Genomic DNA, 55,529 nt, shown 5'->3' with positions numbered 1-55,529 from the left:
TCATCGCTCTCAGGAACGAAGGAAGAGATCTCCTCCACATCCACGCTGCGGGTAAAGGCGTCCTGACGCAGACGCTTCTCCAGACGGGTCTTATTCTTGCGCAGCCGGCGCTCCACGGAAGAGACAGCGGCGTCGATGGTAGCAAACATATCGGAGGTGCTCTCCGCTACACGGATGATGGTGCCGCCAGAGCGAATGGTCAGCTCCACATTGTTGCGGCCCTTCTCTACGCTGAAGACAATGGCGGCCTCCGTGTCCGCCTTAAAATAACGGTCTAACTTGCCCACCTTTTTCTCCGCGTAGGCGTGGACCTTGTTAGGCAGATTGATCTTCTTGTCGGTAAACACGAACTTCATAGTTTTCAGCTCCTTCCGCCCTCCGGGGAGGGCCTTGCTGGAACCGGCCGGGGCCGTTTCCTTGCTTTGATTATACCACGAAGTTTGCCAATTGTCACAACTAATTTGAAAATTTTCTGCGCAATTTCACCAATGGTCTCAGCCGCAGCTGTGGCCGTGTCCGCCGCAGTGGTGACCCTCGCCATGGCTTCCGCAGTCGTGGCCTTCCCCATGATCGTGGTGATGGGCACACACTGTATCGGGATTATAGTTCAGGCTGCCGCCCAGCAGAGCCTCCACCTGAGCATCCGCATCTCCGGAAGCGCCGGGAAACAGCTGGATGCCAGCCTGGGCCAAGGCATTACGGGCGCCGCCGCCGATACCGCCACAAATCAAGGCCTCCACCCCGTGGGCAGCCAGAAATCCCGCCAGGGCCCCGTGGCCGCTGCCGTTGGTGTCCACCACCTGAGCGGACACTACCTTGCCGTCCTGCACCTCATAGATCTTGAACTGCTCCGTGTGCCCAAAATGCTGAAATACCTGTCCATTGTCATAAGTTACTGCGATCTTCATCTACATTCCCTCCTGTAGTTTTTCTTTCCCGTTGTGTGCAGCTTCCACACCCACAGCGCCGTCTGGCGCAGTCCCGCCGGGCACAATCCCGGCCCGCACAGTCCTCCGCCTGGGGGCATAGCATGTAGTCGCCGCCGGAGATCACCAGCCGCCGTCCCTCTACCAGCGCCAGGGCCAACTTCCGCCTGGCCCGATCGTAGACCTGCTGGACCGTGGAGCGGGCCACACCCATCTGCCCGGCGCATTCTTCCTGCGTGCATCCCAGCAGATCGATAAGGCGGATGGCTTCATATTCCTCCAGCACCATCCCCACCGGTTCAGAGCGCTCTCCCTCCAGGGGCCCGAAGCTGCTGCACCGCGGCATGGCGCAGACCCGTCTGCATTTCTTTGGCCGGGGCATAGCACTTCCCTCCGTTTCTGACTTATGCCATTTATTTTACCACTTTTCCGGCATATGTCAATAATGATTTATCTTTACAAAAACCCAGCTAACAGTTCGCTTAGGTAGCGCATTCAAAAGATATATTCTAAATTTTCGTCGCAGCTTCTCATATTATTATTTTATACAGTCCTTATAGTTTTACTTTTATTTGTTTTGTATCTAAGTGCACTCTTAGCTTTTATCGATTTCATTCAGTCTGCCCATTGTATCTGAAAAGCATCTGTACTATACTCTCACCTGGTCAAATACAAGGAGGTACCACTTATGGTTTTTGATCTGAAGATTGATTCTATTTCCGAGCTGGCCGATCTTCAGCAGCTTGCTGTCCATGCGGATAAGCCGGTGTATATTGCCAATGCGGAAGACACGGTCCGGGTAGACGCCCGGTCTTTTCTGGGTCTGTTTGCCCTGGATTACTCCAAGCCCATGAAAGTGATCACTGACTCACTGTATGTGGTGCGCATGCTGGAAATCCAGCGCCGTGCCCAGGAAGCCGCCATGTCCCGCGCCTGATAGGCAGAAAACAAAACAGCATCCCCCACAGCTTCTGCCGTGGGGGATGCTGTTTTCTATTTACGGTGTCATTAATTCACACAGCAGCGGTTCAAACTGTACGCCCTCCAAAATAGGTGTTCCCTGCGCCAGCGTATGCGCAACACAATGCTGCACAAATTCTGCGCCCCGCCGAGCCGCACGTTCCAGGCTTTCACCCCGCAGCAGGGTACCCAGTACCACACTGGCAAACAGGTCTCCGGTCCCCGGGAACTGGGCAGGTTCCTGCCGGGCCATGGCAAAGCCGGTCTGTCCGGTGGTCCGGTCAAAGAATCCGGCGCCGATCTGCCCCGGCTCCAGGCTTACCCCGGTCAACACAACGGAGCGCTTTCCGTCCATGCTCAGCCGCTCCAGACTATGTTGGATCCCCTGCTTGTCCCTCGGAAGATCCTCGTATGCCTCGCCCAGCAGCAGAGCTGCCTCGGTGAGGTTGGGGGTGATTACATCCGCTTGTGCCGCCAACTGTCCCATCCGCCTGCACATATCAGGGGTATAGGTACGGTAGGGCTTGCCGTGGTCCCCCATTACCGGGTCCACCAACACCAGGGTATCTTTCGTGCGGAACTGCCGGTAAAAGTCTTCAATCAACTCAAACTGCCCCACAGAACCCAAAAATCCGCTGTATACCGCGTCAAAGGTCACACCCAACTCGGCCCAATGTCCGGCGGTTCCAGCCATCTGCCCTGTCATATCCAAAAAGGTAGCTCGTTCGCTGGGCGGAAATGCAGTATGGGCAGACAGATAAGCGGTGGGCAGGGGACAGCATTGTCCGCCCATAGCGGCCAATACCGGCAGAATAACCGTCATAGAGCATCGTCCGATACCCGAAATATCCTGAATGGCCGCGATCCTCGGCGCGTGCGCCATATCGACTCCTCCTTCTGGTGACGTCAATAGCAGCTTCTATTATACCTGTATTGCTGTGGAAGCGCAATTGACAATTTACCCATCCAATGCTAAACTAAACACATCTGCGAGCATGACGGAATTGGCAGACGCGCGAGATTTAGGCGCGGTCTCCTCAGTGAAGTTCTATCGCTTCATTTCCGGTGCCCGCGATCTTTAAAACTAAATATGCGCCTGTGATGGAATTGGTAGACATGCGAGATTTAGGTGCTGTCACCTCAGTGAAGATTTTTGCGTAAAAATAGCGGCGGAGTGTTCCTGCTGCTCATATATGCGGGTATGATGAAATTGGTAAACATGCTGGATTTAGGTTCCAGTGCCGCAAGGCTTGTGGGTTCGAGTCCCACTACCCGTACCATAACTTTAGAGCAAGGTTTCATGTCAGAAATCCTTGCTCTAAAGTTTTTTTGAAACAAAATCAGAAAGAACAGAATTGTTCACAGTACAGATAGGTGACATCACCTTAGTTGCTGGGTCTTCCACTCCTTATTTGCTCTATCATGAGTGAATCCAGCTCATATTCTAGATCTGCAACTTTTTTCTTCAATATAGAAATGTGGGCGTCGAGGAACGGTTTCCTCAACGTCCACATTTTTTGCAGTTTCACAAGTTTCTTCTGCTCTTTAACATGGCTGTCCCGAACCGCCCTGAGGTACTCCCACACCATGGCGTCCAGCGTTTCTTCGTGGATACGGTGGGAGCTACAATAGCTTTTCCCACTTCGGTGGTAGCCCTTGCAGACATACTCCACACGCCGCTTGCCGTTCCAGTACCGGATCATGGGAACAAATACATTTCCGCACTCCTGGCACCGGAGCAATCCGGCATAGCGGTGCTTAGAGCGGTTTCCGTTGGCTGGCCGGGCCTGCTCTTTCAGCCGTTGCTGAGCCAGTTTCCATACATCCGGTTCCACGATAACCGGGAAGAAGTTTTCGTGGCGATACCATTCCGCCTGTTCCAATCGTTTTGCCTTGCCATCCTGGGTTTCTGACCGATGGTTAATAAGAACCCCAGTATAGCTCTCTTCTGTCAGCACATTTTTTATACTGGTATATGTCCAGAGATAGCGATTATCTCTGGTTTTATACGCAGCCCGCACTTCTCGTCCGCACTGTTCCGCCCTGAGCTGCGCTGGGGTCTTTCGTCCCAAATCATTGAGCCTGCGGGCAATCTCTTTCTGCCCAAAGCCCTGTAAGTACAGAGAATAGATCATCCGAACGGTTTCTGCTGCCTCTGGGTGGAGCTTGACCGTGTTGGTGTTGCGATCTTTCCAGTAGCCAAAGGGAGGGGTGATCACGATGCCCTCCCGCTGCTTTTGCCGGTAACCGGACCGGATCTTTTTCCCGATATCTTTGGCGTAGTAGTCGTTCATCAGGCCACGGACGCCGATGACCAAATCATCCTCATCTGAGGCGGTGTCCAGCCCTTCTGTGACAGAGATCACCCGAACACCGCGTTCCCGCAGGTAATCGATAAACAGAGCCGTCTGCGTCCTGTGTCGCCCCAGGCGGGAGAGATCTTTGACGAGGACAGCGTCCAGCCTGCCGGCATCTACAACCGCCGTGAGCTCATCCAGCCCACGGCGGCTGAAGTTCATACCGCTGGCATTATCATCAGAAGACTGTCCCATGATCCGATACCCCTGCCGCTCTGCAAAGGTTCGGCAGATGTCCTGCTGATTCAGCAGGGAATTCATTTCGCAATCGTCATCATTGGATAATCTGGAATAAATCCACACCCTCATATTACTCACTCATTTTCATGTAAATTGTTTGGAATGATATCATCCAGGAGTTCAAATCCGTAGCTGTGAGGAACCCAGCATTCTGTTTGCTCCCCATTTTCATAGATGTCCAGATGGTCCCGAAAGGGAGCTTTTAGACAGATATCCAGAGATAGCTTTCCGTCTTCTTCGTGGACATAGATTTTGTCCACCAGCAGGCGCAGATGGGCTTCACTTAGGTGTCCCTCTTTCAAAATATCATTCATCATACTGATGTCCCGCTTCAGCTTAGCTTGCCGGCCACGCAAAGTTTCCTCAATATTTTGCCGTTCTTCGATCTGCTTTCGGGCCGCTACGATCTCAGCTTCCCGCTTCTGGATCATCCGGTCATAACGCTCGGTGTTGGCTTTATCCCGAATCCGTTCCATCAAGATGGCCTCCATTTCTTCCTCCAGCATGGCGATTCGCTCCTGCTGCTTTTTGATTTGAGCGGTAGCGGCACTGGCCTTTGGCTGCCATTGGTTAATCAGTTGCTCCATAGCCTGGAAGTTTTTCTCATACATTGCCTTGGTCTGCATCAGTTCCTTGGTGATGAGCTCATCCAGGATACGCTCATCCACCGCGTGGGAGGAGCAGTATTCCTTCCCATATCTGTGATAGGTGTCACAGGAATACTCCACCCGCTCTCCACTTTTTAGGTGGATTCGTTTTCCCACAAAGGAGCGACCGCAGTCCTCACAGCGCAGTAGGCCTCCATATCGCAGGATACTCTGATTGGCTCCGGCCCGGACATTTCGTTTTTTCCTTTCCGCCAGCAGTACCTGAGTGTGCTCCCAAATTTCTCTGGATATAATGGGTGGGAAGAAGTTCTCGTGCCTAAACTGCTCCTCGGGTTCCGTGAAGCGGAAGGTCTTGTTGATCTTGTTGCGCTCACTTTTGTGGCAGATCAACGTACCGATGTAACTCTCGTCTTGCAGAATGCGGCCCACCATCCTCCCATCCCAGAGATACTTTTTTAAGATAATGTCCTGTGTATTGGGAGTGTGCTTATTCAGAAGTCCCAACTGCGTCAGCGCCGGGGTTTTCCGCTTTTGCTCATTGAGCATTTTGGCGATCGCCTTTAGGCCATGACCGCCGATGTAGGCTGTGAAAATCATCCGGACCGTTTCAGCGGCTTCTTCCACAATGACAACCTGCTTGGTGTTCTTATCCTTGAAGTATCCAAAGGGCGGAATCATGACAAAGCCTTCTTTTTGCTTCTGACGATATCCTGTGCGGACTCGTCGGCTGCCGTCCCGAGCATAGAAGTCATTGACCAGCCCCTTGAATCCAATGATAAGATCATCCGCCTCATTAAAGGTGTCGATATTTTCCGTTGCGGAGAGCACTCGAACATTGTGTTCCCGGAGATAGTCGATGAACAGAGCGGTCTGGGTACGGTGCCGTCCCAGCCGGGAGAGGTCTTTTACCACAATGGCCTCGATCCGTCCGGCTTCTACTACTTCATAGATTTTATCGATTCCAGCACGATTGAAGTGCATCCCGCTGACATTGTCATCGAAGGATTCGCCCACGACTTCGTGTCCATTGGTAACGGCGTAGTGGTAGATGATATTCCGCTGATTGCTGAGAGAATTAAGTTCCTTGTCCTCATCTCTGGAGAGACGATAGTAGAGCCAGACCTTCACTCACGGCACCTCCTCTCTGGTAGAGTTGATTTTGCAAACAGAACATATCACAGACATCTGTGAATAGCCATGAAAAGAGCTCAGTTATGATTTGATTCTACCAAACCAACAACCCGCTGCTCTTCTGCTTGTGCGAAAGGGTTATCTACGGCAAGGTAATCATGAATCAGCATTTTCAGAAATGCGTCAAATTGTGTGTCGCTCCCCACATAGGAGTACATGACACTGAATACGATTCTTTTGATGAACGGTCTTACTTTCAGAAGCGCCTTGAAGCGTTTTGCTCCGTAGGACTTGAAGGATGAAAGCTCATCGATGACCACCATATCGAAGTCAAACGGAAGTCCGCTTTTGTTTATGAGCCAGTCCACATTCTCTCTGTTGATGATGGTGACCGTGGCATCTTTTCGGATCGCTGCTTTTCTTTCTGCCTCCGTTCCTACGGCAACGGCATAGTCGAGATTTTTAAGGTGATCCCATTTGGCAATCTCGGAAGGCCATGTATCTCTTGCCACACGAAGCGGTGCGATGACGAGGACTTTGCAGATAGCGTCTTCTGCTTTCAGCTTTGTGATCGCCGTCAGCGTAATGACGCTCTTACCAAGACCCATCTCAAGGAAAACAGCCGCTATGGGATGGTTTATGATGAAGTCAGTCGCGTAGGACTGATATTTATGAGGATCGTATTTCATCGAGTATTCCTCCTATCTGTTCTTCGGCATCCAGGCAGTAAGCTAAAAAGCCGAGCTGCTCAAGCTGCCTTTTTCTGCGTACTTGCAGGGGACGGGGTTTCAACCCGGTAGTTTTAATTTCAACGAAGCCGATGTGACCTCCCGGTAATAACACGATGCGGTCAGGCACTCCGTCAAAACCGGGTGAAGTAAATTTGAGGGAGAGACCGCCCATGCTTTTTACCTTGGCTGTCAGCTTTCGTTCCAGTATCTTTTCATTCATGGTTTGCACTCCATCTTTTTAATTGCCCTGGACAAGAAGGTGGACAACCTCGAAAATTTCTCTATACGCGCGTACATACATAAGTGTAGGTAGTCCTGTTAGTCTTGTTAGTCTTTTTGAGTCGCATAAAAAATCCTCCGAATCGGTTGATCCGAAACGGAGGACTTCAAGGCACGGCTGCAAAATGGGTGCAGAAAACTAACCACAGTCCGGCGGAGAACTTCTCCGTCTCGGTCTGCGGCATCCCGCTCACAAGGAAGCCGTGTTATTAACTTGTCCGCCGAGAGCCGTTGAGCAACAGGGAGCGGCCCTGTTCAGCTATCAGCGAGGCGATATAAGCCTTGCGGCCTGTATCTACTTAACTTATACACCAAGATTTTTTTGAAAAACGGACACGTCATGTCCACTCACCCTTGGTGCGAAATAGGCTCTTTTTTGCTACAAAACGTGTAACAAAATAAAAAAGAAGCCAGAACCATGTGGTCTATCACACGATTCTGGCTTCATGATATCTTTTATTAAGTTGTCTCATTAAGAACGGAAAATCGGAAAAACTATAATTTCGGAGGCTCAACGTCACGAACGATTGCCTGGTAGATTTTCCGAATGTATCGGATGCGTTTGTTTGTCCATTCCCGCGGTGCGTATATCTTTCTCAAGTCATAATGCTGCCTAATAAAATCGGCCCACTGTGCTTTCGTAGAGTACCGAGCGAAGAACTCCGAAAGTGTCCATTTGCGAACGATTTCATTTTTTATGTAGTACTCGGCAGTAAAATATTGATAAAGCTTATCCTCAATTTCTGCCCATTCTTCTTCGCTTGCAGAATACACACTTTGTACTAAGTCCATTCTGTGCAGTACAAAGCGGCTTTCTGTATGAAGCTTCGTTGTAAAGTCCGGCGGGATGACCATATTCAATTCCGCACACAGAGTACCGATTCTCTCAACCGGAACCTCGTCTATCCCCAGGTTTTCTGCTTGCACCGCGCAAGCATAGAACAATTCTATTTGGTATTTCCACTCTAATGTAAACAAAGCTACGGCCGCGAAAAGCACGTCATCATCGGAACCGTCAAGCTTGGCTACAAGGCTTTCTAGCAACTCATCATACTTGCTGTAGTATTCCTTAAACGTTGCATTTGATATTTTCTTTACATCACAGATTCGCTTGTTAATGATTGCCTTAAGAAGAGGTTGCTCCGCCATTGTGTTGAGTTCGAAATACTGCATCTCGCTCAACTGATGCCCAGACAACTTTCCTTTCATAGAGGAAACATCCTTTGAGAGCAGTTCAGGGACCTCGATGCCGGTGTTCTCTTTGATTCGCTTGTATTGGAGGTCTCTATAGTACTGCGCATATGCTTTCATACGGCTATCGCGCATACGGAGGTCATCAGCATCTGATCCTCGACTGGCTCTTACCGATTTCTTTGGTACAACGATGTCATACGAATCCTTTAAGATTGTAAAAAGAAGATGGTCTCGAAAGCCTTCAAGGTCAAATGGGGATAAAGCATAAGCTTCCGGCACAGAGAAAATGTTATGTATTCGATTGTCAATCATCTCTACCATAGAGTTACTCATGTCTTCACCTCCTACAGATGCAAATAGCAGACCATATCGATCTGCTATTTGACCAGACACGCTATGTCCGTTTTTTGTAAAAATATTTTTAAATTTCTACACCAAATTGAGCGAGATACTCTCTGACCGCCCAAACCGGCTCTGGGTATTTCATATGAAGAGCCTCGCCAATCCACTGATGGTTCATATCAAATGGGTTCAGCTTGCAGCCGAAGACATCTAACAGTTTCTCGCTTATTATTGGCGGGAGATTAAGTGCGAAGCAGATAAGTACTGCCGTGTCCAGGGAAGGGGTATGCGTACCCTTTACAATACGGCTTATCGTCTTGGGATCACGGTCGATATCATAAGCAAGTTCGGTATAGTTTTTGCCTCGCCACTTGAGAAGCAGCTCCATGCATTGTGACGGAACATCCGTCATCTGCTTTCTGATCTCCGTTGCCTCTTCAGCCATTTTCTTGCGCATCGCAACTTGCCGTTCCTGCGGTGCGTTTTGAAAGCCGTTGTGGTAGGTAAGTTCAAAGGTTACATCACTTGACTCACGGTTAAGGAAGCAGGCGGTATGATAATCGGAAGAAACCTTGCTTGTGATATGCAGATCAAAAACAAGACAGCACTCGTCCATATGGGAGCGGGCATATCCGGTCAAATCCAGCTTGCCGTTCTCATCACGCTCCACATATAGTGGGGCATTGTAGACGAAGTGATTATCAACGAAGAGATAATCTCCGCTTTCAGTCAGTTTGCGGAGATTTTGATTTTTGAAACGCTCGATGGCCGCATCCTGCGCAGAAATCGAAAATGTTTGATTTATCTGGATGGAGCCTTTTCGGAAAGCATGAGGCTTTACATAGTGCCCATCAAGGAAGGTGTATGTGCCGATGGCTTCATCATAGCCAACTTCAACAAGTCGAATCTTCGCTGCCTGCTTTGAAACACCGAAGTCCGTCTGAAGAGCGGTGATAACTTGCTCCATGACGTCAGCGGTATGCACCGTGTTCGCCTGGTGCATAAATGTAGCGATATATTCGGCTGCCTTGGCTTTGAAAGGACCGGCAGGCATTTGGATTCGAGGAGTAAGCTGATTAGCCTGGCGCTCCATTAACTCTGTAGCCTGTTTCGCTACAGAAGCGGCGGCACCGCCGACAACCTCGCAGCTGATACTTGCAGCATCGGCATTATACAGTTTTTCCAGTTCAAACACCTTGCGATGCTTTACCCAATGGACGCACTCATGGATGATGGTGTTGTTTACGGAGCCGAGGTTGCGAAGGAGGAACATCTGCGGATCGACAAGGATTGTCTTGCCACTTATGTGCATCACCTTCGTTTCTTCAGCTTTAGCATCATACAACTCCGCATCCGTATCGACAAAATAAAGCTGCCCGAACACAGAAGCATCCTCACGGATGCGTTGAAGCTGAACCGTCAGTCCGAGTCTTTCAGCAAGCTTCTCCGGTTCTACGGTTACCGGTGCCGCTCCGCGCCGAGGCATTGCCAAAGCTTCTGGATAATATTCCTTTAAGAATTTTGTGGCTTCTTCCTCTAAACGCTCATGCGGCATATACGGAACAAGAGCATCAGACAAAGAGTTGAGCGGGGCTCCGGTCGGATTGTACGGCTCGATAGTGCTTATCTGCCAATCATCCAATCCGCAGGAAAGATCCCCTTCGCACGAAATACGAATCCAAGGGAAACACTCGTCTCCCTCATCATTCTTGTAGTTGGAGTCCTTGACCTCAACATCAAGTTCCAAACCCACATCAAAGGCTACTCGCATTCCCGGAAGATCCCGTACATAGACGCGCTTGATATCGGCATCCAAGAGTTCCACGCTTTCGATGGAGCGCACCTTTTTTAGTCGCAGTTCAAGCAGACGGTAGTTTTCCGCAGCGTACTTTGCGGCTGCGTCATAAAGACCGTCATAGCATTTGCCTTTGACATATTCAGCGAATGAACGCCCGGTAGCCACGGAAAACACCTCCTTTAATAATCCAGCGAGTCAATATAGTCTGTTAGTTTTTCTTCAAATTCGTAAGTGTTACCTTTAGTCTGAAGATACCAAAAATTGCTCTGCCCAATGCCGAAGTCATTTGATTGACCGCGAGGAATCTCAAATGAGCGGTCTGTGTCTGGAATCAGATGGGCATCTGAATACTGGCACTTTGTCATATAAATAAGATTACCGTCCACCACACGGTTTCTGTAGACGGTAGCATTATCATACCAACCAACAACAACATTTTTCTTAAGGGTTGGGCTGAATGCTGTTAAAACAACTCTTACGCCATCAACGGAAGGCTGACCTTTGCTCATAGGGTTGATATTCTCAATCGTGATGGCGTTGGCATATTCGTTTTCGCCTGTATGCCCAGAGCGGTACTTCGTTTCGATAAAACCGTAACAGTTGCCGTCTTCATAGCAATGGAAGTTGTTTTTCTCGAAAGCATCGTTGTTCTCTGCCACAAAGCTGCCACCATTGACAGGAGAATCGTCCGCAGTGATGCCATCGTAGTACTTCATATATGTAACTCGGCAAACTACAAGAGGAGTACGGATTCTTACCTTATCATCAATGAGTTCGTATTCTCTGGTTTTGTCCGGGTGCATTTCATTCACCTTAAACACTCCGGTAAAACGGTAGCCTTCTTTTTCGTGTATGAAGACATAACGAATCTTGTTATCTGGAACATAATCTGCATCCGCAGCTTTCGGCTTCTCAAACCAGAACTTTCCGTCAGCGGTGTAGGTGTTATCCCATGATGCATTTCCAAACTGAGGGAACCAAGCATTATGCTGCTCATCAACGGGGAAATAGGCACCGCCAGAACTTACCGACTTATTGAACACCTTGGACATGGCATCACGAATAGTGGAGAAGTGTCTGTTATCAGAGATATAGAGCATTTTTGCCTTTGCCTCTGGCTTCGGCTCATATTTTCCGTTTGCACGATTAAGCCGCAAGTTGCTGTTGTAGCTTTTGAGGGTGGATGCAATAACACTCTTTGATACCAAAGATGCCGGCATCTTATAACGCTTCGCATAAGCAGATGCGATTTCGTCAATGGAAGCTGATCCGCCAAGCGAGGAGATGATTTCCAGAAGTTCCTTTATATCATTCACGGACAACACCTCCCACGTTATTTTCGATCAAATCAATAATGCCACTGATATTATCCTCGTTCTTCTTCAGCCAGTTCGTAATAAGGAACTTAGTATCGACAAGGATAGCAACAATTCTCCGGCTGCTTTCGCCTTCGGAATCTATCCACTTCGCTTTTGCAATGCCAACAAACTCCATGTTTTCATCGAACTTGTCTTTATGGGCATTCTGATTCTTTGAATATGGAAGAACAAAGGCGCTGAAGACATCGTCATAGAGACCTTCCTTGACCTTCTTCACATACTCGCCGTATGTTATTTGCTTCTGAATGCTCGTGGTCTCCGGCATATCACTCGGCTTGAAAGTTGTGCCGTAGCGGTAATACTTCGCATCAAGGATATAGACCTTGTTGTCTTTGATAAGTACGGTATCTGGACGGAGGTTCGTAGAGTCGACAGGACCTTTTTCCAATACCAAGTCCCAGGTCGCATTCGGATAGAAGTCTCTAATGTCTTCGACCCTGGAGAACATCGCATCAACCATTCTTTCATAAACATAGTCATACGAGTCCACACCGTAAATCATCTCACGGGTGCTGATGATGTCATCGTCAAGACCGACTATGACATTCTTCATGTTCTGAAGCCTGACTTTCTTTTGATCATCAAAGGTGTGGGCAAGTTCGGTGTTAAGGGCAGCGAGGTATAACTTCTTGTTGAATTTTTTATAGTAGTCGACACCATTGGGGTCGAAGGAAATGCTGTAGAGCCAACCGATAGAATCAACCGCCTTCTGCACACAGAAGAAGTAGATTTCCGTCAGAAGATTGTCCTTTTGACTTTTCTTCTCGGAAATGATGTCTGTGTAGATGACATTGCCATCAGAAATTACCGGATTTGAACGCATTGTCCGCTTCCAGTCAATTTTGCCTCTGGCACCCCTCTGATAAACCTTTTCACGGTTCTCGTATCTTCCGTAAGAAAGATAGTCGTTTATGATCCACAAGTATGCTCCGAGAGGGAACACATAGTCGTTATTATGTTGTGTGTTGTAAGAAGATAAATCGCTTGTTCTTGTCTTTGCAAGGGAAACCGTCCGCAGTATTGCCAAAATGTCTCTGCGTAAGCCGTCATCATCTTCTGACAGTTGATAGGTTTCCGGGTAGTGGAACTCAATCTGATTATCGGAGATTTTTATGCCGATGAACTGATTGTCCATTTTCCCGGTCGCAGCTATCTTTTTAAGGTTTTGTATTTTCACAAGTCATCACCTCAAAAAGTAATATTTTGGAACACCGACAGCGGAGTATCTCCTTCCTTCGGATTGATAAAAGCCTCGATTAAATCTTCGAGCGTCTTGTAAGTTTCCGTGTCAAACCATTCTTCACGGCCAATCTTGCAGACATCGTTCCATACATACTCAAGAACCTTATACGCAAAGTTCTGGGCAATTTCGGATACATCGCCCGGAATGTCCGCCGGATCTACGAGGCAGTCTTTGGTAACAAAGTATTTACCAAGGCGCTTATCTTCGTTTGTCTGATTCTGAAGTTTATAATCAAGAATCTTATCGTTAAGCTTTGTAAGGAAGTCCGCCCAGGTTACCTCTGTTCCGGGTAGATACCAAGTCTTATAAGCGTGGCCAGTATCCTTGTTGATATCGTTGCTGATCTGCTCGAATGACCATCTGCGTTTGAAAGCAGTGTCCAGAGTGAAAACATTCTGATCGCTGGAGTTCATTGTTGCATAGATGGTGAGATTGCTCGGAATGAAAACGCCGTTCTGGAGTTCTGCCTTGATAGCCTCATCGGAAATAGACTCGATGAGGTATTTCTGCATATTCGGATTGCTAACAGGATACTCGCTTGCACAATAGTTCGGCTTTCCACTGTCCTTAACTCTGTCGAGCAACTGGAACATATCTCCGAAGATAGCCGCAGCATTGCCTCTGTTGATTTCTTCCACGATAAGAAAGACCATATCGTTGGTATCATAAGCCGTCTGAAGGGCAAGAGTGAACGGACCGGGATTGAAGATGTATTTTACGATTTCTTTTTCTGCACCGGTTGCTTCATCCGTTCTTGTTTCTACTGTCGGCAAGATTTGTCCAATAAAGTCGCAGTTCGCATATTCCGGATGGAAAGTGACACGGATGATGTTATTCTTTGCAACATGAGCCTCATCCAGCATATCACTGACATGGCGGCTCTTACCGCAACCCGGAGCGCCATAGAAGATTTTGTTTGCGCCGAACTTGGCTCTTTCTGTTGTGGTTGTCACTTCGGTTTCTTCGTCTGCGACAGCGGTAGTAGTATTGTACTGAAGTCCCTTATAGTTTTCTAAATAGTGATAAATGAAACTCGGTCTGAATACCACAAGGTTTTTTCCGGTAGTTTTATCTACATAGAAGCCGTTGTTCTTTGCGGGCAAAATGTCAGTTCGCATATTGACACGAAGGCTTGGATTCATTGGATAGTTCTTATCCATCTCAATAGGCCATGCAACAACGACAGCGTTGTCTAACTCCGTCTTATCTTCAAACACATAGAATCCAAGTATAATACTGTTTTCTGGATACTGTCTGGGATCATTGTCAGTACCCAGTTGAATCTTCTTTTCTTCTCTATTTCTCTCTGGATCCTCTTTTCGGACATTGCCGTGAAAGATGTGCAGTTCTTTTACTGCTCCAATATTCTCGTTCTCAAGTTTGATGTGAAAATGCGCAGGCGATATTTCGCTTAACAAAGTATATTTCCACCCATTAACTGAAAACATCTTCTCAAGCATTATTTTTCTTTCAGTCGGAGTAAGAGTTTCCGGTGTGCCAACGACTAAACCACCTTGCGCATTTACTTCGTATCGTTCATCTCTTTCCATTGAAGTATTCCTCCTTTATCGCTTTTGCAATCATAAAAGCCATTTGTGGTGGAACGGCATTACCGACTTGCCGCCACTGGTCTTTGAAATCCCCAAGCAGTTCATACTCATCAGGGAAGGTTTGTATTCGTTTTAGCTCCTCTACACGAAGAAATCTGTTGCGCCAATGGAATGGACCTTGATTGGTAGAAAAACTCGCCTGTATTGTCCATGAAGGCCGATCTGGCGTTAATTTTAGCAAGAATGTCCAATACCTTGACTTCCATTTGAATTTTGGATTTGGATACCCTCGTTTTTCCGTAAAATACAGATAATTATCTCCCGCAGGGATTTCACACAACAAATCGTAGTCCTTTGCCCCAGGTCTCTGTTCTTTCTCTTCTTCAGTAATATTGTCGAATTCGCTAATCACTTCGCCACAAGTTACCCAAGGCAACAAATCTGTTTTCTTGGATGGGTCAGCATGAGTCTCACTCGGAAATACGAACTTCGGCAAATCTTGTTTAACGCCAACACAGATGAAACGTTTTCGTGTTTGAGGAACACCATAGTTGGCGCAGTTTACAACTTTGTAAGTAATGTTATATCCGAGTTCAGCGGCGTTCTTTTTGAGGAACTCAAACTCATATTGGTGAGTTTTAAATGTAAATCCATCAACATTCTCAAAGAAAAAAACTGTGGGACTCAATTCTTTAAGTGCGCGAAAATACTCGGGAACCGCGAACCCCGCGTGTTCGTCTTCAAAGCCATCTGCTTTTCCTATAAGGTAGTGCCTCGTTTGGCTATATGGCGGACAAGGCGGGCCTCCGATTAGAACATCAATGCTGCCAATGCGTTTTTTTATTTCCGAAAAATTGATATCTCGAATATCTCCGCAGAAGACCTCGTCTGCAACAGAATTTTTAGTTAGCGTTTCACAAGCTACATCCCAGATATCCGTTGCAAATACGGTGTGAAATCCGGCTTTATCAAACCCTAAATCAAGACCTCCAGCACCGGAGAATAAACTTAATACTGTAGGTTTTTTTATATCCATCGGCATAATTCTTCAACTACTTTCTTCCCAAGCAAGGGCGGTACGGCATTACCAATTTGTTTATGCGCAGAATAGGTACTACCATAGAATATATAATCATCAGGGAATGTCTGAATGGCTGCAAGCTCACGTACATTTAGTCGTCTGCTCTTCCAATGGAAGGGACCTTCCCAATGCCCAGGACTTGCAATAATGGTCCATGATGGTTCAAAAGGATGTAATTTAAGCAGAGACAGCCAGTACCTCTTTCCTGCAACAAATACTGGATCGGGATACCCGTCTCGTGCTGTCAAGGCAATATAATTTCGCCCAAATGGGATACAAGTCAACTCATGCGCCCATTTCCCCTCGGCATCGAGTTTCTCTCCAGCACAGTATTCCTGCGTGTCGAACTTTGCAATATAATCCACTACCCGCTCGTAAGGAAGTAAAGAGGGATCTGCCAAACACTCTTTTTCATTTCCGTGCGTTTTTTTCAATGTTGCCTCAATAGGCTTTCTGCTGGCTAAAAAGAAAACACGTTTTCTCTTTTGAGGGATTCCATATTCGGCAGCATTAATCTTTAGCATAGAATAATGGTATCCAAGCCGTTCCATATTTTCCGCGATTGTTTCAACAGCCTCGTGATTGGAAGGATGAAGAATGCTTTCGACATTTTCCAGTACAAAGCCATCCGGTCTTAAATCAGATATTATTTTAAAATAAGGAACTATTAAATTGCGTGGATCTTCACTTGAATTTCTCTTTTCATTTGTAACCCAATACCCCGCTTTTGAAAAAGGCTGACAGGGTGGGCCGCCAACAAGTATTAACTTATCCGGATTTTCTTTTTTTAATAATTCCGCATAGTGAGTGCCATCGATGCGTGTTATATCTCCGCATTCATGCAGAGTATCCTTAAAGAAGGAATTCTGCTGCATTGTTTTTACACTATCTTCAAAAATGTCGAGACTGGATAATACCGGAATCCCCGCAAGCTGTGTTCCGATATCAAGGCCGCCCGCACCAGAAAACATACTAATTGCCTTTATGCCATTGCTACGATCAACTTTGATATCTTTACAGGTATATCCTTTATGCTCGTATGGAATGACAATATTCCCATCTTTATCTTGATCAAATGCGGCAAGCATCTCTTCGCGTTGATGCGGAGTTACATTTTCAAAATAGGTCTTTTCAATCTTATATAGCGACATAGTGCCTCCTCAAAGAGTTACTCGGAAACAAGTCTCCATGTTCCTCTTTTCACATTTTCAATTTTTCCTTTCGCTTTTAGGTTTGTGCGGCACCAACGAAGGCGATAGTCTAATTTTGTTCCAAGTCCGCTCTCGTCTTCTAACTCAACAACTTCTTTTGGTAACTGTAAAGTCTCAATAAGAGTTGTGTTGATTGCCGGAACATCCGCAACACCACCAAGCTTTTTTAAAGCATCAAGTATGGCGTCTTCGAGAATAGCATTTGTCGGGAAATAAGCTTTTTTCATGTAAATATCCTCCTAAAAATTAATCATCAGCACTGTTGCCGCTATGAACCCAGGCATCGAGTTCCGAATACTTGAATTTCCACTGTTTTCCCACTTTGTGAGCAGGTATGTCTTTACCCTTTCTAATCCAATCCCTTACGGTTCCTGGCTTTACGCCAAGATATTCTGCAGCATCCTCAATGCTTATCCATTTATCATTGATTGCATCAGACATTTATTTACCTCCAATTGCATCGAAATTAGCCTATAAGTAGTCACTATAATTATATCACAGAGAATAGAAAAACGCAATGTGTTTATTGTTGTTTATTGCGTTTTTCTGCCGTTTGTTTATGTTTGATTGTGCGTTAATAATCCTGATATATACTCCTCGCTTTTTCTATTACCATCCTGCCGTTCTCACACTTGACCTCAATCTGTGTGCCTGGGACGAAGCCTATCTCTTCGAGCCATTTACCTTGCAAGCGAATCTGGGCAACAGGCTTATAGTTCTGATCGTTTCCGGCATAGACCTTCATGCTGCGTTTTTCTTTGAATCTCATAATTCCTCCTTTTGCGAAATGGTAATAATTTACATTTCATTTTACCACGAAGGAGGGCAACTTCCAACGGGTTTACTTTATGGGTACAAAGCAAACCCATACCCCACAAAGTAAACCCTACCATATCGGATGTACGAAAAAACGCCCAGGAAACGAAAAAATCCCGCTGCGGAAACGCTCCTACAGCGGGATAAAGCAAACCCTATGTCTTGAAAAGCCTTGATTTTCAAGCGTTTTTACAAAGAAAAAAGGTAGTAGACTTTCTATCAAAATCTACTACCTTATTTGGTGGAGCTGATGAGTCCCTCGTCGAACTCGCCGCACTCGATGTTTGAGAGGTCCGCGGACTTGAGTTTTCCGTCTTCACTACTGATATTGAAGTAGATAAGAAGCTGGTCGTCATATAGGTAGACCTCTGAAACAAAGTCAGAGATGATTCTCCGACGGTAGTCCTGCTCAGGCTCACCCGGGTACGGCTCAAGGTGTTTCATCAGCGCAAAGAGAATCTGGTCCTCGGTAAACGCAAGACGCTTACCCTTGAGGAAGCTAAGCTCGCCCAGAATGACCGCTTGCTCGTTCTCGAGTTCTTGCAAGCGAGCAGGCAAGGTCTGCGTCGCCGCGCCTGACTCGATAGCCCGCAGCACGTTCGCAATGGACTTCTTATTGTCTGCCAGCTTCTTCTCGTAAAAGGCAATCTCCGAGGCGGTATCATTTTGGCGCTCTTGCGCCGCATGTACCTTCCTCGCGAGCCCCTCGAGAACTTCCTCTTGAAGGATATAGCGGACAGTGAAGTCGACTACGGCGCGCTCGAGGCGGTCGCGCGAGACCTGCTTCTTATCGCAAGTCTTATTCTTGCCGCGAGTGTTCCCGCAATAATAGTAGTACCACTTGTTCCCGCTCTTGCCCGTGCCGCTGACTCCCTGCATTGGTCCTTTGCAATGACCGCAGAAGAGCCTACCGGCTAAGAGGTATTCGGCCTTTGGCGACTTCGGAGCCTTGCGAGCGCGCCGGCGTTCCATTTCGGCTTGAGCGAGGTTAAAGGTGTCCTTCGAGATAATCGCAGGTATGCCGCCTTCGACGACTATATCGTGATACCGGTATTCGCCAATGTACTTTCGGTTTTTAATAATTCGGTTGATACTGTTCTTGTTGAAGGGCTTGCCCTGCGCGGTACGCAGCCCACGGCTGTTCAGGCGCTCACAGATGGCCGCATTTGATTCGCCCTTGATATACTGCTCAAAAATCGTTTGAACGGTCTGGGCTGATTCTGGGTCTATCTGGAAATGCTTCTGCTCGTCGACCCGATAGCCGAGCGGTCTCCCGCTTCCGGTGCTCTGGCACTTCAAAGCGCTCTCGTGCATTCCCCGCTTGATTTTCTGAGCGAGCTCTGCCGAGTAGTATTCCGCGAGACCTTCCATAAGGCTCTCAAGGATAATGCCCTCGGGCCCGTCCGGTATCGCCTCGGCTGCATAAAAGATTTGGATTCCGTTCCTCTTGAGCTCCCGCTTATAAACGGCGCTGTCATATTTGTTCCGGGCAAAGCGGTCTGTCTTATAGACGACCACCGCCTCGAACTTCTTGCGCTTGGCGTCGGCGATGAGCCTTTGGAACTCCGGTCGCTCGTCTGTGCGGCCTGAGATATGACGGTCGCAGTATGTGTCGACAACGGTAAGCCCTCGCTGCTTACAAAAGTCGGTGCAGACTCTAAGCTGTCCTTCGATACTCTGGTCGGTCTGTCTCGGGCCGGCAGAATACCGAGCATAAATTACTGTATTCATGTGACCCTCCTAAAAATTTCGTCGTTATGGTACTCCAGAAGCTCTCTACGCGGCGGAAATCGGGGGGGGGGGGGGTAAAACCATTCCGTCAAGAGAAGCCAGCCAGCGGGCTGTAAAAGCGTCCTGAGGGCTATCCAAAATTATCGGAGAAACATAGATTTTCATGGAAGGAGTGATAGTTATAAGGCCTCGGTCGAAGGCTTTATCATAAAAAGTATTGAGGCAAATCCCGTTGTCGGGGCTGACCCGGTCCGCCTCGCTTCGGCATTGCGAGTACGGTTTTATATGACTTGCAACGAGCATTTGCGGCAGCGCGCAGCCGGATATAAAACACCGGTCGTCGTAAGCCGCAAGCACCGCCTGCTTGAAGAAGTGTCGTTCCCGCGATACTCTTCCGTGATTCGTCAGAGACGAAAGCGGCTTTGCTCCCTGCAAAGGCGAAGAGTCAAAGATAGCGAGACCGGTCAAGGTCTCTGCCTCAAGACTCAGAGAGCCCCAGTCGTGCTTGAACTCCTCGTAAATCATTCGGTCCGCCTTCGCTACGTTCTTAAGCCCTGAGGAAACCTTCGGGTCTATGTACCGGAAGTTCCTCATGCGCATTACGATAGAAGCGACTGAGTGAGGAATAATCTCGGCGACCTGCTGAATGACTTTATTGCTGGGATTGATTTTCCCGAGAGGAGTAACACAGTAAAGAGCATAGGCGATAATTATATCCGCTCTGCTCCACGCGTTCATTGATTCTGCTCCTCGTCTAAGCGGATAGCTGTCATAAGCAGCTCCATACGCCGCTTGACATCGAGCCCGGAGAAAATACGCAGAAGCTCCGCTTCCTCTTTGGAGCGCTGCTGCTCTAAGTGAATCTCACCGGAGTTCTGGCCTATAACGCCGTTATTGGTCCCCACCGTTCCGACGTTTACGCTATTATCGGTCCACCCCATCAGGTAGTCGACCGACGTTCCGAGAGCGTTCGAGAGCTTCTGCATTTTATCGGTACGAAGTGTTTTGATGTAGCCCGTTTCCCACTTGCGGACCGTGCTCGCACCGACGCCGACCTTATCGCCGAGCTCCTGCAGAGTGTACCCTTTCTCTGTTCTGAGATAATGTATTCTATCGCCTAAAGTCATTAAGACCGCCTCCCTTGAAAAAGATTACTCTTATTATAACACGCATTTGTCTTAAAGTGAATACTTTTGCTTAAAATTCACAAATATTTTCCAAAAGGCTATTTACAAATCCAAAAGGACACGGTATAATAAATTTGTCCTTTGGGACAACCGGTAGTGCCTACGCGGAAAAATCTCAAGGAAAGGAGACAGTATATCGTATGGTTGAAACTCGAATGTTGAGGGCCCACATGACCCTGAAAGGCGTTACTACGAAAGACCTTGCGGACGCGCAGGGCTGGAGTATGAGCACAGCCTACCGTAAGATTACGGGCAAAGTTGCCTTCACGGTACCTGAAGTGCAGCTCTGTAAGGAGCTCCTTGATTTGGACGCTCCTACGACGAACGCAATTTTTTTTGCGGCTGATTTGTCCTAAAAGACAAAAATGCGGCCGACGCTCGCCGAAACCGCTCTTGCAAGAGAGAATCTTATGCTTGACCGACTAAGCGCTGCGGTCAACGCGTTTTACGAAAATCCACAAAATATGCAAGCCTATTTGGCTTGGAAGAAAAACAAGGAGGCAAAACAAAATGAAAATCACCGTAACAATGGAACTGACTCAGGAAAACCTGAGCAAGCTGAGAGCCCTGCTCCCTGATACCGAGATTCCCGGTCAGGTAAGTATGTTCGATTCCACTTCGGAAAAGCCTGTCGAGGCTCCTAAGACCGAGGCCCCTGCTCCTGTGACCGAGGCTCCTAAGACCGAGGACAAGCCTATCACGAAGACCGACATCCGCGCTGTCGCCCTGAAGCTCTCCAAAGCCGGCAAGCAGAAAGAGCTCGCTGACATCTTTGCGAAGTTCGGTTGTAAGAAGCTCTCCGACTTCGACAGCCGCACGGAAGACTATCCGGCGCTTATGAAAGAGCTGGTGAGTGTCAATGGCTAAGCACGCACTACTTTCCGCAAGTGGCGCTCACCGCTGGCTCGAGTGTACCCCGAGCGCGCTACTTGAGCTTCAATTTCCGCAGAGCACGAGCGAGTATGCCGAAGAAGGCACCGCAGCCCATGAGCTTTGCGAGCTGACCGCCCGCTACTTCCTCGGCGAAGTCTCCGAGATGGACTTTGAGAATCGCCGTGACGAATTGGCAAAAGGCCATTACTACAACGCTGAAATGCAGGAATGCGCAAATGACTACGCAAGATTTGTTACTGAAAAGACCAAAGCTGCGCAGGAGTCTTGCGAGGACGCATTTACCGAGCTTGAGGTGAGAGTCGACTTCTCGAAGTACGTCAAGGACGGCTTCGGCACCGGTGACTGTATCATCGTCGCTGACAAGGTCCTCGAAATCGTGGACTTCAAGTACGGCAAAGGCGTCCGTGTTGAGGCGACCGGCAATCCGCAAATGAGACTCTACGCTCTCGGCGCGCTCCTCAAGTACAACACACTTTTCGACATCGACTCCGTTCGTATGACAATTTTCCAGCCTCGGCTCTCCGGCGTTCAGAGTTCCGACGAAATCACCGTCAAGGAGCTGCTCGAATGGGCTGAGAAGTATGTCAAGCCCCGCGCTAAGCTGGCCTATAAGGGCGAAGGCGAGTTCGCCCCGTCCGAAGAGGTCTGCAAGTTCTGCCGGGCGAAAGCTCAGTGCAAAGCGAGAGCCGACAAGAATCTCAAGCTCTTCGACGAGGCCCCGGACGCTATGCTCCTGACTCCTGAAGAGGCCGGCGCGATTCTTGAAAAGGCCGCGGATATTCAGGCGTGGCTTACGGACCTTGAAGGTCTCGTGTCTTCTACGCTGCTCAGCGGTCAGCCTGTTACCGGCTGGAAGATGGTCGAGGGCCGCAGCAACCGCAAGTTCGCAGACGAACTGAAAGTCGTCGAGGCTATGAAGTCCGCCGGCTACGACGAGAGTCTGCTCTACGAGCGCAAACTGATTACCCTGACTCAGATGGAGAAGGACTTCGGTAAGAAGGCCGTAGCTGAAACGCTCGGCGAGCTTATCGTTAAGCCTCAGGGCAAGCCCACTCTGGCTCCTGCGAAGGACAAACGTCCTGAGTTTAAGCCTGAGGAACAGCTTCTCGCTGAGTTTGATAAGTAAGGAGGTCTCGTTATGACGGAAGCGGCAAGACGCAGAACGCGGGCGAGAATCCGCCTTATCAAAATCCAGTGGCTCCTCATTCTGGCGCTCATTGTCGCCTTGATTATCTCGTTCGTTACGAGACCGAGCGCTTCCGTTCCTGATGAGCCTGAGTCTTCGCCAGTTCGGGTAGAAGCTCCTGAGCCGATTACCGAAACCGCCGCGCCGGAGCCTGCGCTTATCGAGCTCGGCGAGTTCAAGACTACCGCCTATTGCACTTGCGTTAAGTGCTGCGGTATCTGGAGCGCGGAACACCCTTCTCGGGTCGGTACCGATTACGTGCAGCGAACAAAAAGCGGCACGATTCCGACCGCGGACCGCACGGTCTCGGTCGACCCCGATGTGATACCTCTCGGAACGGTCCTCATTATCGACGGCCGCGAGTACATAGCCGAAGATACGGGAAGCGCCGTTAAGGGAAACGTTATCGACATCTATTTTGACTCACATGAGCTCGCCGTCGAGTACGGCGTTCAGATGAAAACTATTTATATTAAAGGAGATTGATACTATGTCTACTCAAATCACTACTGGTAAGGTCCGTTTTTCCTACTGCAACCTCTTCACCCCTCGCGCCGTTCAGGAAGGTGCTACGCCGAAGTACAGCGTTACCCTCCTGATTCCGAAGGGCGACAAGGCCACTATGCAGAAAATCAAGGCCGCTATGGACGAGGCTAAGCAGAAGTTCATGGCAAGCAACAGCGGCAAGAAGCTGCCTACCAACCTCAAGAGCACGCTGCACGACGGCGACGGCGAGCGCCCGAACGGCGGCGAGTTCGGCGAAGAGTGCAAGGGCTGCTACGTTATCACCGTCAGCTCCAACAACAAGCCCGTTCTGGTCCACGCGGACAAGACTCCGCTGACTGACCCTCAAGAGCTCTACTCTGGCTGCTACGGCCGCGCAATCATCAACTTCTACGTGTATGACACGCAGGGCAACAAGGGTATCTCTGCTGGCCTCAACGGTATCATGAAGCTCTACGACGGCGAGCCTCTGGGCGGCGGCGTTGTTACGGATTCCGATTGGGACGACGGCTGGGAAGACGAGGACGACAACGACGACCTCCTCGGTTAAGCGTATGCTCCGGCGCGTTCGTCTCGGATTTGCTGAGGCGAACGCCGCCCGGAGGAAGGAGGCAATATGAGAACATTAGCAATCGATATAGAGACCTACAGCTCGGTCTCTTTGCAAAAGTGCGGTGTCTACGCCTACGCCCAGAGTCCGGACTTTGAGATTCTTCTCTTCGGGTACGCTTGGGACGACGGTCCGGTCGAGGTTATCGACCTTGCCAGAGGCGAGAGCCTGCCTGAGGAGTTACAGAACGCTCTGTATGACCCCGAAATTCTGAAGACAGCATTCAATGCGTCTTTTGAACGGACTTGTCTGAGCGCGTTTATGGGCCGCGTGACGCCGCCCGAGCAATGGAGCTGCACCGCAGTTATGGCCCGAGAGCTGGGTCTGCCCGGTAGCTTGGAGGCTGTCGGCGAAGTTATTGGACTTCCTGAAGACAAGCAGAAGTCTAAGACCGGCCGAGCGCTTATTCGTTACTTCTCGATACCTTGCAAGCCCACGAAGACGAACGGCAACCGGACCCGCAACCTTCCTGAGCATGACCCTGACCGCTGGGCTATCTACGTTGAGTACAACCGTCAGGATGTCGTCTCGGAGCGGGCTATTCGGCAGAAGCTCTCTCGCTTCCCGGTGTACGAGAAGGAACAACCTCTTTGGATTCACGACCAGCATATCAACGACCGCGGCGTCGGCGTGGACCTTAACCTCGCGGAGCATGCGGTCGAGATTGACGCCATTATCAAGGCGAGACTTCTTGAGCAGGCTAAGGAACTCACGGGCCTCGAAAACCCGAAGAGCACCGCGCAGCTCAAGAGCTGGATTGAGGACACCGCGGGTATTGAGGTCGAGAGCCTCAACAAGAAGAGTATCGCCGGCGTAAGAGCCGACGCTGACTGCGACGCCGTGGACCGTATGCTCGACATTAGAGCAGGTCTTGCAAAGACCTCAACTGAAAAATACAACGCTATGCTCCGCACGGCTTGCCCGGACGGGCGCATTCGTGGCCTGACTCAGTTTTACGGTGCAGCGCGTACCGGTCGATGGGCCGGCCGCCTTGTACAAATGCAGAACTTACCGCAGAATAAAATGCCGGACCGTGACCTTGATACAGCAAGGCAGCTCGTTGAGGCCGGAGACCTTGAGACCCTTGAAATGCTCTTCGACGACATTTCCGGGACCCTCTCGCAGCTTATCCGCACGGCCTTTATCCCGAGACCCGGCTATCGCTTCATCGTGTCTGACTTCTCCGCGATTGAGGCCCGTGTTATCGCATGGCTTGCAAGCGAAGAGTGGCGCATGGAGGTTTTCAAGACCCACGGCAAAATCTATGAGGCTTCCGCCGAGCAGATGTTTCACCTTCCGAAGGGCTCCGTCAAGAAGGGCGACCCTATGCGACAGAAAGGAAAAATCGCTGAGCTCGCGCTCGGCTACGGCGGCAGCGTCGGCGCTCTGAAATCTATGGGCGCTCTCGAGATGGGGCTTGAGGAGTCTGAGTTGAAACCGCTCGTCAATAGCTGGCGCGCCGCAAATCCTGCCATCACTAAGTTGTGGTGGGACACGGACGCTGCCGCCCGCAGGACCATTCAGACAAAGGCACCTACTAAGCTGCCTTTCGGTATGGGCTTCTACAAACAAGGCCCTCTCCTTAAGCTGCGACTTCCGAATGGCCGCGAGCTGAGCTACGTAAAGCCCAGAATCGATGATGACAGTATCACCTATGAGGGTACAATTCAGTCTTCAGGCGGCTGGGGTCGTATTGAGTCCTATGGCCCGAAACTCGTGGAGAACATTGTTCAGGCTACAGCGCGAGACTGTCTTGCGGTCGCCATCGACCGCCTGGAGCGGGCCGGTTTTCCGGTTGTGTTCCATGTTCACGACGAAGTTATCTGCGAGGTGCCTATCGGCGTAAGCTCTGCCGAGGAAATCAGCAAAATTATGTCGGAGCCCATCGAGTGGGCGGCCGGCTTACCGCTCAAGGCTGACGCCTATGAGTGCGAATACTATAGAAAGGACTAATTGCTATGAAGATAGATGTATTTAACAAGGTCGTCAAAGAGCAGCTTCTTGTCTGCGAGCACCTGCTTACCGGCAAGGGCCACGAGTATGCGCCTGACGCCGTAGATGAGAGCAATATTGACCGCCTCGCTCATTTCAAGAAGGCCGCCGCAATTATCGACGGCACTCCGAAAGAGGCTCTGCTCGGTATGCTGACAAAGCACCTCGTCTCTATCTCGGATATGTGTACCGACGGTCGCAGCTACTCTCTGGACCGCTGGACCGAGAAAATCACGGACAGCATTAACTACCTGCTACTGCTCAAGGCTTTAGTCGAAGAGGAGGCGAACGGCAATGGATAAAATCAAAGTCGCGGTCCTCAATCCGACCGCAATCAGCGAGGCCGAGAAGATGATGGTATGCACCGCCCGCTTAACGCAGCGCGGGCACACGGTCAAAGACCTCTCTGACTTCCTTGCTCTCTACGATAAAGAGTACACCGAGAAAACGGCTAAGGTTATGGCCCAGCTTCCGCACCCTACGATTCAGAAGTTCGCGGTCATCAACGCTGTAATTGTCGGAGCGTCAAGGAGATTCCTAGCTCAGATTACGAGGCACCAGAACGAGGTCAAGTTCATGTCTGCGTCCTTGCAATACAGCGACTACTCGAACGAGGCTGACTTCGTTGTCCCGTATGAGCTGCTTGACAGTCAAATGCGTTTCTCCTACCTCTCTCAGTGTCAGGATGCTATGCGGAAATACAAGCTCCTCGTTGAGTACGGTGCGGACAATGACTCTGCTGGCTATCTGGCTCCGCAAGGCCTGAGAAACGTTCTGATTATCAGCGCGACGCCTTATCAGTGGAAGCACATGATAAGCCAGAGAACTTGTCGGCGCAATACCGCCGAGACCCGCTACGTTATGCTCCGCCTCTGGGAAGAGCTTTACGAGCTGGCTCCGGCTCTCTTCTCTCCTGAGACGACCGGCCCCTTCTGCATGAAGGGTAAGTGCCTTGAAGGCAAGATGGCATGCGGCGCTCCGCTGGCGTCTGGCCTTACGCCGCACGATATTCTCGAGCGGGATTTTCCGCTCTGTATGGAGGTGCGAGATGAAGATTAAACTGATTGACTTCAACGGCCCCGCTCCTGTACGAGCACATGACAACGACGCCGGCGCAGACGTGTTCAGCCCCAGAGACCAGACCATCTACCCCGGGCAAGTATATAAGCTGCCTCTCGGCTTCGGCCTGGAGCTGCCTGACGGCTATGTGGGGTACATATTTCCTCGCAGCAGCTTGAGCGCTCGCGGTATCGTATGCGAGCTTCCGCCCATCGACTCCGGCTATCGCGGAGAGGTTCACGCTATCGTCTCGAATGTCGGAGGTGATGGCTATGACATCAAAAAGGGCGACCGTATCGGCCAGCTCGTGATTATGCCGGTCGTAATTCCTGAGTTCACCTATGACGAGGGTGCTGCTCGAGGGTCTGGGGCCTTCGGCAGCAGCGGAAGATAGTCATGCGGGTAAAAAAGGCGGGCGGTAAAGTTTACGGCGCTGACTTTACCGCCGCCGAGCGCAAGGCTATGAATCTCGAAATCGAGAGACAGCTTGCAGAGTACAGCCGTAAGCACGCAAACGAAATCGATGCCATTATACTTTGGCAGTTGCACGCACAATACGGCTTCGGTGAGAAACGACTGAGACGGTTTTACGACCGTTTCAAGGCTGAGTATTTTGACCTCATTAAAAGGTATGAAATGGACGAGGACGACAATATCTGGCTCAACACCTACAAGCTGAAAGAAATCGGCGTCGACATCGAATCTTGGAATCGGGACGGTGAGACTGAATGAGAATAGACAAAGACAACTACTATCTGAATATCGCAAAAGCCGTCGCGGCCCGTTCTACCTGCCTTCGCAGGCAGTATGGGGCCGTGATTGTCGCAGACGACGAAATCATCGCGACCGGCTACAACGGTGCACCCAGAGGCGAGGCCAACTGCTGCGACGTCGGGAAGTGCTATTGCCGAGAGCATTCCACTCCTATCGACGAGCATGCTGCTCGCCACGGGGACCAGTACGGGACCTGCGTCGCCGTTCACGCCGAGCAGAATGCGATTATCAGTGCGCCGAGGCGGTCCATGCGGGGCGCTACCCTTTACCTCGCATGCCTCGATGAAAGCATTGACCCTGCTCCGTGTAATATCTGCGACCGCATGATTAAGAACGCAGGTATCACGAGAGTAGTAACGAGAGCCGGTACCTTTTAATGCCGACTCTTCAATACGACGGCTTGATAACGATTGCGACGGGTAGCTCGCGGCGTTCGACAAGCTGGAAAACTAAAGAAATGCTCTGGTCTGAGTTCGTTGATAAACTCGGCCGTGTGACCCGGACGCAGGAGACCCAGCAAGAGTACTTCCGTATGCCGAAGGAGGAACGCGATAACGCGAAGGACGTCGGAGGCTTTGTCGGCGGCACCCTGAAAGGCGGTCGTCGTAAAATCGACGCCGTTCTGCAGCGTCGGCTTATCACTCTCGACATGGACTCTATCACGGCGGGCGAAGACCCGTGGCCTACGGTCGAGCTGATTCTGGGCTGCGCTGCGGTACTCTACAGCACGCACAGCCATACGGCGAAAGCTCCGAGGCTTCGTCTTGTGCTTCCTCTCTCGAGGCCTGTATCTCCTGAGGAGTACGAGGCCATTGCCCGCAGGATTGCGGGCGACATCGGTATCGACATGTGTGACGATACCACCTACGAGCCTCATCGGCTCATGTATTGGGCGAGCGCTTCCTCTGACGGAGAGTTCCGCTATGAGGTACAGGACGGCCCGTGGCTGGACGCTGACGAGCAGCTCGCAAGGTATGCGGACTGGAAAGACCCGACTCAGTGGCCCGTATCAAGCAGGAAGTCCGGCACGATTCGGCGTCTCGCTGATAAGCAGGGCGACCCGACTGCGAAAGACGGTATTGTCGGCGCGTTTTGTCGCACCTACTCCGTCGAGGACGCAATCGAGGCCTTCCTGCCTGAGGTCTACATCAAGGGCGAGAACGGCCGTTACACCTACAAGGGTGGCTCGACTTCCGGCGGTCTCGTTATTTACGAAGACGGCCGCTTTGCGTATAGCCACCACAGCACGGACCCGACTTGCGGTAAGCTCTGCAATGCGTTCGACCTCGTCCGCATTCACATGTTCGGTAAGGACGACGAAGGGAAACCTGCGAACACCGCGGCGAACAACCTTCCTTCCTATAAGAATATGTGTAAGTGGATTGAGACCAACTGCGAGAGCGTTATGAAGGAGCTGCAAAGCAAGCAGCTCGACTACATCGTCCAGCTCTTCGGCGAAGGCGACGAGGCCCCTGATATGAACTGGGTTTCTCAGCTTGAGGTAAACCCGAAGACAGGACATGCTGCGACCACGGTCGAGAATATCCGTATCATCGTGAAGAATGACCCGCGTTTTAAGGGTACCTTCTATTGGGACGAGTTCATGGAGAGACCTATGGTCTGCGGAGACCTTCCTTGGCGAAAGGCCGACGCAAAGCCCCGCTCATGGGACGACACCGATGACGCAGGCGTTCACAATATCCTTGAGAAGGACTACAAAATCGACTCCATGCCGAAGACCCGAGAGGGCGTCGACCTTGCGCTCGCTGACATCACGAGGCACCCGGTACGCGAGTATCTGCGGAGCCTTATCTGGGACGGCGAGAAACGCTGCGAGACGCTCTTTATCGACTACCTCGGCGCCGAGGACTCCCGGTACACGAGAACAGTAACCCGTAAGGCGCTTATCGGCGCGGCCGCGAGAATCTTATCTCCGGGCTGCAAGCACGACCACATGCTCGTTCTTATCGGTCCGCAGGGCTGCCGCAAGAGTACAACCTTGAAGAAGCTCGGTAAAGAGTGGTTTTCGGACTCGCTCTATACCATGTCCGGCAAGGACGCCTACGAGCAGCTTCAAGGCTTTTGGATTATCGAGCTCTCCGAGATGGCCGCAACCCGTAAGGCCGAGGTCGAGCAGATTAAGCAGTTCGTCTCCAAACAGGAGGACAACTACCGCGCGGCATACGCTCGCCGCACGCAATGCCACCCGAGACAATGCGCCTTCTTCGGTACCACGAATGACGAGGAGTTCTTGCGTGACCCTACCGGCGCCCGCCGTTTCTGGCCGGTCGTCGTTACTGACGCGGGTAAAACTCTTGGTGATAAGCTGACCGCTTCTATCGTGGACCAGATATGGGCCGAGGCCGTGACCTACTACGAGGCCGGTGAGACTTGGTACCTTGACGGAGCGGTCGAAGAGATGGCACGCAAGGTGCAGGCTGACCACACCGAGGCGAACGGCAAGCTCGGTCTTATCGAGAACTTCCTTGAAGTCCTGCTGCCAGAAGGCTGGGACGATTGGGACCTTGAAAAGCGTCTCATGTTTTGGAGCGGCGGCTTCGGCGAGGAGCGTAACGGTACCGTACCGAGAACAAAGGTCTGCGCACTGGAGGTCTGGCAGGAGCTTTTCAAAGGCGACCCGAAGAGCTACTCGCAGACGCAGGCCCGCGAGATTATCGGGCTCCTGCGCATGATTCCGGGCTGGCGGTTGTCCACCTCCGTCAACTGCGGAGCAATTTACGGCAGGCAGAGGGGCTTCGTGAAAGAGGTCTGAGGTAGCAAAGGTAGCACTTGAAAGGCCAACTTTTTTTCGTTAGAGGGTAGGTCGTACAAGCGCGCTTGCAACAAAGGTAGCACTTTGAGAACTACTTGCAACAAAGTGCTACCTACTCTGCTACCTCGAAAAAGCCTTATATATCAATGCTTTTGGCTACTTGGTAGTACTGGTAGTCGAAAAATCTTAAAAACATTTTTTGAAAAAGTAAAGGGGCACTCGACACAACTTGTTCGCTCCCTCGCATTACATGTATATATAAGGAATCTTTGTTACACGCGCTACTCGACTACCTGAAGGAAGGATTTTATGTATGAAAGCACTTTTGAGCGAAAGCTCTGCGAGTATATCAAGTCCCTCGGCGGTAAAGCGTATAAGTGGGTGTCCCCGGGAGCTCCGGGGGTGCCTGACCGAATCGCGATATTGCCGGGGGGACGAATAATTTTTATAGAGGTCAAGCGGCCGGGGCTGAGTGACGGCTTGAGTATCCGGCAGAAAAAGGTCATCGCGACATTAGAGGGGCTCGGCTGCACCGTTTGGCGTATATCCGATATGGAGGATTTGAAAGCGAGGCTAAGGGCTGATGGAGTATAAACCTTACTATTATCAGGACTTCGCGGAAAAGTTCATTCTCGATAACCCCGAGGCGGGGCTCTTACTGGATATGGGTATGGGAAAAACGGTAACGAGCCTGAGCGCAGCGGATAAGCTCCTGAATGACTATTTTGCCGTGAGCAAGGTCCTTGTTATCGCTCCGCTGAAACCGGCAAAGGAAACGTGGCCGCCGGAGGTCAAGAAGTGGGACCACCTGAAACACCTGAAGCTCTCGCTGATTCTCGGGTCGAAGGCTGAGCGTATCGCGGCTTGTGAGCAGGAGGCGGATATTTATATCGTCAATCGTGAGAATGTTGTCTGGCTTGTGGACTACTTCAAAAGCAAGTGGCCTTTCGATATGGTTATTATCGATGAGCTGTCGAGCTTCAAGTCCAGCAAGGCGCAGCGCTTCCGGGCGCTCAAGAAGGTACGGAAGTACATCAAGCGGATTGTCGGTCTTACCGGCACACCTTCGCCGAATGGGCTGCTTGACCTATGGCCGGAGATGTACTTGCTTGACGAGGGTAAGGCTCTCGGCAAAACTCTGACGGGCTACCGCGATACCTATTTCGTCCCGGACAAGCGGAACGCCACGACCATTTTTTCATGGAAACCGAAAGACGGCGCAGAGGAGCTTATTTATGAGAAAATCGGAAAGCTCTGTATCAGCATGAACGCAGCTGACTACTTACAATTACCAGACAGGCTTTTTCTCCGCCGCGAGTTTGAGCTTACCCCAGAGGCGATGAAGCTTTATAAGACTCTTGAGCGGGACACTCTTCTCCCGTTTGCTGACGGCGACATCGACGCGCCGACTGCGGCGGTCCTGACGAATAAGCTCTTGCAGGCTGCGGGAGGCGCGGCCTATGACGAGAACGGTAACGTCAAGGTCCTGCACGACTGCAAGCTCGAGGCGTTAGACCAGCTTATCGAAGAGGCGAACGGTCAACCCGTTCTGGTGTTCTACGCCTTTCGGCATGAGCGCGACAGAATTATGGAGCGGTACCCGGAAGCGGTAGACATTAAAGACGACGGCGCAGTCGTCCGCTGGAACGCTGGCAAGATTCCGATTATGCTTGCTCACCCCGCAAGCGCGGGTCACGGACTGAACTTGCAGGCGGGAGGTCATATCGCGATATGGTACGGACTTCCTACCAGTCTTGAGCTTTACCAGCAGGCAAACAAGCGATTGCACCGTCCGGGGCAAAAGAAAACGGTCCTAATTCACCATATCCTGATGAGGGGCACCTATGACTACCGTGTCTTAGATGACATACTCGCGCCAAAGGAGGTAAGGCAGAACGCTTGCCTCGAGGCTTTGAAAGCCAGAATTAAGGAGGTATCAAAATGACACTACAGGAAGCAAAGGACTTCCTCAACAGAGGGTACAGGTCCAAAGAACGAATAAAGGTTAAGGAGGAACGTATCGACGAGTGGCGACGCAGGGCTGAGTCTATTACGGCCGAGATTAAGCCGGTCGCAACGTTTTCCTCAACTCCGTCAAAGAAAGTCGAAGAAGCTGCTTGCGCTATCACCGATTTGCAGTCGGAAATCAAAGCGGAGATTTACGAACTTGCGGCTATCGAGCTGGAAATCGGCAGAGCTATCAATCAGGCGGTTACTGACCCTACTCTTAATGCTCTGTTGGAGATGAGGTATCTTAAGTACCTCAAGTGGGAGGAAATCGCGGTGCGGCTTGACATCACTTTCCGCTGGACGATGACTCTTCATAAAAAAGCTCTCACAATTTTTACCGAAAGCGCGTTAATTCACGCCGAACATGCGTTATAATATAAAGTGGAAAAGTCGGATGGAAGTCCGGCTTTTTCTGCGTTATCGGAACTTCCGGTATCGCGGGCGGAGCACTGCGCGGGCCTCCGGTGCAGTGCTCCGTCTATTATTATGAATGGAGGTTAGCAACAACTAACGAGGGAGGGACGAACGTGGCTAAGCTGACCGATAAGCAACGGAAAAAGATTATAGCTGAATATGTCGAAGGCGGGACGTCACAGAGAAAGCTTGCAGAGAAATACCATGTCTCTCCCTACCTGATTCGCAGTATTTTGAACGGAGATAAGAATCTCGCGCAAAAAATCTCGCATAAAAAAGAGGAGAACACAGCGAGCGTTCTGGCCTTTATGGATTCTAAGAAAAATGACGTCTGCGGACTGATTGACAAGCTGCTTGCGGCTATGGGAGACGAAGACAAGCTCGCTGCCGCGACGGTCAATCAGCTTGCTACCGCTATGGGTATCGTCATTGACAAATATACAGCTAACGAGGCAATTAAGTCGTCCGACGCGAAGGAGACCAACTTCTTTGAGGCGATTCGTGCTGCTGGAAAGGAGGTTGACCTGAGTGCAATACCAGAGCTTCAGTCCTCGGCAGAATGCGACCCTCTTCTGGTGGACGAAACCGGAACATCAGAATAGAGACGGCCTTATCTGCGACGGGTCAATCCGTTCCGGCAAGACGGTCTCAATGGCTATCGGCTTTATCATGTGGAGCATGGCGAGCTTCGATAAACAGAACTTCGCTATCTGCGGCCGCACGATTGAAGCGCTTCGGCGTAACGTTATCGTACATATTCCCACATGGCTTGAGGGTATGTTCGAGGTTACTGAGCGCCGCAGCGAGAATAAAATGGTCGTCACTATCGGCAATCGCTCTAATACCTACTACCTCTTCGGAGGCCGAGACGAATCCAGCTACACCCTTATTCAGGGCATTACTCTGGCGGGAGTCCTCTTCGATGAGGTCGCCCTTATGCCTCGCTCCTTCGTAGAGCAGGCTATGGCGCGCTGCTCGGTCTCCGGGTCGAAGTTCTGGTTTAACTGCAACCCCGAGTCGCCGGGCCACTGGTTTTATAAAGAGTGGATTCGTAAGGCGGCGGAGCGCAATATGCTCTACCTGCATTTTACGATGGACGACAACCTCAGCCTTGATGAGAAAATCAAAGCCCGATACGAGGGTATGTATTCCGGCGTGTTCTACGACCGGTATATCCGTGGTCTCTGGACCGTCGCGGAGGGCTTGATATATACAATGTTTAATAAGGACTATCATGTAGTCCCTTCCGTGCCTCGCGATTACGAGGAGTACCTTATCTCTTGCGACTACGGCACCTTAAACCCGACCTCGGCCGGGCTCTGGGGCCTCTGTGAGGGAAAATGGTACCGCGTTCGAGAGTACTACTACGACGGACGCAAGGAACGGTATCAGCGAACGGACGAGGAGCATTACGCAGCTATTGAAAAGCTTGCGGGAGACCTCTCGATTCGGAAAATCATCGTTGACCCTTCCGCCGCCTCGTTTATCGAGGTCATACGCCGGCACGACCGCTTCATGGTCGAGCAGGCAAGCAATAGAGTCCTTGACGGCATTCGCGATGTTGCGACCCGGCTGAACGCCGGCGACATTTTCTTTTGCGACTGCTGCACGGACTGCATAAGAGAGTTCGGTTTATATCGGTGGGATGAAAAAGCCGCCGAAGACCGGCCGCTAAAAACCGACGACCACGCTATGGACGATACGAGGTACTTCGTCCGCGCTGCGTTCCAGCCGTCGAGATTCAGTTTTTAAGGAGGTGCGATAAATGCCCTTATTCAAGAAGCCTATCGAGCAGGAGTTTTTCAATTTGCGCCTCCGCGCCGGCAGGCCTATGACCGAGCTTGAGTTCTACGCGAAAGAGCTTACCGAATGGGAGACCTCGCCCGAGCGGCGCGAGATGATTGACGGCGACCGGTATTATACCGGGTACCATGACATTCTCAAACGCCAGCGCACGGCTATCGGCCCCGACGGTAAGCTGATTGTGATTGAGAATCTCCCGAACAACCGTATTGTGGATAACCAGTATGCGAAACACGTTGACCAGAAGGCAAATTACCTTCTCGGTCAGCCTATTTCCTTTTCCTGCGAAAATGACGACTACGCAGCCGAGGTCAAGAAAGTACTCGGCATGCGGTTTATGCGTACACTCAAGAGCGCGGGAGTCGAGTGTCTCAACGCCGGTATCTCGTGGCTTTATCCCTACTACAATAAAAACGGCGAGCTCGCGTTCCGGGTATTTCCCGGCTATGAGATTATGCCGTTCTGGGCGGACGCGGCTCATACCGAGCTTGACTCCGCTCTTCGCCTTTACCCGGTAGAGGTCTATTACGGTACCGAGAAGAAAATCGTTAAGAAGGTCGACCTCTTCACGCTGGAAGGCGTTACGACCTACATCTTCGAGAACGGCGTACTCACTCCGGACACCGAAAAGCAGGCATATGTTAAGGTGAAAGACAGCAAGGGCAATGAGCAGCCCCTGAACTGGGAGCGCTTCCCCCTTATCCCTATCAAGTACAACCCGAAGGAAGTCCCTCTCATTCGCCGCGGCCGCTCTTTGCAGGATGCTATCAACCTCCTGCAGTCCGACTTCGTGAACAACATGGAGGAAGACGTCCGCAATACCGTTCTTGTCCTCAAGAACTATGACGGACAGGACCTCGGGGAGTTCCGGCGTAACCTGACAACCTATGGGGCTATCAAGGTCCGCACGGTCGAGGGTACTGACGGCGGCGTGGACAGCCTCGAAATCTCGGTAAACTCCGAGAACTATAAGACTGTTCTCGAGCTTCTGAAAAAGGCGCTCATTGAAAACCTCCGTAGCTATGACGCGAAGGACGACCGTCTCTCTGGTATGCCTAACCAGATGAACATTCAGAGCATGTATTGCGACATCGACCTCGACGCAAACGCGATGGAGACCGAGCTGCAAGCCTCTTTTGAAGAGATTCTCTGGTTTGTGAACACCTATCTCGCCAACACCGGCAAGGGCTCGTATGAGAGCGAAGATATTACGGTTATCTTCAACCGCGATATTCTTATCAACGAGTCCGAGGCTATTGATAACTGCTCTAAGTCCGTCGGCATTATCTCCGACGAGACCATCGTCGCTATGCACCCGTGGGTCGACGACCCTGCTGCTGAGCTTGAACGGCTCGAAAAGCAGAAAGAGGAAACCGACCCCTATCGCGCGGCTTTTGAGCAGGCGCAGGCTTTGCGCAACCCCGAAGGCGGTGACCCGGTAAATGAGGAATGATAAGTACTGGGCCAACCGAATGCGGATTCTTGAAGAGTCCTTGCTTGATAAGGGGTACGACTACGTTAAAAACCTCGAGCGGCAATATGCAACCGCTATTCAGGATATAGAATCGCAAATCGCAAGATGGTATCAGCGGTTTGCGGCCGAAAACGGCATAACGCTCGCCGAGGCGAATAAGCTGCTTACCACGCAGGAGCTTGACGAGTTCCGGTGGACCGTTGAAGAGTATATAAAACACGGTCAAGAGAACGCAGTCTCTCAGGCGTGGCTCAAGCAGCTTAAGAATGCTTCTGCCCGCGTCCACGTGTCAAGGCTTGACAGCTTGAAGCTCCAGCTACAGGAGCAGGCCGAGGCCTTACACGGGGCGCAGACAGAGGCCCTTAATTCGTCCCTGAGCGAGGTTTACCAGCGAGGCTATTATCATACCGCCTTTGAGCTCCAAAAGGGCATGGGGGTCGGCTGGACGCTTCACGGGCTGACCGATGAAGCTATCAGCAAAGTACTCTTGCGGCCGTGGACCTTAGACAGCCAGACCTTCAGCGATAGAATCTGGGCGAACAAGCAGGCGCTCGTCAACAGCGTCAACACGCAGCTTACTCAGATGATAATGCGAGGTGCGGCACCGGATAAAGCCATCAAGGCTATCTCCGACCGTTTTCAGGTCTCTAAGTCTCAGGCCGGGCGTCTGGTTATGACCGAAAGCGCCGCCTTCGCGAACGAGGCCCGTAAGGACTGCTTCAAAGACCTCGGCGTCGAGAAGTACGTTATCGTGGAAACCCTTGACAACGAGACTTGCAGCCTCTGCGCGCAACTCGACGGCAAGGTCTATCCTATGAGTGAGTATCAAGTCGGCGTTACCGCGCCGCCTTTTCATCCGTGGTGCCGTGGCACAACCGCCCCTTATTACGAGGATATGCAAGGCCTCGGAGACCGCTTCGCGAGAGACGGCGAAGGTAGAGGCTATAATGTCCCACGCGATATGAAGTTTACAGACTGGAAAGAAAAATACGTTGTACAACCGGAAAAAACACGGTATAATATATTTAAGAATGCCGTTTTAGAAGAGCTTAAAGGTTATTCGGCCTCAATGCACTCAGGCAACCAGTCTAAGCATATTCGGGGCGGGCAGAACTTCGACCCCACTCGAGGCGAGCTTACTGTTGACCCGCAAATGCTCTATGACCGGTATTCCGGTAAAGGTCAGTTCCTTAAAACAAACGCCGGAGACTGGAATCACAAAGAGCGGTTCACTCATACCGAGACTATCGGTATTTATAGAAGCAAGTACACCGGTAAGGAAGTTCCTACAAATACCGGTATTATTCATTATTCTAAGCGTAAGGGCTGGCACATTGTTCCGGCAAGACCGCAGAAAGGAGCAGCAAAATGATTGAGAAGTATATCTCGCTACTCGACCAGAGCGTAGTCGTTACTTGCGCGAACGGCAAAACCGTGCGCGGCAGGTGGATTGACTGCTTGGACGCGGAAGACGCCGGTGAAGATGAACGTCAAGAGGATTCTATTCTGATTCAGAACGGCGACGAGCTTATCGAGGTCTATGAGTCCGAGATTAAAGCAATCCAGAAAGCCCATAAATGAGCCCGATTTTTCAGAGGGTAAATCTAAGGGCCCATCAGTTAAAACGCGATACGGGAGACCGTGGAGTCCCACAGAAGCAATAGTTGATTAGAGCGTCCCTGCTTTTTAGCAGGAGGCGCTTTTTTCATACAAAAATTACCGCCTTACGCGGCGGACAATAAATAGCGCGCCCGCAATACCGGGACTGGCCGGATAAAAAGGATAGCGGGAGACAGGAGGAAAATATGTTGGACTGGCTGAAAACTATTTTGGGAGAAGCGTACTCTGAGGAGATCGACAAGAAGGTTTCCGAAGAGATCGGCAAGAACTTTGTGGCGCGTGCTGACTTTAACACGCTGAACACTGAGAAGAAAAACCTTGCCGACACAGTTAAGGAGCGCGACAAGCAGCTGGAGACCCTCAAGGCCTCTACCGGCGACGTTGAAGCCCTGAAAACTCAGATCGCAACTCTCCAGACTGAGAACGCAACTGCGGCGAAGGCCCATGAGGCTGAGATCAAAAGCCTCAAAATCGATACCGCCGTTGAGCTGGCTCTGTCTGCAGCAAAAGCGAAGAACGTAAAAGCCGTCAAGGCTCTGCTCGACCTGGATAAGGCTGAGCTGGACGCAGACGGCACCGTTAAGGGACTGGCCGACCAGATCAAGAAACTGGCTGAGGCTCCTGACAGCGGCTTTATGTTCGAGACTGGCAAGGCTGGATTCAAGGGTTTCAAGCCTGGTGAGAGCGGTGACCCTAACAACCAGCCCCCGGACTACTCTAAGATGACCTACGACGAACTCGCTGCGTATATGGAGAACAACCCTGACGCGGCAAACTAATTTTGAAAGGAAGTTGAACAATAATGGCGAAATTTGATGCTAAGTCCTTCAATGAGAAGGCATTCGGCAAGTATATGTCTGCTGTTCCCAACCCTAAGCTGAATAAGCTGAGAGAGTCTCGCGCGATCGTGGGCGACCAGCGCCTGCGCGATACCTTTGGCAATGTGAACCAGGGCGGTACTGTGTACGCGGTTCTGCCTTTCTTCGGTCTGCTCGGCGGCGCCGCTCAGAACTACGACGGCGTGAGCGACCTGAACCCCGGCTCTACTAAGACCTTTGAGCAGGGTGTTTTCACCTTCGGCCGTATGAACGGCTGGACTGAGGCTGACTTCTCCTATGACGTCACCGGCGGCGTTGACTTTATGGCGAACGTCCGCAACCAGATCAACGAGTACTGGAACAGCGTTGACCAGGATATTCTGCTTGACATCTTGAAGGGTATCTTCCGCATGTCCAATACCGGCACCGGCGCGATCAAGACTGCGAACAAGAAGTTCGTGGACAACCATACCTACGACATCTCCGCAAGCGGCGATACCGAGACTACCGCTGACATGATGATGACCGCCACCACTCTGAACTCCGCTATCCAGAAGGCCTGCGGCGATCACAAGGGTAAGTTCTCTCTGGTGCTCTGCCACTCTGCGGTTGCTACCAACCTGGAGAACATGAAGCTCCTGACTTACCTGAAGTACACTGACGCCGACGGTATCGAGCGTGAGCTGGGCATGGGCTCCTGGAACGGCCGCCTGGTTATCGTAGACGACTCCATGCCTGTTGCCGAGGAAGGCAGCACTCACAAGCACAGCGTCTACACCACCTACGTGCTGGGTGAGGGTGCGATCGGTTGGGAAGATGTCGGCGCAAAGGTGCCGTACGAGATGATTCGTGACGCTAAGCACCGCGGTGGCGAAGATACCCTCATCAGCCGTAAGCGCAAGGCTGTGTCTGTTGCAGGTATCTCCTACACGAAGGCCTCCCAGGCTACCAATAGCCCCACCAATGCTGAGCTGGCTACCGGCACTAACTGGTCTCTGGTTAACGACGGTACCGATACGATCGCTGATAAGGTCATTCCTATCGCCCGTATCATCTCCAGAGGTTAAGGCCTATGGTGGACGTACTCGCGGCAGTAAAAACCCGACTGTCGGCGCTCGGCTATACGGTAGCTGAGACCGACAGCGCGGCGATCGACTACAATGTTAAGAAAGCCGAGGCAGACCTAAAGGCCAGAACGAATCAGCTTCAAGTGCCTGAGGGCCTTTTCTATGTCTGGGTGGATATGGCCGCGGGCATGTTCCTCGCAGACAAGAAGCAGACCGGCGCGCTCGCCGATCAGTATGACTTTGAGGCACCTGCAAAGAGTATCTCTGAGGGCGATACTTCGGTCACTTTCGCAATCGCCGATACTGGTTCTTTCGAGGACCAGTTCGACGCAATGCTTGCAAAGATGATCGAACCCAGTGCAGAGCTGATCGCGGCTTATAGGAGGCTGGTATGGTAAAGAACTATCGGAACGCGCTCCAGAAGCTCTGGAAGGGCCTCTGTGACGTTTACACAGTCAAGACTATAAGAAACCCAGCCAACGGCCGAGACGAGTCCACGGAGGCCCAGGTTCTCCAGAAACAGCCGTGCAGGCTTTCCTTCTCCAGTATCTCAAGCACTACCGAGCAGGATAGCGCTCCACTGACCCAGCAGTCGCTGAAACTGTTCCTCGATAAGTCCGTAGCCATTCCTCCCGGCTCGAAGATCGTGGTTACCCAGGAGGGCCAGACAAACGCCTATGCGCAGTCTGGTCCTCCTGCAGTTTACAGCGTTCACCAGGAGATCATGCTCGTGCCTTTCGAGAGGTATGCGTAATGGCTCGCTGGGGCCGCTGCGACTTCTCTCAGTATCGAGAGCTCGCGAACAGCTTTGGCAAACTGAGCGACGCGGAGCTTGATGATCTCTGTATCGCCTGCAGTAAAGAACTTGCGTCCAGACTTCTGGCACTGGTTATCCCTGCAACGCCGGTCGGCAAATACCCGAAAGGCTCCGGCAAGAAAGGCGGTACTCTCCGGCGCGGCTGGGGTGCAAAGAACGGCAAAGCCGCTCAGGGTTATGCGCAGTCCCTGACTGTGACAAAGAGCGGTAATATGTATACCGTTGAAATCATCAACCCCGTAGAATACGCCTCCTATGTGGAGTTCGGTCACCGAACCCCCTCCGGGGGCTGGGTCGAAGGCCGGTACATGCTGACTATCTCGGAAGAAAAGCTAAAGCGAATCGCCCCGTCTGTGCTTGAGAAGATGGTGCTCCAAAAGCTGAAGGAGGTTTGCAATGGCGGAAATTAACACGAACATTATTTTAGATGGAATCACTCTGGCCTTGCGAAAGGCCTTTCCTGAAAGTCATATCGAGTCTGACACAGTAAAGCAGGGGCTTCGGCCGCCTGCTTTTATTGTGCTTTTGGTAAACGTCGAAGTCCTGGACTATCCGGCGCAGCGTCAAAAGAGACTCCCTCGCTTTGACGTCCTTTACTTTCCAAAGACCGGACGAGAAGAGTGCTACCGCGTAGCCGATACCCTCTGTGAAGAGCTCAAGCTCATTGACCTGCCGGGGGGCGATAAGCTGCGCGGCACGGATATGAGCTTTGAGGTCACTGCCGGCGTGCTGCATTTCCTCGTCTCGTATAATCACTTTGCTCGTACAGAGATCAACGAGACCCTGATGGGCACGCTGAAAATTGAGCAAGGAGGAAAGTAATATGGCTAAAGCCTCTACCGCAGCAAAGGCTGCGGTTCCTAAGCACTCGAAAGAGCAGCTGCTCAGGTCCAACCGATACGCGAACCGGCGCGACCTGATTGGCGCCCTTTTGGAGGACGATAAGCAGTATACCCTCGCTGAGGTTGATACTGCGATCGATAACTTTATGAAAGGTAAGGTGAAATAATATGGCCCTTGGCGGTGGAATCTGGGCAGTACAGAACAAGGTACTCCCCGGTACTTATATCAACTTTTCCAGCGTAGCTAAGGCGTCCGCTACCCTCTCCGAAAGAGGCTACGCGGCTATGCCTCTGGTGCTGGACTGGGGCCCCGATAACACGGTTTTCGCCGTGACGAGCGGGGACTTCCAGAAGAACAGCCTCAAGCTGTTCGGCCACCCGTATACCGATAAGGCTCTGCAGCCCCTGCGTGAGCTGTTCCAGTATACGCAGACCCTTTACGCTTACCGCCTGAACGGCGGTGGCACGAAAGCTACGTGCGAGTTCTGCACCGCGCGCTATTCCGGCGTTGCCGGCAATAAAATGTTTGTGGTTATCACCGCAAATGCTGACCAGCCGAGTCTCTTTGACGTCAGCCTGTACTATGACACCACTCTGCTTGACATGCAGACGGTAGACGCGGCTACAGCACTGAAGGACAACGACTTTGTCACCTGGAAGTCTGAGGCCGTGCTGAAGGCAACCGCGAAGACCCCGCTCGCGAGCGGCACGAACGGTACGGCAAACGCTTCTGCGCACCAGGCTTTCCTGGACAAGCTGGAGAGCTACAGCTTCAACACGCTCGGCTGTCCTTCCGATGACCCGACCACGATCAAGCTGTACGTCAACTACACGAAGCGCCTCCGCGACGAGATCGGCGCGAAGTTCCAGACGGTTATCTTCAACTTGTCTACCAATGAGAAGATCGGAGACTATGAGGGTGTTATCGAAGTCGGCAGTAATGTGACGGGCTACGACGAGAGCATTCCCGGCATGGGCCAGTACGGCCTTGTGTATTGGATGACCGGCGCGTCTGCTGGCTGCGCAGTCAATAAGTCCAATACCAACAAGAAGTATGACGGCGAGTTGACCGTCAACACCGATTACACCCAGGCCGAACTCGAGGCCGCGATCAAGAGTGGACGCCTGATGTTCCACAACGTCAATGGCGAGACCAGAATCCTGGAGGATATTAACTCCCTGGTCACTGTCTCCGACACGAAGGGCGACGTATTCAAGTCTAACCAGACTATCCGCGTCTGCGATCAGATCGCCAATGACACGGCCGTGCTCTTCAATACTCGCTACCTGGGTACCGTGCCGAACGACGCGGCAGGCAGAGTCGCTCTGTGGAACGACATTTGCAAGCTGCACCAGGACCTTGAGTCTATTCGTGCAATCGAAGACTTTGACCCCGACAGTGTGACCGTTGAGCAGGGCGACACGAAGAAGGCTGTTCTTTGCATTGTGAAGAACCTGAACGTCGTGAACGCTATGGCTCAGCTCTATATGTCTGTCATCATCATGTAAGAAGGAGGTTTGAACTATGAACCAGCCTATTATGAACGCGCTTGACGCGGTTGCAGGCTCTCAGGCCTCTGCGTATATCACCATGGCCGACGGAAACAGATATTGCTTTATGCAGCTCTACTCCTTCGAGTCCAATATGGAGATCAACGTGGCCGAGGTTCCTATCCTCGGCAAGTCCGGTAAAGGCAACAAGCCCACCGGCTGGACCGGTACCTGGAGCGGCACCGCCCACTATAACCAGTCCGTCATCAGAAAGATGTTGCTCGAGTACAAGAGAACCGGCTTTATGCCGACCTTCGATATTCAGGTTTCCAACGAGGACCCGACCGCTTCTGTCGGTCGTCAGACGATTATCCTGAAGAACTGCCTCACTAAGGGCGGTATCCTTGCGAAGTTCGACGCCGACGCCGAGACCCTGGACGAGGAGCTCGAAGGCACCTTCGACGACTGGGAAATGCCTGAGACCTTTAGCTTGCTGAACGGCATGCAGTAAACGACACAAAAACAGGAGGTAATTATTTATGGCTAAGAATCTGACTGCGTTCCTTGCTCAGAACGCAAAGAAGATCGACAACGTTACTTTTATCGCGTCCGACCGTTTCGTGGACCCCGATACCGGCGAGGCAATGCCCTGGGAAATCTGTTGCATTACCGCCGCAGAGAACGCCTCTCTCAGAAAGTCCTGTATGCGCACGATCCCCGTGCCCGGCCGCAAAGGCCAGTTCACCCAGGACTTTGACGCGAACGCCTACCTCGCAAAGGTCTCCGTTCGCTGCACGGTGTTCCCTAATCTGAACGACGCCGAGCTGCAGCAGAGCTACGGTGTTATGGGCGCAGAGCAGCTGATTACCACCATGCTGACCCCCGCCGAGTTCGAGGACTACTCTACGAAGGTTCTGGAGGTCAACGGCTTCCAGTCCGGCGAGGAAATGGTGGAAGAAGCAAAAAACTAATACTTGAAGACGACCCCGAGGCGAGCTACGTCTACTACTGTCTTCACAAGTTCAAATGGCCGCCGAACGTCTTTCTTGACTTAGACCCTTATACGCAGGCTTTTATCATAGCCGCGATCGATATTAAGGTCGAGCAGGAAAAGAAAGAAGCGGCAAAAATAAAGCACAAGAAAAAATAAACGGCGGCGCGGAGTGGTTTGGGGCCCCGCTCCGCCGCTTTTTTCTTAGAAAGGAGGGCCTATGGCACTTATCAAGTCGCAGCTTGTTCTGGTCGACGGCATGACTGCACCGCTGAGAAGCATTCACCGAGCAATGAACTTGGCGCTAAACAGCTTTGAGTCCATGCAGACCGCTTCTGGGCGCGCAGTCGATACCCGCTCCTTCCAGACGGCGCGTGAAGAGCTTGCTCGGATGGGCGCGCAGCTTGAAGAAGTCGAGAACCAGACGCGTAGAACCGGCGGCGCAGCAGAGTCTATGAAGTCGAAGTTCATGCACGCGGCCGCGGCGGTCGGCGCTGCGCTGTCGATCAAGAATATTATCGGCCTTGCGGACGCCATGACGCAGACCGAGGCGCGGCTGAACCTGATTACCGGCGACCTTGAAAAGACTGCGGCGCTACAAGACCAGATCATGGCCTCCGCAAACAGGTCCCGCGCTGCCTACCAGAGCACGGCCGACGCCGTTGCGAAGATGGGTATCATGGCAAAAGACGCCTTTAACAATACAGACGAGCTCGTCGCCTTTACCGAGCTTATCAATAAGCAGTTCACGATTGCAGGCGCTTCTGCGGCCGGTCAAGAGGCGGCAATGCTGCAGCTGACTCAGGCTATGGCCTCCGGCGTGCTGCGAGGTGAAGAGCTTAACAGTATCTTTGAGCAGGCGCCTACGATCATTCAGACGATTGCCGACTATCTCGGCGTATCGGTCGGAGAGATTCGGGCTATGGCTGCCGAGGGCCAGATCACGGCGCAGGTTGTTAAAGACGCCATGCTTAGCTCTGCGGATGAAATCAACGCACAGTTCAGCGCTATGCCTTATACCTTCTCTCAGGTCTGGACGATGATGCAGAACATTCTGCTCGAGGCGTTCGGTCCTTTGATTCAGGTTATCGGCGCAGGCGCGCAGTGGATTTATGAGAACTGGGCGGCGATCGAGCCTGTGCTCGTCGGCGTGGCTACGGCGGTCGCGATTCTTACCGCAGCGTATCTCGTTCATACCGCGGCCACCTGGCTCCAGGTTGAGGCGAACCGAGCCCTTATCATTTCTCTGCTTTCTAACCCAATTCTCTGGATTGCGGTAGCGATTGGCATACTCGTAGGCATGATCTATAAGTGGATTCAGTCTGTCGGAGGTCTCCGTAATGCCTGGAACCTCTGCACGCTCGCATTGATCGTCGGCTGGAATGCAGTTAAGCTCGCGTTCTTCGTCGGCGTGTACTGGGTCATGGACCTGGTCGCAAAACTCCAGCTCTGCTGGCAGAAGGCCGGTGTTGCGATTGCGAACTTTATGGGAAACATGAAGGTCTCCGTTCTGACGATTTTGCAGAACATGATTAACGGCGCGATCGATCTTATCAATAAGTTCATCGGGCTGCTGAACAAGCTCCCCGGGGTCAATATTGAGGCGATCGAGCACGTCACCTTTGCGGCGACAGCCGCCGCAGAGAACGAGGCCGCAAAGGCTGCGAGAGCTGAGGAGCTTGCGAACTTCGAGGCAGAGCTTGCGGCAGCTAAAGCCGGTCGAGACGCGCATATCGACTCCCTGAAAACTGAGCTCAATTCTTCGGTCAGCGCTTTGCAAAGTGCAAATGCCCAGATGAAGGCAGAAGCCGCGGCGAACAATGCCGCAGAGCAGATGGCGCTTGACGGTATCGGTCAGGACCTGTCTGGCCCTGGAGGTATCAAGGACAGCGCCGGCAGCGCGGCTGCGTCTCTTAAGGAAACCACAGAAGACCTCAAGTATATGCGAGACCTCGCAGAGCAAGAGGCTATCAACCGCTTCACCACCGCCGAGGTCAAGATCGATATGTCCGGCATGACCAACCGTATCGACTCCGACATGGACCTTGACGGCGTGCTGAATACTCTGACCGAGGGCTTCGCTGAGGCCCTGGAAGTCGCTGCTGAGGGGGTGCATGAGTAAATGTATAGCTTTTTCATTGACGGCATGGAGCTGCCGATCGCTCCGCAGAAATTGACCGTTAAGATCAAGGGCAACAATAAAACGCTGACCTTGATTAACGAAGGCGATATAAACTTCCTGCGCGCCCCTGGGCTTACTGAGATCACTTTTGACGCGGTACTTCCCATGCTGGGACAGTACTCCTTCGCGAACGGCTACCGCCGGCCGGACTCCTACCTGAACAAGCTGGAGAGCCTTATGACCGACAAGGAGCCGTTTCGCTTCCTGGTGAGCCGTGTGTCTCCCTCTGGCAGACTTTTATATGACACGAATATGAAAGTAAGCCTTGAGAATTACACGATCACAGAGGACGCCACAAAGGGCCCAGACGTGACTGTCTCTATCACGCTCAAGCAGTATATCAGCTACTCGACGAAGACCGTCACCGTAGTAAAGCCAAAGCCCGAAAAAAAGCCCGTCGTTCAGCAGAAGAAAAAGCGAGAGACCTCCAGCGCGCCGAAAGTCAAGACCTACACGGTTAAGTCCGGCGACTGCCTTTGGAATATCGCTAAGAAGTATTACGGCAACGGCGCGCAGTACACAAAAATCTATAACGCGAATAAGGGAAAGATCAAGAATCCGAACCTTATTTATCCGGGGCAGGTGTTGACGATTCCATGAAAATAGACCTGATTATTCAAAACGACAGCACCGTTTACTACCCTATCATCGAGGAGGGTATCACGCTTGAGTGGGACCGCAAGGGCACTCCAGGCAAGCTCAAGTTTTCCTGTATCAAGGACGACGTTCTTTCCTTCCAGGAGGGAAACCCTGTAAAGCTATCCGTCGACGGGACGGATATTTTTTATGGTTTCGTGTTTGAAAAGAGCCGGTCCGGCCGGACGCCGTACCTCATTGAGGTTACGGCCTACGATCAGCTCCGCTACTTCAAGAACAAAGACACCTACGTCTACTCCAACAAGAAGGCGAACGAGGTCATTAAGATGATCGCTGAGGACTTTGGCCTGAAAACAGGAAAACTGGAGGACACCGAGCACGTCATTGAGTCTCGCACCGAGGACAACGCTACGCTCTTCGATATTGCGCAGAATGCGCTGGACGAAACGCTCCAGGCTAAGACAAAGCTCTTCGTTCTCTATGATAATGTCGGCAAGCTGACGCTGCAAAACATTGAGAACATGAAGCTAAACCTCTGTATCGATATGGACACGGCTGGCAACTACAGCTACTCCAGCTCGATCGACCGCCAGACTTATAACCAGATCAAGATCACTTTTGAGAATAAGAAAAGCGGTAAGCGCGAGGTGTTCATAGCGAAAGACAGCGCAAATATCAACAAGTGGGGCCTTCTGCAGTACACCGACAAGGTGGAGATCGCCACAAACGGCGCGGCAAAAGCAGAGGCCCTTTTGAAACTCTATAACACAAAGACCCGTTCCCTGTCTATCTCCGACGCGCTCGGAGATATTCGGGTTCGGGCCGGTTCGTCCGTCATTGTGAAGCTCGGGCTCGGCGACATCAATATCCAGAGCTATTTGCTCGTGGAGAAGGTAACGCATAAGTTCAAGCAGAATCAGCACCTGATGGACCTGAAATTGCGAGGTGGTACATTTGTCGCCTGATATGACCGGATTCCTTGGAGACGTAAAACGCGCCGCCGTCGAGGCTGTTAAGGCTGGCAAGCCCTTCGCCTTTGTACTCGGCAAGGTAACCAGCGCCGCGCCGCTCAAAGTGCAGGTAGACCAGAAACTGGAGCTTACCGAACAGCAGCTTATCCTGACGAACGCGGTCAGAGATTACACGGTCCGCATGACTGTCGATCATCAGACCGAAGACACATCCGGCGGCAGCGGCGACGCAGCTTTTGCCAGCCACAAGCATGCCTACAAGGGTACAAAGGCCTTTCGTATTCATCTTGCGCTCAAGGCTGGTGAGCAGGTCCTTTTGCTGAGGGCTGACGGCGGGCAGAAGTTTATTATTTTAGACAGAGTGGAGGCGCCGAAATGATTCCCAAAACAGACGACGACCTCCTGACGCTGGAGGTCGAGACTCAACCGAGTCTCACTTACGCTCTGGATATTGAGCATGGGCGTATTCGCGGCATGGTCGATAACCTCGAGTCCCTAAGACAAGCGATCTATCTGATTCTCAGTACAGAGCGCTACGCGTACCTGATTTACTCCTGGGACTACGGGGTGGAGCTCGTCGAGCTGATCGGCAAGCCGAAAGAGTACGCACTCCCAGAGATCAAGCGTTGTATTACAGAAGCCCTGCTGCAGGACGACCGCGTTACCGCAGTAGACGGCTTTGAGTTTGAAACCGGAAAAGAGACTGTTCACGTTACCTTTACCGTGCACAGCATTTTCGGTGACCTGGAGGTGGAAACTGATGTACGAAGATAAGACCTATGAGGCGATTCTTCAAGAAAAACTGGCGCGAGTAGCCTCGAGCCTTGACAAGCGCGAGGGCTCTATCATTTTCGACGCGCTTGCGCCGAACTCGCTGGAAAGCGCGATGATCTATGTCGCCCTCGATACTGTACTCAACGAGACCTTCGCTGACACAGCAAGCCGTGACTACCTTATCAAGCGCTGCAGCGAGAGAGGCATTACGCCTTTGCCCGCTACTGCGGCGGTCGGTATCGGCGACTTTAGCATGGAGATTCCTATCGGTACTCGGTTCTCCTGCGATAAGTATAACTGGGTTGTGACCGAGAAAATCTCGTCCATGAAATACTACCTCAAGTGCGAGACTGCAGGTGCAGACCCGAACAGCTACACAGGGCAGCTTATCCCCATTGAGTATATCGAGGGCCTTGCTACGGCAGAGCTTACCTCGATTGCAATCAACGGCGAGGACGAGGAGACGACTGAGACTCTGCGCCTTCGCTACCTCAACAGCTTTGAGAACCAGTCCTACGGGTTTAACCGTGGGCAGTATGTGGAAGTGACTGAGGCCCTGCCCGGCGTCGGCGGCTGTAAGCCATACCGAGCCTGGAAAGGTCCTGGTACGGTCAAGCTCGTTATCACGGACAGCGACTACAAGCCGCCTTCCAGCACTCTGGTTGAGAAGGTGCAGACCACGATTGACCCCACGCAGAACCACGGCGAGGGTATCGGCCTTGCCCCGATCGACCACGAGGTTACGATCGTTGCCGCGACCGGCACCACGGTCAATATCTCTACGACCTTGACTTTCGCCCCTGGCTGGAACCTGGAAGAAAGCCTCACCTATATCGAGGACGCTATCGACGCGTACTATCGAGAGCTCAATTCCACCTGGGCGCGAGAGGCTAACTTGATCGTGAGAATCTCGCAGATCGAGTCCCGCCTTCTGGCGCTCTCCGGCATTGTAGATATTTCCGGTACGACTCTGAACGGTCAGGCCGGAAACCTCACTCTTGATAAGGACGCGGTTGCAGTGAGGGGGTCGTTCTCCGGTGCGTAACTTCAACAATATCAGAACGATCGACCTCAGAGAGTATTTGCCTGAGGTGCTGAAAGATGTTCAGGAGATGCGGGCGATCATGGAGGCTGAGACCCCTGAAGTCCAGGCTATCTGGGATGCCTGCGAAGACTGCATGAATGACCAGTTCATCATGGAGGCGACTGAAAACGGCGTTGCTCGCAGAGAGAAAATGCTGAAGATCACGCCCTTTGCCACGGACACCCTGGACGACCGCAAGCTCAGACTGCTCAGTAGGTATAACGAGAATATTCCGTACACCAGAAGGAGCCTGGAGGCTCTTCTGGAGTCCCTTTGCGGAGCAGGCGGGTATATTCTCACGATCAATACAGCGACCTTTACGGTGAACGCGAAGGTCGCTCTTACTGTTAAAAAGCAAGAGACGATCATTGCAGAAACCCTTGAGCGAATCTTGCCCTATAACATGGTTTTCAGTGTTGAGCTTCTTTATAACACCTGGGGCCAGATCAAGGCCTATACCTGGGCAGAGCTAAAGAAACTCACCTGGAGAGAAATCAAAGAGGAGGTACTTCCGTAAATGGCTACGTACACGAAAAACTACAACCTGATAAAGCCGGCGCCTGAGGACTTCGGCGACGTCGCAGACCTTAATGCGAATGCCGATAAGGTCGACGAGGTTCTCAATAAAAAGGCTGATCTCGACGCCCGCGGCAAGCTGCCAGCTGAACAGCTGCCTACGCTCAGCTATATCCCTACATCCGAGAAGGGTAAGGCCGGAGGCGTCGCCTCGCTCGGCCAGGACGGCAAGGTCCCGGCGGGTCAGTTGCCGTCGCTCGACTATATTCCTACCCCGCAGAAAGGCGCGGCAGGCGGTGTAGCCACTCTGGGAAGCGACGGAAAGATTCCCGAGTCTCAGCTCGGCACGGTCGGCGTGCCGCCCCAGATTATCGCTACTATTCCGAGCGGTAGTTCCGTCACATGCAAATGCGGCTCTAAGACCTTGACCGCCACGAGTACCGGCACTGTGACCTTCAATCTGACGGGGTACGGTACGTGGGTCGTAACGGCTACAAAGGACGGGCAGACCGCGACCGAGAGCGTTGTCGTGGACGATGTAAAGCAGTATAAAATCTCGCTCTCCTACTTCTCCGCTACGCTGAAAGTAACCTCAGACGCCGGCGCTACCGTTACCGCCACGAACGGTACGAAGACCTTCTCCGGCACCGTGCCTACGAGCGGCGTGCTCTCCCTGACGATTACCGCGTCCGGTACCTATACCGTTACCGCTACGAAGAGCGGAGAGACGACCGACCCCGTAAGCGTAGCAATCACGACCTCCGGGCAGACCTACTCTGTCGAGTGCCTGTTCTTCAACAGCGTGCTCTCTAAGAACACGTGGGCGCAGATTGCTAAGGCCTCTGCTGCGGGCAAGGCTTCTCAGCTTTGGTCTGTCGGCGATACGAAGGACATCACTGTCGGAAGCGAGACCCTGACGCTCGTAATTATGGGCTTTAACCATGACGACCTCGCAAGCGGCGGTAAAGCCGGTATTACCTTCGGCATGAAAAACCTTATGGCAACTACGCGCCGAATGAATGCCTCGAATACAAATAGCGGTGGCTTTACCGGCTCTGAAATGTACTCGTGGCTGCAAAACACGCTTTTGCCGACTCTGCCGTCCGACCTGCAGGCGGTGCTCAAGAGCGTCAATAAGAAGACCTCCGCAGGCAATCAGAGCTCGACTATCAACACAAACTCGATGAAGCTCTTCCTCTTCTCCGAGATTGAGATTTTCGGCTCGACTACCTACTCGAAAGCCGGTGAGGGCTCGCAGTACAGCTACTTTGCTACCGCCGCGAACAGAATCAAATACCTCTCCAACGGCTCCGGGTCTGCGGCCTGGTGGTGGGAGCGTTCTCCTTATGGGAGCGACTCCAACCTCTTCTGCAGTGTGAACGGCGGCGGCAACGCGAACAATAGCTTCGCCAGCTACGCCGGCGGCGTTTGCTTCGGCTTCTGTGTTTAATCTACTATCTTTAGTCAATCCGGGGCCCTTGTGGCCCCGGTAGGAGGTAAAAGCTAACTATGTCAGTTTATAAAGCACTGCGAGGAGACAGCTCGGTCCAGTTTGTAGAGACTGCGCGCAAGCTCGCCGTGCATACAAGAAAATGCTGCCTGAAAATGCCGAAGAGGTACACCTTCTACGGCGCTCAGGAGCTAAGCGCTCTCGCCGATACCGTCTACAATGAGGTCAAAATGGCGAACAGCGTTTTTCCCGGAAATCAGCACGAGGCGCAGCTCCGACGCGACCATCTTATCGAGGCAAATGCTACACTTCAGGCGCTTATCGGTCAGCTCGGAATTATGGCGGACCTTCTCAAGCAAAATCCTGAAAAGCTGCGCTGGCTCGATAATTCTCTCGAGGAGTGGGCTTCCCTCATCAGTGAGGAGGCTAAGCTAATTTCCGGCGTAAAGAAATCGGATAAAGAGCGATTCAAGAATCTGCCCTAACCGATATACGGGTCCTGTCATGATACTGTTGTCTTGTCCTGCGAACTGGTGGTGGGAGCGTTCTCCTAATGGGAGCAACTCCAACAACTTCTGCAATGTGAACAGCAACGGCAACGCGAACAATAACAACGCCAACAACACCAACGGCGTTTGCTTCGGATTCCATAAGGAATCAGGTCCGACGTAATAAGCGGGAAACCGCCGAAATCAGTACCTTTATGGAAGGATGACTCGTACCCTGCCTTTTGGCTAAAACACTCCTTTGATGTAGTCGCTCGGACGCTGCTTGCATGGCACGGTTTACGTGGACCGTGTTTCATGGGCGGTACTACTATGCAGTTACTTTTACGCGTGAAATCCTGCAACACTGTACGAAGGGGACAATTTTTAATGACAAGCGAAGAAAGACACGAGGCTCGCTATCAGAGGCGAGTCAAGAAACGGCAAGAAAGACGCCTCGCTCTCAGCAAATCCTGCGGAGATTTTGAGGACGTCTTTTCTTATGAAAACCTATATCAGGCCGGGCATATCTGCTGCCGTGGCGTTAGCTGGAAAAGCTCCACGCAGACTTACCGCTTCAACCTCGTAACGAATACGGCCGCAACGCGCCGCGCGCTTCTCGACGGGACGTATAAGAGCCGAGGCTTTATCGAGTTCGACCTCTATGACCGAGGAAAAATGCGGCACATCAGGAGCATTCATATCAGCGAGCGCGTCGTGCAGAGAACGCTCTGCGATAAGGTCATCAACCCGACCTTAAAACCGTCGTTCATCTATGACAACGGCGCAAGTACCGAGAACAAGGGAATCGACTTCGCTCTCAACCGCCTTTCCTGCCACCTGCAAAGGCATTACAGGAAGTACGGGCGGGAGGGCTATGTTCTTCTCTTCGACTTCTCCAACTACTTCGCCAACGCGCAGCATTGGCCGGTCAGCCGTGAGCTGGCAAAGCGTGTGCATGATGTGAGAATCAGGGCTCTCGCGAATGAGTGTCTCGATAACTTCGGTCCCATCGGTTACGGACTCGGAAGTCAAATCTCGCAGACTGCCGCTCTTATGCTACCGAACAAGCTCGACCACTTCATCAAGGAAAAGCTCGGCATTAAAGGCTACGCCAGATATATGGACGACGGCTATCTGATTCACCCGAGCAAGGAATACCTCAAAGAGTGTCTTACTCGCATGAAAGAGGTCTGTGATTCTCTCGGCATTATTCTTAATACGAAGAAGACGAAAATCAAGAAGCTCAGCGAGGGCTTCAAGTTCCTGCAAATCCGCTTCAAGCTGACGGAGACCGGGAAGGTCCTTCGCAAAATGAGCTTTGAGAGTATTAAGAAAATCCGGCGCAAGCTCAAGAAGTTCAAGCTCTGGAATATCGAGGGCAGAGTCGTGAAAATTGCCGGCAAGTTCGTCCGGCGTGTATTTCCGCTCTCGGATATTTGCAGCGCCTATGAGAGCTGGCGCGGGCACATGAAGCGAGGAAACAGCTTCCATGCCGTCGAGCGCATGGACCTATATTTTAAGAAACTGTTCGGATTCCACCCGAACAATAAAATCGAATGGAGGAAAGCGCTATGTACTTAATCACAAACTCGGCAAATCTCATTGTCGAAATCTGCGAGCACCCCTGTTATGTTCGCAAGCAGGCGAACGGCGTTGTTGTTCTCAGTGAACAGGACAAGGCTGACGCGATTTACTCGAACGACTCCAACACCTTCTGGCCTACTCAGCAGGTCGGGTATCTCTGCGACCGGCACACCCTCGTTGAGGTCGAGAAAGTTCCCGCAGAAGTTGTCGCCGGCTTCTACTTCTACCATGCCGGGGAGTTCTACACGACTGAGGCGAATCTGACCGCCCTCGCAAAAGCGCGGGCCCCGGAGCTTGCGAGTCTTGTTTTCGTGAAAATGGCAGAGACAGAACAGCTCGACGACGCGACTCTCACGGAACACGCCGAACAGTTTTCAGAATGGGCATACCCGGTAGCTTATGCGGTTAAGGCGATTTGCTCTTACAAAGGAAAACTGTACCGCTGCGTACAAGCGCACAGCTCGCAAGCAGATTGGACGCCGCCGGCTACTGCAAGCCTCTGGAAGGAAATCGGAGACCCTACGGTCGAGTACCCCGAATGGTCTCAGCCCCTCGGCGCACATGACGCCTATGCGCTCGGCGACAAGGTGGCACATAACGGCAAGCACTGGGTAAGTACTGCCGCAAATAATGTTTGGGAGCCGGGGGTCTACGGCTGGGAGGAGGTTACTGAATGACGGTTTATCAATGGCTCTGCCTTTTGGGCGTGCCTGCGCTCATTGCGGCCCTCTTCAAGTACCTGCACTCCCTCGTCAAGAAGAACGCTCTGGACACGGCTGCGGTAAAGGCGGGACTGCAAGCCTTGCTCAGGTCGCAGATGATTAGCGACTACAACAAGTGGGAGGAACGCGGCTTCGCTCCTATCTACGCCCGGGAAAACTTCGAGAATTGCTGGAAGCAGTACCACTCACTCGGCGTGAACGGCGTTATGGACGACCTCCATAACAAGTTCTTGGAGCTGCCGGTATCGCCGCCTGATGAGAGCTAAGAAACGAGAGTTTTCCAAAATCATAATCGCCATTGTCGGGACCGCTACGGGAGTCGTAACGGTCTTTACTTTGGCCGTCGTTTGGAAAACCGGTGACACTTCGCCGCTTGCGTACCTTATCCCCGCCATCTTTGCCGAGCTAGCTACTGCGACCGGTTTCTACTACAGTAAGGCGAAAGCCGAAAACCGAATCAAGCTCCGTAAGAAGTACGGGCCTGATATATACAATGATTCAAAGGAGGACTGAAAACATGTTAGAAAGCGTACTGCAAAACCTTATCAACATCGGCTGGGCCATGCTTATCTTCCTCGCCGCGTACCTCGCGAACGTTGCCTTTTCGCTCTGGTACAACATCAAGATTCTGCATGAGTCCTTTGACAAGGACAAGCTCATTGCGAGCGGTCTCAAGATTCTGACCTTCGTGGTCGGGCTGACGCTGCTTTGCACGGCAATCACGACTCTGCCCCTATTCGCAAATCAAGTCGGCTGGGCGCTTCCCGAGGAGTATTCCGACCTCTTCGCGGACCTCATTATTATCGGCGCCGTGCTGCTCGTAGCCTGCAAGTACATCAAGGAGGCCTTTACTAAATTCGTGGCTATCCTGAATGCTAAGACCGAAGGAGGTACCGAAAATGAGTAACAGCCCGCTCGTAAGCTATACAAAAATCTCGCCGAATAAATCGAGCCCCCGTAACCACAAAATCGATACCGTAACTATCCATTGCGTGGTCGGTCAATGCTCGGTCGAAACCCTCGGCAACGTGTTCGCCCCTACTTCCCGGCAGGCGTCCAGCAACTACGGTATCGGGTACGACGGCCGTATCGGCATGTACGTCGAGGAGAAAGACCGCTCGTGGTGCTCCTCGAACGCAGCGAACGATAACCGTGCAATCACGATTGAGGTCGCCAGCGATACCAAAGAGCCTTACGCCGTAACGGAGAAGGCCTACGCCGCACTCATCGACCTGCTCGTCGATATTTGCAAGCGCAA

The 55,529-nt window shown here is 51.7% G+C and carries 65 protein-coding genes, 1 tRNA gene and 1 pseudogene (2 of these 67 only partly in view); 46 read left to right on the top strand and 21 right to left on the bottom strand.

What is annotated here, in order from left to right:
* The 3 genes from hpf to ACTNB1_RS05080 all read right to left on the bottom strand — a co-directional run.
* Positions 1-356, bottom strand: partial view of a ribosome hibernation-promoting factor, HPF/YfiA family gene (gene hpf / locus ACTNB1_RS05090; RefSeq protein WP_441168179.1) — the 5' portion only. The gene continues 190 nt to the left of window position 1, outside the view; the window shows 356 of its 546 coding nt (coding positions 1-356); its start codon is at positions 354-356; the stop codon falls past the left edge of the window.
* A 138-nt stretch (positions 357-494) separates the two neighbouring features.
* Positions 495-908: a NifB/NifX family molybdenum-iron cluster-binding protein gene (locus ACTNB1_RS05085; protein WP_441168178.1), complete on the bottom strand. Its 414-nt coding sequence runs from the start codon at positions 906-908 to the stop codon at positions 495-497.
* Positions 886-1,308 (bottom strand): DUF134 domain-containing protein, encoded by a 423-nt coding sequence (locus ACTNB1_RS05080; RefSeq protein WP_441168177.1) that lies wholly within the window; start codon positions 1,306-1,308, stop codon positions 886-888. The genes ACTNB1_RS05085 and ACTNB1_RS05080 overlap by 23 nt, the downstream gene beginning before the upstream one ends.
* A 306-nt stretch (positions 1,309-1,614) precedes the next feature.
* Between ACTNB1_RS05080 and ACTNB1_RS05075 the strand changes: the two genes are divergently transcribed.
* Entirely contained in the window at positions 1,615-1,863 is a 249-nt protein-coding gene (locus tag ACTNB1_RS05075) for a hypothetical protein (RefSeq protein WP_441168176.1), read from the top strand.
* A gap of 60 nt (positions 1,864-1,923) precedes the next feature.
* Here ACTNB1_RS05075 and ACTNB1_RS05070 read toward each other — a convergent pair whose 3' ends face one another.
* Positions 1,924-2,769 (bottom strand): pyridoxamine kinase, encoded by an 846-nt coding sequence (locus tag ACTNB1_RS05070; protein WP_441168175.1) that lies wholly within the window; start codon positions 2,767-2,769, stop codon positions 1,924-1,926.
* Between the two features lie 312 nt (positions 2,770-3,081).
* On the opposite strand from ACTNB1_RS05070, the gene ACTNB1_RS05065 reads away from it, so the two are divergent.
* Positions 3,082-3,166: transfer RNA gene (locus tag ACTNB1_RS05065), tRNA-Leu, on the top strand.
* A gap of 105 nt (positions 3,167-3,271) precedes the next feature.
* Here the strand turns inward: ACTNB1_RS05065 and ACTNB1_RS05060 are convergent.
* The 17 genes and pseudogenes from ACTNB1_RS05060 to ACTNB1_RS04980 form a co-directional block, all read right to left on the bottom strand.
* Positions 3,272-4,552 (bottom strand): recombinase family protein, encoded by a 1,281-nt coding sequence (locus tag ACTNB1_RS05060; RefSeq protein WP_441168174.1) that lies wholly within the window; start codon positions 4,550-4,552, stop codon positions 3,272-3,274.
* A gap of 5 nt (positions 4,553-4,557) precedes the next feature.
* Complete coding sequence (locus ACTNB1_RS05055) at positions 4,558-6,219, bottom strand: recombinase family protein (RefSeq protein WP_441168173.1); 1,662 nt, start codon at positions 6,217-6,219, stop codon at positions 4,558-4,560.
* 230 nt (positions 6,220-6,449) lie between these two features.
* Positions 6,450-6,911: pseudogene (locus ACTNB1_RS05050) on the bottom strand (SNF2-related protein); the annotation flags it as partial.
* Positions 6,892-7,173, bottom strand: a complete 282-nt coding sequence (locus ACTNB1_RS05045) for a VRR-NUC domain-containing protein (RefSeq protein ID WP_441168172.1) — start codon at positions 7,171-7,173, stop codon at positions 6,892-6,894. The pseudogene ACTNB1_RS05050 and the gene ACTNB1_RS05045, both read right to left, overlap by 20 nt.
* 554 nt (positions 7,174-7,727) lie before the next feature.
* On the bottom strand, positions 7,728-8,759 hold the full coding sequence (locus ACTNB1_RS05040; protein WP_441168171.1) for a hypothetical protein: 1,032 nt from the start codon (positions 8,757-8,759) through the stop codon (positions 7,728-7,730).
* An 88-nt stretch (positions 8,760-8,847) separates the two neighbouring features.
* Positions 8,848-10,731 (bottom strand): hypothetical protein, encoded by a 1,884-nt coding sequence (locus tag ACTNB1_RS05035; RefSeq protein ID WP_441168170.1) that lies wholly within the window; start codon positions 10,729-10,731, stop codon positions 8,848-8,850.
* Between the two features lie 14 nt (positions 10,732-10,745).
* Positions 10,746-11,882, bottom strand: a complete 1,137-nt coding sequence (locus ACTNB1_RS05030) for a hypothetical protein (protein WP_441168169.1) — start codon at positions 11,880-11,882, stop codon at positions 10,746-10,748.
* A complete protein-coding gene (locus ACTNB1_RS05025; RefSeq protein ID WP_441168168.1) occupies positions 11,875-13,122 on the bottom strand; it encodes an LlaJI family restriction endonuclease in 1,248 nt (415 codons plus the stop codon). The genes ACTNB1_RS05030 and ACTNB1_RS05025 overlap by 8 nt, the downstream gene beginning before the upstream one ends.
* An 11-nt stretch (positions 13,123-13,133) precedes the next feature.
* A complete protein-coding gene (locus ACTNB1_RS05020; protein WP_441168167.1) occupies positions 13,134-14,738 on the bottom strand; it encodes a hypothetical protein in 1,605 nt (534 codons plus the stop codon).
* The gene (locus ACTNB1_RS05015; RefSeq protein ID WP_441168166.1) at positions 14,725-15,780 is read right to left on the bottom strand and encodes a DNA cytosine methyltransferase; all 1,056 of its coding nucleotides are present in this window, start codon (positions 15,778-15,780) and stop codon (positions 14,725-14,727) included. Before ACTNB1_RS05015 ends, ACTNB1_RS05020 begins: the two co-directional genes overlap by 14 nt.
* Entirely contained in the window at positions 15,765-16,970 is a 1,206-nt protein-coding gene (locus tag ACTNB1_RS05010) for a DNA cytosine methyltransferase (RefSeq protein WP_441168165.1), read from the bottom strand. Before ACTNB1_RS05010 ends, ACTNB1_RS05015 begins: the two co-directional genes overlap by 16 nt.
* A gap of 17 nt (positions 16,971-16,987) precedes the next feature.
* Positions 16,988-17,257: a winged helix-turn-helix domain-containing protein gene (locus tag ACTNB1_RS05005; protein WP_441168164.1), complete on the bottom strand. Its 270-nt coding sequence runs from the start codon at positions 17,255-17,257 to the stop codon at positions 16,988-16,990.
* A 19-nt stretch (positions 17,258-17,276) separates the two neighbouring features.
* The gene (locus tag ACTNB1_RS05000) at positions 17,277-17,471 is read right to left on the bottom strand and encodes a helix-turn-helix domain-containing protein (protein WP_441168163.1); all 195 of its coding nucleotides are present in this window, start codon (positions 17,469-17,471) and stop codon (positions 17,277-17,279) included.
* A 133-nt stretch (positions 17,472-17,604) separates the two neighbouring features.
* Positions 17,605-17,799 carry a SymE family type I addiction module toxin gene (locus ACTNB1_RS04995; RefSeq protein ID WP_441168162.1) on the bottom strand — a complete coding sequence of 65 codons (195 nt, stop codon included), beginning with the start codon at positions 17,797-17,799 and terminating at the stop codon, positions 17,605-17,607.
* Between the two features lie 281 nt (positions 17,800-18,080).
* Entirely contained in the window at positions 18,081-19,577 is a 1,497-nt protein-coding gene (locus tag ACTNB1_RS04990) for a recombinase family protein (RefSeq protein ID WP_441168161.1), read from the bottom strand.
* A gap of 45 nt (positions 19,578-19,622) precedes the next feature.
* Positions 19,623-20,315 (bottom strand): HNH endonuclease, encoded by a 693-nt coding sequence (locus tag ACTNB1_RS04985; RefSeq protein WP_441168160.1) that lies wholly within the window; start codon positions 20,313-20,315, stop codon positions 19,623-19,625.
* A complete protein-coding gene (locus ACTNB1_RS04980) occupies positions 20,312-20,704 on the bottom strand; it encodes a helix-turn-helix domain-containing protein (protein ID WP_256151356.1) in 393 nt (130 codons plus the stop codon). Before ACTNB1_RS04980 ends, ACTNB1_RS04985 begins: the two co-directional genes overlap by 4 nt.
* A gap of 570 nt (positions 20,705-21,274) precedes the next feature.
* Here ACTNB1_RS04980 and ACTNB1_RS04975 point away from each other — a divergent pair.
* The 44 genes from ACTNB1_RS04975 to ACTNB1_RS04760 all read left to right on the top strand — a co-directional run.
* Complete coding sequence (locus tag ACTNB1_RS04975) at positions 21,275-21,631, top strand: hypothetical protein (protein ID WP_441168159.1); 357 nt, start codon at positions 21,275-21,277, stop codon at positions 21,629-21,631.
* Positions 21,624-22,784 carry a DUF2800 domain-containing protein gene (locus ACTNB1_RS04970; RefSeq protein WP_441168158.1) on the top strand — a complete coding sequence of 387 codons (1,161 nt, stop codon included), beginning with the start codon at positions 21,624-21,626 and terminating at the stop codon, positions 22,782-22,784. Before ACTNB1_RS04975 ends, ACTNB1_RS04970 begins: the two co-directional genes overlap by 8 nt.
* 12 nt (positions 22,785-22,796) lie before the next feature.
* On the top strand, positions 22,797-23,330 hold the full coding sequence (locus ACTNB1_RS04965; RefSeq protein ID WP_441168157.1) for a 3D domain-containing protein: 534 nt from the start codon (positions 22,797-22,799) through the stop codon (positions 23,328-23,330).
* 4 nt (positions 23,331-23,334) lie between these two features.
* On the top strand, positions 23,335-23,898 hold the full coding sequence (locus tag ACTNB1_RS04960; RefSeq protein ID WP_441168156.1) for a DUF2815 family protein: 564 nt from the start codon (positions 23,335-23,337) through the stop codon (positions 23,896-23,898).
* Positions 23,899-23,964: 66 nt separating this feature from the next.
* A complete protein-coding gene (locus ACTNB1_RS04955) occupies positions 23,965-25,911 on the top strand; it encodes a DNA polymerase (protein WP_441168155.1) in 1,947 nt (648 codons plus the stop codon).
* A 5-nt stretch (positions 25,912-25,916) separates the two neighbouring features.
* The gene (locus ACTNB1_RS04950) at positions 25,917-26,252 is read left to right on the top strand and encodes a hypothetical protein (RefSeq protein ID WP_256151350.1); all 336 of its coding nucleotides are present in this window, start codon (positions 25,917-25,919) and stop codon (positions 26,250-26,252) included.
* Positions 26,245-27,009 (top strand): FAD-dependent thymidylate synthase, encoded by a 765-nt coding sequence (locus ACTNB1_RS04945; protein ID WP_441168154.1) that lies wholly within the window; start codon positions 26,245-26,247, stop codon positions 27,007-27,009. The genes ACTNB1_RS04950 and ACTNB1_RS04945 overlap by 8 nt, the downstream gene beginning before the upstream one ends.
* A complete protein-coding gene (locus ACTNB1_RS04940; protein ID WP_441168153.1) occupies positions 26,999-27,403 on the top strand; it encodes a dUTP diphosphatase in 405 nt (134 codons plus the stop codon). Before ACTNB1_RS04945 ends, ACTNB1_RS04940 begins: the two co-directional genes overlap by 11 nt.
* Positions 27,404-27,405: 2 nt before the next feature.
* A complete protein-coding gene (locus tag ACTNB1_RS04935; protein ID WP_441168152.1) occupies positions 27,406-27,741 on the top strand; it encodes a hypothetical protein in 336 nt (111 codons plus the stop codon).
* Entirely contained in the window at positions 27,738-28,160 is a 423-nt protein-coding gene (locus ACTNB1_RS04930; protein ID WP_441168151.1) for a deoxycytidylate deaminase, read from the top strand. Before ACTNB1_RS04935 ends, ACTNB1_RS04930 begins: the two co-directional genes overlap by 4 nt.
* A 155-nt stretch (positions 28,161-28,315) precedes the next feature.
* On the top strand, positions 28,316-30,556 hold the full coding sequence (locus ACTNB1_RS04925) for a VapE domain-containing protein (RefSeq protein ID WP_441168150.1): 2,241 nt from the start codon (positions 28,316-28,318) through the stop codon (positions 30,554-30,556).
* Between the two features lie 309 nt (positions 30,557-30,865).
* Positions 30,866-31,150, top strand: coding sequence for a VRR-NUC domain-containing protein (locus ACTNB1_RS04920; protein WP_441168149.1), 285 nt, complete (start codon positions 30,866-30,868; stop codon positions 31,148-31,150).
* Entirely contained in the window at positions 31,140-32,501 is a 1,362-nt protein-coding gene (locus ACTNB1_RS04915; protein WP_441168148.1) for an SNF2-related protein, read from the top strand. Before ACTNB1_RS04920 ends, ACTNB1_RS04915 begins: the two co-directional genes overlap by 11 nt.
* Positions 32,498-32,941, top strand: a complete 444-nt coding sequence (locus tag ACTNB1_RS04910) for a hypothetical protein (RefSeq protein WP_441168147.1) — start codon at positions 32,498-32,500, stop codon at positions 32,939-32,941. The genes ACTNB1_RS04915 and ACTNB1_RS04910 overlap by 4 nt, the downstream gene beginning before the upstream one ends.
* Before the next feature lie 152 nt (positions 32,942-33,093).
* The gene (locus ACTNB1_RS04905) at positions 33,094-33,582 is read left to right on the top strand and encodes a helix-turn-helix domain-containing protein (protein WP_441168146.1); all 489 of its coding nucleotides are present in this window, start codon (positions 33,094-33,096) and stop codon (positions 33,580-33,582) included.
* Positions 33,509-34,732 carry a PBSX family phage terminase large subunit gene (locus ACTNB1_RS04900; RefSeq protein WP_441168145.1) on the top strand — a complete coding sequence of 408 codons (1,224 nt, stop codon included), beginning with the start codon at positions 33,509-33,511 and terminating at the stop codon, positions 34,730-34,732. Before ACTNB1_RS04905 ends, ACTNB1_RS04900 begins: the two co-directional genes overlap by 74 nt.
* 13 nt (positions 34,733-34,745) lie before the next feature.
* Complete coding sequence (locus ACTNB1_RS04895; protein ID WP_441168144.1) at positions 34,746-36,236, top strand: phage portal protein; 1,491 nt, start codon at positions 34,746-34,748, stop codon at positions 36,234-36,236.
* On the top strand, positions 36,226-37,629 hold the full coding sequence (locus ACTNB1_RS04890) for a minor capsid protein (RefSeq protein ID WP_441168143.1): 1,404 nt from the start codon (positions 36,226-36,228) through the stop codon (positions 37,627-37,629). The genes ACTNB1_RS04895 and ACTNB1_RS04890 overlap by 11 nt, the downstream gene beginning before the upstream one ends.
* A complete protein-coding gene (locus ACTNB1_RS04885) occupies positions 37,626-37,838 on the top strand; it encodes a hypothetical protein (protein ID WP_441168142.1) in 213 nt (70 codons plus the stop codon). Before ACTNB1_RS04890 ends, ACTNB1_RS04885 begins: the two co-directional genes overlap by 4 nt.
* A gap of 224 nt (positions 37,839-38,062) precedes the next feature.
* Complete coding sequence (locus tag ACTNB1_RS04880) at positions 38,063-38,656, top strand: phage scaffolding protein (RefSeq protein ID WP_441168141.1); 594 nt, start codon at positions 38,063-38,065, stop codon at positions 38,654-38,656.
* A gap of 23 nt (positions 38,657-38,679) precedes the next feature.
* The gene (locus ACTNB1_RS04875; protein ID WP_441168140.1) at positions 38,680-39,762 is read left to right on the top strand and encodes a major capsid protein; all 1,083 of its coding nucleotides are present in this window, start codon (positions 38,680-38,682) and stop codon (positions 39,760-39,762) included.
* A gap of 5 nt (positions 39,763-39,767) precedes the next feature.
* Entirely contained in the window at positions 39,768-40,160 is a 393-nt protein-coding gene (locus tag ACTNB1_RS04870; protein ID WP_154038686.1) for a hypothetical protein, read from the top strand.
* Complete coding sequence (locus ACTNB1_RS04865; protein WP_441168139.1) at positions 40,154-40,516, top strand: hypothetical protein; 363 nt, start codon at positions 40,154-40,156, stop codon at positions 40,514-40,516. Before ACTNB1_RS04870 ends, ACTNB1_RS04865 begins: the two co-directional genes overlap by 7 nt.
* On the top strand, positions 40,516-40,989 hold the full coding sequence (locus ACTNB1_RS04860; protein ID WP_441168138.1) for an HK97 gp10 family phage protein: 474 nt from the start codon (positions 40,516-40,518) through the stop codon (positions 40,987-40,989). The genes ACTNB1_RS04865 and ACTNB1_RS04860 overlap by 1 nt, the downstream gene beginning before the upstream one ends.
* Positions 40,976-41,401, top strand: coding sequence for a phage tail terminator family protein (locus ACTNB1_RS04855; RefSeq protein ID WP_441168137.1), 426 nt, complete (start codon positions 40,976-40,978; stop codon positions 41,399-41,401). Before ACTNB1_RS04860 ends, ACTNB1_RS04855 begins: the two co-directional genes overlap by 14 nt.
* 1 nt (position 41,402) lies before the next feature.
* Complete coding sequence (locus ACTNB1_RS04850) at positions 41,403-41,588, top strand: hypothetical protein (RefSeq protein ID WP_154038678.1); 186 nt, start codon at positions 41,403-41,405, stop codon at positions 41,586-41,588.
* Position 41,589: 1 nt separating this feature from the next.
* Entirely contained in the window at positions 41,590-42,930 is a 1,341-nt protein-coding gene (locus ACTNB1_RS04845; protein WP_441168136.1) for a phage tail sheath family protein, read from the top strand.
* 16 nt (positions 42,931-42,946) lie between these two features.
* Entirely contained in the window at positions 42,947-43,423 is a 477-nt protein-coding gene (locus tag ACTNB1_RS04840) for a phage tail tube protein (protein ID WP_154038674.1), read from the top strand.
* A gap of 28 nt (positions 43,424-43,451) precedes the next feature.
* On the top strand, positions 43,452-43,883 hold the full coding sequence (locus tag ACTNB1_RS04835) for a phage tail assembly chaperone (protein WP_441168135.1): 432 nt from the start codon (positions 43,452-43,454) through the stop codon (positions 43,881-43,883).
* Positions 43,884-44,123: 240 nt separating this feature from the next.
* Positions 44,124-46,025, top strand: a complete 1,902-nt coding sequence (locus tag ACTNB1_RS04830) for a tape measure protein (RefSeq protein ID WP_441168134.1) — start codon at positions 44,124-44,126, stop codon at positions 46,023-46,025.
* Entirely contained in the window at positions 46,026-46,685 is a 660-nt protein-coding gene (locus tag ACTNB1_RS04825; RefSeq protein ID WP_441168133.1) for a LysM peptidoglycan-binding domain-containing protein, read from the top strand. It abuts the gene before it with no gap.
* Positions 46,682-47,647, top strand: a complete 966-nt coding sequence (locus ACTNB1_RS04820) for an XkdQ/YqbQ family protein (RefSeq protein ID WP_441168132.1) — start codon at positions 46,682-46,684, stop codon at positions 47,645-47,647. The genes ACTNB1_RS04825 and ACTNB1_RS04820 overlap by 4 nt, the downstream gene beginning before the upstream one ends.
* Positions 47,637-48,032, top strand: coding sequence for a DUF2577 domain-containing protein (locus ACTNB1_RS04815; protein ID WP_441168131.1), 396 nt, complete (start codon positions 47,637-47,639; stop codon positions 48,030-48,032). Before ACTNB1_RS04820 ends, ACTNB1_RS04815 begins: the two co-directional genes overlap by 11 nt.
* Positions 48,029-48,427, top strand: a complete 399-nt coding sequence (locus ACTNB1_RS04810; protein ID WP_154038664.1) for a DUF2634 domain-containing protein — start codon at positions 48,029-48,031, stop codon at positions 48,425-48,427. The genes ACTNB1_RS04815 and ACTNB1_RS04810 overlap by 4 nt, the downstream gene beginning before the upstream one ends.
* Entirely contained in the window at positions 48,414-49,472 is a 1,059-nt protein-coding gene (locus tag ACTNB1_RS04805; RefSeq protein ID WP_441168130.1) for a baseplate J/gp47 family protein, read from the top strand. The genes ACTNB1_RS04810 and ACTNB1_RS04805 overlap by 14 nt, the downstream gene beginning before the upstream one ends.
* On the top strand, positions 49,465-50,028 hold the full coding sequence (locus tag ACTNB1_RS04800; protein WP_441168129.1) for a putative phage tail protein: 564 nt from the start codon (positions 49,465-49,467) through the stop codon (positions 50,026-50,028). Before ACTNB1_RS04805 ends, ACTNB1_RS04800 begins: the two co-directional genes overlap by 8 nt.
* A complete protein-coding gene (locus tag ACTNB1_RS04795) occupies positions 50,029-51,477 on the top strand; it encodes a DUF6273 domain-containing protein (protein WP_441168128.1) in 1,449 nt (482 codons plus the stop codon). It begins immediately after the preceding gene.
* A gap of 59 nt (positions 51,478-51,536) precedes the next feature.
* Positions 51,537-51,962 (top strand): hypothetical protein, encoded by a 426-nt coding sequence (locus ACTNB1_RS04790; RefSeq protein WP_441168127.1) that lies wholly within the window; start codon positions 51,537-51,539, stop codon positions 51,960-51,962.
* Between the two features lie 19 nt (positions 51,963-51,981).
* On the top strand, positions 51,982-52,149 hold the full coding sequence (locus ACTNB1_RS04785) for a DUF6273 domain-containing protein (protein ID WP_441168126.1): 168 nt from the start codon (positions 51,982-51,984) through the stop codon (positions 52,147-52,149).
* A gap of 203 nt (positions 52,150-52,352) precedes the next feature.
* Positions 52,353-53,546 carry a reverse transcriptase domain-containing protein gene (locus ACTNB1_RS04780; RefSeq protein ID WP_441168125.1) on the top strand — a complete coding sequence of 398 codons (1,194 nt, stop codon included), beginning with the start codon at positions 52,353-52,355 and terminating at the stop codon, positions 53,544-53,546.
* A complete protein-coding gene (locus tag ACTNB1_RS04775; protein WP_441168124.1) occupies positions 53,537-54,226 on the top strand; it encodes a carbohydrate-binding protein in 690 nt (229 codons plus the stop codon). The genes ACTNB1_RS04780 and ACTNB1_RS04775 overlap by 10 nt, the downstream gene beginning before the upstream one ends.
* Positions 54,223-54,537, top strand: a complete 315-nt coding sequence (locus tag ACTNB1_RS04770) for a hypothetical protein (protein ID WP_441168123.1) — start codon at positions 54,223-54,225, stop codon at positions 54,535-54,537. Before ACTNB1_RS04775 ends, ACTNB1_RS04770 begins: the two co-directional genes overlap by 4 nt.
* A 251-nt stretch (positions 54,538-54,788) precedes the next feature.
* A complete protein-coding gene (locus ACTNB1_RS04765; RefSeq protein WP_441168122.1) occupies positions 54,789-55,178 on the top strand; it encodes a hypothetical protein in 390 nt (129 codons plus the stop codon).
* Positions 55,171-55,529: the start of an N-acetylmuramoyl-L-alanine amidase gene (locus ACTNB1_RS04760; RefSeq protein WP_441168121.1), read on the top strand. The gene runs 571 nt beyond the window's last position; 359 of the gene's 930 nt are visible here — the first part of the coding sequence; the start codon lies at positions 55,171-55,173; its stop codon lies off the right edge, out of view. Before ACTNB1_RS04765 ends, ACTNB1_RS04760 begins: the two co-directional genes overlap by 8 nt.

It is taken from the genome of Flavonifractor sp. HCP28S3_F3 (assembly GCF_052065355.1).
In the GTDB taxonomy this organism is placed as follows: Bacteria; Bacillota; Clostridia; order Oscillospirales; family Oscillospiraceae; genus Flavonifractor.
The sequence above is the reverse complement of the archived record's forward strand: the minus strand, read 5'-3'. Positions and strand labels throughout refer to the sequence as shown.

What these genes read in the sequence shown, in the direction of transcription:
- ACTNB1_RS04820 (WP_441168132.1), top strand. Translation starts at nt 46,682, where the DNA reads ATGAAAATAGACCTGATTATTCAAAACGACAGCACCGTTTACTACCCT.
- ACTNB1_RS04865 (WP_441168139.1), top strand. Translation starts at nt 40,154, where the DNA reads ATGGTAAAGAACTATCGGAACGCGCTCCAGAAGCTCTGGAAGGGCCTC.
- ACTNB1_RS04910 (WP_441168147.1), top strand. Translation starts at nt 32,498, where the DNA reads ATGACACTACAGGAAGCAAAGGACTTCCTCAACAGAGGGTACAGGTCC.
- ACTNB1_RS04950 (WP_256151350.1), top strand. Translation starts at nt 25,917, where the DNA reads ATGAAGATAGATGTATTTAACAAGGTCGTCAAAGAGCAGCTTCTTGTC.
- ACTNB1_RS04875 (WP_441168140.1), top strand. Translation starts at nt 38,680, where the DNA reads ATGGCGAAATTTGATGCTAAGTCCTTCAATGAGAAGGCATTCGGCAAG.
- ACTNB1_RS04920 (WP_441168149.1), top strand. Translation starts at nt 30,866, where the DNA reads ATGTATGAAAGCACTTTTGAGCGAAAGCTCTGCGAGTATATCAAGTCC.
- ACTNB1_RS04895 (WP_441168144.1), top strand. Translation starts at nt 34,746, where the DNA reads ATGCCCTTATTCAAGAAGCCTATCGAGCAGGAGTTTTTCAATTTGCGC.
- ACTNB1_RS04780 (WP_441168125.1), top strand. Translation starts at nt 52,353, where the DNA reads ATGACAAGCGAAGAAAGACACGAGGCTCGCTATCAGAGGCGAGTCAAG.
- ACTNB1_RS04980 (WP_256151356.1), bottom strand. Translation starts at nt 20,704, where the DNA reads ATGACTTTAGGCGATAGAATACATTATCTCAGAACAGAGAAAGGGTAC.
- ACTNB1_RS04765 (WP_441168122.1), top strand. Translation starts at nt 54,789, where the DNA reads ATGTTAGAAAGCGTACTGCAAAACCTTATCAACATCGGCTGGGCCATG.
- ACTNB1_RS05075 (WP_441168176.1), top strand. Translation starts at nt 1,615, where the DNA reads ATGGTTTTTGATCTGAAGATTGATTCTATTTCCGAGCTGGCCGATCTT.
- ACTNB1_RS04925 (WP_441168150.1), top strand. Translation starts at nt 28,316, where the DNA reads ATGCCGAAGGAGGAACGCGATAACGCGAAGGACGTCGGAGGCTTTGTC.
- ACTNB1_RS05005 (WP_441168164.1), bottom strand. Translation starts at nt 17,257, where the DNA reads ATGAAAAAAGCTTATTTCCCGACAAATGCTATTCTCGAAGACGCCATA.
- ACTNB1_RS05070 (WP_441168175.1), bottom strand. Translation starts at nt 2,769, where the DNA reads ATGGCGCACGCGCCGAGGATCGCGGCCATTCAGGATATTTCGGGTATC.
- ACTNB1_RS04945 (WP_441168154.1), top strand. Translation starts at nt 26,245, where the DNA reads ATGGATAAAATCAAAGTCGCGGTCCTCAATCCGACCGCAATCAGCGAG.
- ACTNB1_RS04835 (WP_441168135.1), top strand. Translation starts at nt 43,452, where the DNA reads ATGGCTAAGAATCTGACTGCGTTCCTTGCTCAGAACGCAAAGAAGATC.
- ACTNB1_RS05045 (WP_441168172.1), bottom strand. Translation starts at nt 7,173, where the DNA reads ATGAATGAAAAGATACTGGAACGAAAGCTGACAGCCAAGGTAAAAAGC.
- ACTNB1_RS04970 (WP_441168158.1), top strand. Translation starts at nt 21,624, where the DNA reads ATGGCTAAGCACGCACTACTTTCCGCAAGTGGCGCTCACCGCTGGCTC.
- ACTNB1_RS04985 (WP_441168160.1), bottom strand. Translation starts at nt 20,315, where the DNA reads ATGAACGCGTGGAGCAGAGCGGATATAATTATCGCCTATGCTCTTTAC.
- ACTNB1_RS04770 (WP_441168123.1), top strand. Translation starts at nt 54,223, where the DNA reads ATGACGGTTTATCAATGGCTCTGCCTTTTGGGCGTGCCTGCGCTCATT.
- ACTNB1_RS04785 (WP_441168126.1), top strand. Translation starts at nt 51,982, where the DNA reads ATGATACTGTTGTCTTGTCCTGCGAACTGGTGGTGGGAGCGTTCTCCT.
- ACTNB1_RS04975 (WP_441168159.1), top strand. Translation starts at nt 21,275, where the DNA reads ATGAAAATCACCGTAACAATGGAACTGACTCAGGAAAACCTGAGCAAG.
- ACTNB1_RS05080 (WP_441168177.1), bottom strand. Translation starts at nt 1,308, where the DNA reads ATGCCCCGGCCAAAGAAATGCAGACGGGTCTGCGCCATGCCGCGGTGC.
- ACTNB1_RS04850 (WP_154038678.1), top strand. Translation starts at nt 41,403, where the DNA reads ATGGCTAAAGCCTCTACCGCAGCAAAGGCTGCGGTTCCTAAGCACTCG.
- ACTNB1_RS05060 (WP_441168174.1), bottom strand. Translation starts at nt 4,552, where the DNA reads ATGAGGGTGTGGATTTATTCCAGATTATCCAATGATGACGATTGCGAA.
- ACTNB1_RS04855 (WP_441168137.1), top strand. Translation starts at nt 40,976, where the DNA reads ATGGCGGAAATTAACACGAACATTATTTTAGATGGAATCACTCTGGCC.
- ACTNB1_RS04810 (WP_154038664.1), top strand. Translation starts at nt 48,029, where the DNA reads ATGATTCCCAAAACAGACGACGACCTCCTGACGCTGGAGGTCGAGACT.
- ACTNB1_RS04935 (WP_441168152.1), top strand. Translation starts at nt 27,406, where the DNA reads ATGCGGGTAAAAAAGGCGGGCGGTAAAGTTTACGGCGCTGACTTTACC.
- ACTNB1_RS04775 (WP_441168124.1), top strand. Translation starts at nt 53,537, where the DNA reads ATGTACTTAATCACAAACTCGGCAAATCTCATTGTCGAAATCTGCGAG.
- ACTNB1_RS04860 (WP_441168138.1), top strand. Translation starts at nt 40,516, where the DNA reads ATGGCTCGCTGGGGCCGCTGCGACTTCTCTCAGTATCGAGAGCTCGCG.
- ACTNB1_RS04990 (WP_441168161.1), bottom strand. Translation starts at nt 19,577, where the DNA reads ATGAATACAGTAATTTATGCTCGGTATTCTGCCGGCCCGAGACAGACC.
- ACTNB1_RS04995 (WP_441168162.1), bottom strand. Translation starts at nt 17,799, where the DNA reads ATGAGATTCAAAGAAAAACGCAGCATGAAGGTCTATGCCGGAAACGAT.
- ACTNB1_RS04955 (WP_441168155.1), top strand. Translation starts at nt 23,965, where the DNA reads ATGAGAACATTAGCAATCGATATAGAGACCTACAGCTCGGTCTCTTTG.
- ACTNB1_RS04790 (WP_441168127.1), top strand. Translation starts at nt 51,537, where the DNA reads ATGTCAGTTTATAAAGCACTGCGAGGAGACAGCTCGGTCCAGTTTGTA.
- ACTNB1_RS04960 (WP_441168156.1), top strand. Translation starts at nt 23,335, where the DNA reads ATGTCTACTCAAATCACTACTGGTAAGGTCCGTTTTTCCTACTGCAAC.
- ACTNB1_RS05040 (WP_441168171.1), bottom strand. Translation starts at nt 8,759, where the DNA reads ATGAGTAACTCTATGGTAGAGATGATTGACAATCGAATACATAACATT.
- ACTNB1_RS04870 (WP_154038686.1), top strand. Translation starts at nt 39,768, where the DNA reads ATGGTGGACGTACTCGCGGCAGTAAAAACCCGACTGTCGGCGCTCGGC.
- ACTNB1_RS05010 (WP_441168165.1), bottom strand. Translation starts at nt 16,970, where the DNA reads ATGTCGCTATATAAGATTGAAAAGACCTATTTTGAAAATGTAACTCCG.
- ACTNB1_RS04825 (WP_441168133.1), top strand. Translation starts at nt 46,026, where the DNA reads ATGTATAGCTTTTTCATTGACGGCATGGAGCTGCCGATCGCTCCGCAG.
- ACTNB1_RS04890 (WP_441168143.1), top strand. Translation starts at nt 36,226, where the DNA reads ATGAGGAATGATAAGTACTGGGCCAACCGAATGCGGATTCTTGAAGAG.
- ACTNB1_RS05015 (WP_441168166.1), bottom strand. Translation starts at nt 15,780, where the DNA reads ATGCCGATGGATATAAAAAAACCTACAGTATTAAGTTTATTCTCCGGT.
- ACTNB1_RS04840 (WP_154038674.1), top strand. Translation starts at nt 42,947, where the DNA reads ATGAACCAGCCTATTATGAACGCGCTTGACGCGGTTGCAGGCTCTCAG.
- ACTNB1_RS04885 (WP_441168142.1), top strand. Translation starts at nt 37,626, where the DNA reads ATGATTGAGAAGTATATCTCGCTACTCGACCAGAGCGTAGTCGTTACT.
- ACTNB1_RS04940 (WP_441168153.1), top strand. Translation starts at nt 26,999, where the DNA reads ATGAAGATTAAACTGATTGACTTCAACGGCCCCGCTCCTGTACGAGCA.
- ACTNB1_RS04845 (WP_441168136.1), top strand. Translation starts at nt 41,590, where the DNA reads ATGGCCCTTGGCGGTGGAATCTGGGCAGTACAGAACAAGGTACTCCCC.
- ACTNB1_RS04880 (WP_441168141.1), top strand. Translation starts at nt 38,063, where the DNA reads ATGTTGGACTGGCTGAAAACTATTTTGGGAGAAGCGTACTCTGAGGAG.
- ACTNB1_RS04795 (WP_441168128.1), top strand. Translation starts at nt 50,029, where the DNA reads ATGGCTACGTACACGAAAAACTACAACCTGATAAAGCCGGCGCCTGAG.
- ACTNB1_RS05000 (WP_441168163.1), bottom strand. Translation starts at nt 17,471, where the DNA reads ATGTCTGATGCAATCAATGATAAATGGATAAGCATTGAGGATGCTGCA.
- ACTNB1_RS05085 (WP_441168178.1), bottom strand. Translation starts at nt 908, where the DNA reads ATGAAGATCGCAGTAACTTATGACAATGGACAGGTATTTCAGCATTTT.
- ACTNB1_RS04915 (WP_441168148.1), top strand. Translation starts at nt 31,140, where the DNA reads ATGGAGTATAAACCTTACTATTATCAGGACTTCGCGGAAAAGTTCATT.
- ACTNB1_RS04805 (WP_441168130.1), top strand. Translation starts at nt 48,414, where the DNA reads ATGTACGAAGATAAGACCTATGAGGCGATTCTTCAAGAAAAACTGGCG.
- ACTNB1_RS04830 (WP_441168134.1), top strand. Translation starts at nt 44,124, where the DNA reads ATGGCACTTATCAAGTCGCAGCTTGTTCTGGTCGACGGCATGACTGCA.
- ACTNB1_RS04930 (WP_441168151.1), top strand. Translation starts at nt 27,738, where the DNA reads ATGAGAATAGACAAAGACAACTACTATCTGAATATCGCAAAAGCCGTC.
- ACTNB1_RS04965 (WP_441168157.1), top strand. Translation starts at nt 22,797, where the DNA reads ATGACGGAAGCGGCAAGACGCAGAACGCGGGCGAGAATCCGCCTTATC.
- ACTNB1_RS05020 (WP_441168167.1), bottom strand. Translation starts at nt 14,738, where the DNA reads ATGGAAAGAGATGAACGATACGAAGTAAATGCGCAAGGTGGTTTAGTC.